General features: G+C 64.7%; 51 protein-coding genes (1 of these 51 running past the window's edge). 17 read left to right on the forward strand and 34 right to left on the reverse strand.

The genetic code is table 11. From position 1 onward, the window contains the following. Positions 1–667 (forward strand): S8 family serine peptidase (locus U5805_RS13475; protein WP_322103976.1); only part of this gene is annotated, 667 nt, incomplete at its 5' end. Positions 668–682: 15 nt separating this feature from the next. Here the strand turns inward: U5805_RS13475 and U5805_RS13480 are convergent. Together U5805_RS13480 and U5805_RS13485 are read right to left on the reverse strand one after the other, a co-directional pair. Further along, the gene (locus U5805_RS13480; RefSeq protein ID WP_322103977.1) at positions 683–1,516 is read right to left on the reverse strand and encodes a phage head spike fiber domain-containing protein; all 834 of its coding nucleotides are present in this window, start codon (positions 1,514–1,516) and stop codon (positions 683–685) included. A 112-nt stretch (positions 1,517–1,628) separates the two neighbouring features. Continuing rightward, the gene (locus U5805_RS13485; protein WP_322103978.1) at positions 1,629–4,169 is read right to left on the reverse strand and encodes a penicillin-binding protein 1A; all 2,541 of its coding nucleotides are present in this window, start codon (positions 4,167–4,169) and stop codon (positions 1,629–1,631) included. Positions 4,170–4,456: 287 nt separating this feature from the next. On the opposite strand from U5805_RS13485, the gene U5805_RS13490 reads away from it, so the two are divergent. Beyond that, complete coding sequence (locus tag U5805_RS13490; RefSeq protein ID WP_322103979.1) at positions 4,457–5,443, forward strand: hypothetical protein; 987 nt, start codon at positions 4,457–4,459, stop codon at positions 5,441–5,443. 127 nt (positions 5,444–5,570) lie between these two features. On the opposite strand, the gene U5805_RS13495 is transcribed toward U5805_RS13490, so the two are convergent. Then, a complete protein-coding gene (locus tag U5805_RS13495; protein ID WP_322103980.1) occupies positions 5,571–5,849 on the reverse strand; it encodes a hypothetical protein in 279 nt (92 codons plus the stop codon). A 49-nt stretch (positions 5,850–5,898) separates the two neighbouring features. Here U5805_RS13495 and U5805_RS13500 point away from each other — a divergent pair, with 49 nt between their 5' ends. The 3 genes from U5805_RS13500 to U5805_RS13510 all read left to right on the forward strand — a co-directional run bounded on the left by U5805_RS13500 (position 5,899) and on the right by U5805_RS13510 (position 9,483). After that, positions 5,899–6,579, forward strand: a complete 681-nt coding sequence (locus U5805_RS13500) for a PspA/IM30 family protein (protein WP_158949876.1) — start codon at positions 5,899–5,901, stop codon at positions 6,577–6,579. 135 nt (positions 6,580–6,714) lie between these two features. Further along, complete coding sequence (locus tag U5805_RS13505; protein ID WP_322103981.1) at positions 6,715–7,902, forward strand: tetratricopeptide repeat protein; 1,188 nt, start codon at positions 6,715–6,717, stop codon at positions 7,900–7,902. A 102-nt stretch (positions 7,903–8,004) separates the two neighbouring features. After that, positions 8,005–9,483 carry an NAD(P)/FAD-dependent oxidoreductase gene (locus tag U5805_RS13510; RefSeq protein ID WP_322103982.1) on the forward strand — a complete coding sequence of 493 codons (1,479 nt, stop codon included), beginning with the start codon at positions 8,005–8,007 and terminating at the stop codon, positions 9,481–9,483. 42 nt (positions 9,484–9,525) lie between these two features. On the opposite strand, the gene U5805_RS13515 is transcribed toward U5805_RS13510, so the two are convergent. From U5805_RS13515 to U5805_RS13540, 6 genes are all read right to left on the reverse strand, one after another. Continuing rightward, positions 9,526–10,305, reverse strand: a complete 780-nt coding sequence (locus tag U5805_RS13515) for a class I SAM-dependent methyltransferase (protein WP_322103983.1) — start codon at positions 10,303–10,305, stop codon at positions 9,526–9,528. 22 nt (positions 10,306–10,327) lie between these two features. Continuing rightward, positions 10,328–10,459, reverse strand: coding sequence for a hypothetical protein (locus tag U5805_RS13520; RefSeq protein WP_322103984.1), 132 nt, complete (start codon positions 10,457–10,459; stop codon positions 10,328–10,330). A gap of 217 nt (positions 10,460–10,676) precedes the next feature. Next, entirely contained in the window at positions 10,677–11,495 is an 819-nt protein-coding gene (locus U5805_RS13525; RefSeq protein WP_322103985.1) for an ABC transporter permease subunit, read from the reverse strand. After that, the gene (locus U5805_RS13530; RefSeq protein ID WP_322103986.1) at positions 11,492–12,424 is read right to left on the reverse strand and encodes an ABC transporter permease subunit; all 933 of its coding nucleotides are present in this window, start codon (positions 12,422–12,424) and stop codon (positions 11,492–11,494) included. The genes U5805_RS13525 and U5805_RS13530 overlap by 4 nt, the downstream gene beginning before the upstream one ends. Then, complete coding sequence (locus tag U5805_RS13535) at positions 12,421–13,590, reverse strand: ABC transporter ATP-binding protein (RefSeq protein ID WP_322103987.1); 1,170 nt, start codon at positions 13,588–13,590, stop codon at positions 12,421–12,423. The genes U5805_RS13530 and U5805_RS13535 overlap by 4 nt, the downstream gene beginning before the upstream one ends. Before the next feature lie 116 nt (positions 13,591–13,706). Beyond that, a complete protein-coding gene (locus tag U5805_RS13540) occupies positions 13,707–14,807 on the reverse strand; it encodes a polyamine ABC transporter substrate-binding protein (RefSeq protein ID WP_322103988.1) in 1,101 nt (366 codons plus the stop codon). A gap of 493 nt (positions 14,808–15,300) precedes the next feature. On the opposite strand from U5805_RS13540, the gene U5805_RS13545 reads away from it, so the two are divergent. After that, positions 15,301–15,516, forward strand: a complete 216-nt coding sequence (locus U5805_RS13545) for a DUF1289 domain-containing protein (protein WP_322103989.1) — start codon at positions 15,301–15,303, stop codon at positions 15,514–15,516. A 49-nt stretch (positions 15,517–15,565) separates the two neighbouring features. Here the strand turns inward: U5805_RS13545 and U5805_RS13550 are convergent, their stop codons facing one another. The 3 genes from U5805_RS13550 to U5805_RS13560 form a co-directional block, all read right to left on the reverse strand. Then, positions 15,566–16,207: an OmpW/AlkL family protein gene (locus tag U5805_RS13550; protein WP_415914593.1), complete on the reverse strand. Its 642-nt coding sequence runs from the start codon at positions 16,205–16,207 to the stop codon at positions 15,566–15,568. 89 nt (positions 16,208–16,296) lie between these two features. Beyond that, on the reverse strand, positions 16,297–17,487 hold the full coding sequence (locus U5805_RS13555) for a nitronate monooxygenase family protein (protein ID WP_322103990.1): 1,191 nt from the start codon (positions 17,485–17,487) through the stop codon (positions 16,297–16,299). 296 nt (positions 17,488–17,783) lie between these two features. After that, positions 17,784–19,376 (reverse strand): ABC-F family ATPase, encoded by a 1,593-nt coding sequence (locus tag U5805_RS13560; protein ID WP_322103991.1) that lies wholly within the window; start codon positions 19,374–19,376, stop codon positions 17,784–17,786. A 585-nt stretch (positions 19,377–19,961) separates the two neighbouring features. Here U5805_RS13560 and U5805_RS13565 point away from each other — a divergent pair. After that, complete coding sequence (locus tag U5805_RS13565; RefSeq protein ID WP_322103992.1) at positions 19,962–20,171, forward strand: dodecin; 210 nt, start codon at positions 19,962–19,964, stop codon at positions 20,169–20,171. 180 nt (positions 20,172–20,351) lie between these two features. Here the strand turns inward: U5805_RS13565 and U5805_RS13570 are convergent, their stop codons facing one another. The 4 genes from U5805_RS13570 to U5805_RS13585 form a co-directional block, all read right to left on the reverse strand. Then, complete coding sequence (locus U5805_RS13570; protein ID WP_322103993.1) at positions 20,352–21,437, reverse strand: BMP family ABC transporter substrate-binding protein; 1,086 nt, start codon at positions 21,435–21,437, stop codon at positions 20,352–20,354. Between the two features lie 91 nt (positions 21,438–21,528). Continuing rightward, complete coding sequence (locus U5805_RS13575; protein ID WP_322103994.1) at positions 21,529–22,458, reverse strand: ABC transporter permease; 930 nt, start codon at positions 22,456–22,458, stop codon at positions 21,529–21,531. Positions 22,459–22,462: 4 nt separating this feature from the next. Next, on the reverse strand, positions 22,463–23,581 hold the full coding sequence (locus U5805_RS13580) for an ABC transporter permease (protein WP_322103995.1): 1,119 nt from the start codon (positions 23,579–23,581) through the stop codon (positions 22,463–22,465). Between the two features lie 41 nt (positions 23,582–23,622). Continuing rightward, positions 23,623–25,266, reverse strand: a complete 1,644-nt coding sequence (locus U5805_RS13585; RefSeq protein WP_415914594.1) for an ABC transporter ATP-binding protein — start codon at positions 25,264–25,266, stop codon at positions 23,623–23,625. A 256-nt stretch (positions 25,267–25,522) separates the two neighbouring features. Between U5805_RS13585 and U5805_RS13590 the strand changes: the two genes are divergently transcribed. After that, the gene (locus U5805_RS13590) at positions 25,523–26,455 is read left to right on the forward strand and encodes a LysR substrate-binding domain-containing protein (protein WP_158949838.1); all 933 of its coding nucleotides are present in this window, start codon (positions 25,523–25,525) and stop codon (positions 26,453–26,455) included. A 42-nt stretch (positions 26,456–26,497) separates the two neighbouring features. On the opposite strand, the gene U5805_RS13595 is transcribed toward U5805_RS13590, so the two are convergent. Next, positions 26,498–27,901 carry an 8-oxoguanine deaminase gene (locus tag U5805_RS13595; protein WP_322103996.1) on the reverse strand — a complete coding sequence of 468 codons (1,404 nt, stop codon included), beginning with the start codon at positions 27,899–27,901 and terminating at the stop codon, positions 26,498–26,500. Between the two features lie 584 nt (positions 27,902–28,485). Here U5805_RS13595 and uraH point away from each other — a divergent pair. Further along, entirely contained in the window at positions 28,486–28,839 is a 354-nt protein-coding gene (uraH, locus tag U5805_RS13600; RefSeq protein ID WP_322103997.1) for a hydroxyisourate hydrolase, read from the forward strand. Positions 28,840–29,030: 191 nt separating this feature from the next. Continuing rightward, positions 29,031–30,224, forward strand: a complete 1,194-nt coding sequence (locus tag U5805_RS13605) for a urate hydroxylase PuuD (protein ID WP_322103998.1) — start codon at positions 29,031–29,033, stop codon at positions 30,222–30,224. A 127-nt stretch (positions 30,225–30,351) separates the two neighbouring features. On the opposite strand, the gene U5805_RS13610 is transcribed toward U5805_RS13605, so the two are convergent. The 4 genes from U5805_RS13610 to U5805_RS13625 form a co-directional block, all read right to left on the reverse strand. Then, positions 30,352–31,968, reverse strand: coding sequence for a TolC family outer membrane protein (locus tag U5805_RS13610; protein WP_322103999.1), 1,617 nt, complete (start codon positions 31,966–31,968; stop codon positions 30,352–30,354). Beyond that, entirely contained in the window at positions 31,965–34,079 is a 2,115-nt protein-coding gene (locus U5805_RS13615) for a peptidase domain-containing ABC transporter (protein WP_322104000.1), read from the reverse strand. Before U5805_RS13615 ends, U5805_RS13610 begins: the two co-directional genes overlap by 4 nt. 1 nt (position 34,080) lies before the next feature. Further along, on the reverse strand, positions 34,081–35,283 hold the full coding sequence (locus tag U5805_RS13620; RefSeq protein ID WP_322104001.1) for an HlyD family secretion protein: 1,203 nt from the start codon (positions 35,281–35,283) through the stop codon (positions 34,081–34,083). A 74-nt stretch (positions 35,284–35,357) separates the two neighbouring features. Further along, positions 35,358–36,245 (reverse strand): hypothetical protein, encoded by an 888-nt coding sequence (locus tag U5805_RS13625; protein WP_322104002.1) that lies wholly within the window; start codon positions 36,243–36,245, stop codon positions 35,358–35,360. Positions 36,246–36,882: 637 nt separating this feature from the next. Here U5805_RS13625 and U5805_RS13630 point away from each other — a divergent pair. Next, positions 36,883–39,492 (forward strand): ESPR-type extended signal peptide-containing protein, encoded by a 2,610-nt coding sequence (locus U5805_RS13630; RefSeq protein WP_322104003.1) that lies wholly within the window; start codon positions 36,883–36,885, stop codon positions 39,490–39,492. Positions 39,493–39,577: 85 nt separating this feature from the next. Here U5805_RS13630 and U5805_RS13635 read toward each other — a convergent pair whose 3' ends face one another. From U5805_RS13635 to U5805_RS13680, 10 genes are all read right to left on the reverse strand, one after another. Continuing rightward, positions 39,578–40,102, reverse strand: coding sequence for an ureidoglycolate lyase (locus tag U5805_RS13635; protein ID WP_322104004.1), 525 nt, complete (start codon positions 40,100–40,102; stop codon positions 39,578–39,580). A 19-nt stretch (positions 40,103–40,121) separates the two neighbouring features. Next, positions 40,122–41,132, reverse strand: a complete 1,011-nt coding sequence (gene alc, locus U5805_RS13640) for an allantoicase (protein WP_322104005.1) — start codon at positions 41,130–41,132, stop codon at positions 40,122–40,124. 79 nt (positions 41,133–41,211) lie between these two features. Next, entirely contained in the window at positions 41,212–41,733 is a 522-nt protein-coding gene (gene uraD, locus U5805_RS13645; RefSeq protein ID WP_322104006.1) for a 2-oxo-4-hydroxy-4-carboxy-5-ureidoimidazoline decarboxylase, read from the reverse strand. After that, positions 41,730–42,686 carry an allantoinase PuuE gene (puuE, locus tag U5805_RS13650; RefSeq protein ID WP_322104007.1) on the reverse strand — a complete coding sequence of 319 codons (957 nt, stop codon included), beginning with the start codon at positions 42,684–42,686 and terminating at the stop codon, positions 41,730–41,732. Before puuE ends, uraD begins: the two co-directional genes overlap by 4 nt. A gap of 287 nt (positions 42,687–42,973) precedes the next feature. Beyond that, a complete protein-coding gene (locus U5805_RS13655; RefSeq protein ID WP_322104008.1) occupies positions 42,974–43,759 on the reverse strand; it encodes an aspartate/glutamate racemase family protein in 786 nt (261 codons plus the stop codon). A 68-nt stretch (positions 43,760–43,827) separates the two neighbouring features. Beyond that, the gene (locus tag U5805_RS13660) at positions 43,828–45,327 is read right to left on the reverse strand and encodes an NCS1 family nucleobase:cation symporter-1 (RefSeq protein WP_322104009.1); all 1,500 of its coding nucleotides are present in this window, start codon (positions 45,325–45,327) and stop codon (positions 43,828–43,830) included. A 284-nt stretch (positions 45,328–45,611) separates the two neighbouring features. Next, the gene (locus U5805_RS13665; protein WP_322104010.1) at positions 45,612–46,334 is read right to left on the reverse strand and encodes a GntR family transcriptional regulator; all 723 of its coding nucleotides are present in this window, start codon (positions 46,332–46,334) and stop codon (positions 45,612–45,614) included. Positions 46,335–46,641: 307 nt separating this feature from the next. Then, positions 46,642–47,568, reverse strand: a complete 927-nt coding sequence (gene ldcA / locus U5805_RS13670) for a muramoyltetrapeptide carboxypeptidase (protein ID WP_322104011.1) — start codon at positions 47,566–47,568, stop codon at positions 46,642–46,644. Positions 47,569–47,580: 12 nt separating this feature from the next. Next, positions 47,581–48,258, reverse strand: coding sequence for a tRNA adenosine(34) deaminase TadA (gene tadA, locus U5805_RS13675; RefSeq protein ID WP_322104148.1), 678 nt, complete (start codon positions 48,256–48,258; stop codon positions 47,581–47,583). A 125-nt stretch (positions 48,259–48,383) separates the two neighbouring features. After that, entirely contained in the window at positions 48,384–48,815 is a 432-nt protein-coding gene (locus U5805_RS13680) for a DnaJ family domain-containing protein (RefSeq protein WP_322104012.1), read from the reverse strand. Between the two features lie 277 nt (positions 48,816–49,092). On the opposite strand from U5805_RS13680, the gene U5805_RS13685 reads away from it, so the two are divergent. After that, positions 49,093–49,266, forward strand: coding sequence for a hypothetical protein (locus U5805_RS13685; RefSeq protein WP_322104013.1), 174 nt, complete (start codon positions 49,093–49,095; stop codon positions 49,264–49,266). Positions 49,267–49,550: 284 nt separating this feature from the next. On the opposite strand, the gene U5805_RS13690 is transcribed toward U5805_RS13685, so the two are convergent. Both U5805_RS13690 and U5805_RS13695 read right to left on the reverse strand, forming a co-directional pair. Then, positions 49,551–50,747 carry an amino acid aminotransferase gene (locus U5805_RS13690; protein WP_322104014.1) on the reverse strand — a complete coding sequence of 399 codons (1,197 nt, stop codon included), beginning with the start codon at positions 50,745–50,747 and terminating at the stop codon, positions 49,551–49,553. Between the two features lie 179 nt (positions 50,748–50,926). Continuing rightward, positions 50,927–52,324, reverse strand: coding sequence for an amino acid permease (locus tag U5805_RS13695; protein ID WP_322104015.1), 1,398 nt, complete (start codon positions 52,322–52,324; stop codon positions 50,927–50,929). 253 nt (positions 52,325–52,577) lie between these two features. Here U5805_RS13695 and U5805_RS13700 point away from each other — a divergent pair, with 253 nt between their 5' ends. From U5805_RS13700 to U5805_RS13715, 4 genes are all read left to right on the forward strand, one after another. Then, on the forward strand, positions 52,578–53,051 hold the full coding sequence (locus tag U5805_RS13700) for an Lrp/AsnC family transcriptional regulator (RefSeq protein ID WP_322104016.1): 474 nt from the start codon (positions 52,578–52,580) through the stop codon (positions 53,049–53,051). A 264-nt stretch (positions 53,052–53,315) separates the two neighbouring features. Beyond that, on the forward strand, positions 53,316–54,056 hold the full coding sequence (locus tag U5805_RS13705; protein ID WP_322104017.1) for an ATP-binding cassette domain-containing protein: 741 nt from the start codon (positions 53,316–53,318) through the stop codon (positions 54,054–54,056). Positions 54,057–54,155: 99 nt separating this feature from the next. After that, a complete protein-coding gene (locus U5805_RS13710; protein WP_322104018.1) occupies positions 54,156–55,151 on the forward strand; it encodes an ABC transporter permease in 996 nt (331 codons plus the stop codon). 205 nt (positions 55,152–55,356) lie between these two features. Beyond that, positions 55,357–56,304, forward strand: coding sequence for a sugar-binding protein (locus U5805_RS13715; protein ID WP_322104019.1), 948 nt, complete (start codon positions 55,357–55,359; stop codon positions 56,302–56,304). A 111-nt stretch (positions 56,305–56,415) separates the two neighbouring features. On the opposite strand, the gene U5805_RS13720 is transcribed toward U5805_RS13715, so the two are convergent. Next, entirely contained in the window at positions 56,416–56,982 is a 567-nt protein-coding gene (locus U5805_RS13720; protein ID WP_322104020.1) for a 2'-5' RNA ligase family protein, read from the reverse strand. A 248-nt stretch (positions 56,983–57,230) separates the two neighbouring features. Between U5805_RS13720 and U5805_RS13725 the strand changes: the two genes are divergently transcribed. After that, positions 57,231–57,671, forward strand: partial view of a putative DNA modification/repair radical SAM protein gene (locus tag U5805_RS13725; RefSeq protein ID WP_322104021.1) — the beginning only. It continues 771 nt past the right edge of the window; the window shows 441 of its 1,212 coding nt (coding positions 1–441); the start codon lies at positions 57,231–57,233; the stop codon falls past the right edge of the window.

The following is a 57,671-nucleotide window of genomic DNA, read 5'->3' on the forward strand; positions in this document are numbered from 1 at the left end:
GGAAGGTATGGCCGGGTACTCAGCGGGCTGGCCAGGGCAATCTATTGTGGATGCACTTAACTACGTAAACAGGATCATGCTTACCAGGGGCATCTACAACCCTAAAATCGCGGCGGTCAGCATTTCCACCAACGGCGCATCCATCGCGGGAGACCTGCCCTGCGCAACCGGAAGTATCGGTGCCCAGATTGACCAGATTGCTGGCGAGCTTCGGGCGAAGGGCATTGCCGTAGTGATGTCGGCGGGCAATGATGCTGTAAACGGGACCGGTACGTGGACATGCGGCAGTAACGTTATTGCTGTCGGTGCAACGGGTGTCGTGAACCCGACACTACCGGCGAGCTATTCAAACATATCGCAACGTACCAGCCTTTTCGCACCGGTTGGCACCGCTAACCGCGCAAGTGGTGACTTCATCTTCCTGCCGTATGGTCCTGGCGGCACAGGTACATTTTGGGGAACGTCATTTTCAGCGCCCCAGGTTGCGGGTGCGTTCGCCGTGCTACGACAGAAATTTGGGGATGCACCTTCCGTGGCATCGCTTGCACAGCTACTAAAGTCCACGGGCAAGCCGCTTACGGGGCCGCGAGCAGGGCTGGCTGCAACAGGTGCGGTCTCGATCGACATCAAGGCGGCTCTGAGCGGCACACCACCAGCCATCAAATAGCGCGTTGAGGCTGGATTATGGCGGCATGGTCGCCGCCTCCAGCTCCGCATCCGTCAACCGCCTCGGCCAGTACGTGAGCGACCGTACCAGCACGTTCGATGCGAACTGGCAAGTCCGCGCGCCGCCAAGGCACAGTTCTTTCGCCTTCACCGCCTCTGCCCCCGTCACGGCTACGGGTTTAAGTCCGTTCACGCTGGCGCTGGCGGACGCACCAGCTCCGCTCCACGCGATACCCCCTCTGAAGCGCTGGCCGTCCGAGACGGCGAGGCCCAGGTTCGTGCCCGTAGCGCTGCCGCTGTAGGCGGTCAAGTTGCCGTTGCCGTTGGTCTTGTACAGGCCGATACCGTTGTTCGTGCCGTCATCGGGACTGAAGGCGAACACGCCGCCGCCCGACACCCCCTGAATCGAGCCGTCGAATACAAGCGTACCGTTTTGCGGATCGAGGAAAGACAAGTCACTTGTTGCGAGGTAGTCGGCGGCACGTGTGGCCGCCATGTTAGTGGTCGGGATATAGCTGGTTGGCATGCCGGATTCGAGTTGGGACCCACCATGTAGCAGCCAGGACATTCCATCGCCCGTATAGCTGTGCGCCCCGCCCGTGACCATATAGGTCGTCCCGCGAATTAGGCTCGCGGAAGTCACGATCCCGCTGATCCTGCATTCAAACCAGCCTGCTGCGAGCGGCAAGCACGATGCGCTGGCGAGTTTCCAGGCGCCGCTGCCCGCAAACGTGCCGGTCACGCGACCGGTCGCCAGATCGAACATGGCATAGCAATAGTCCGCGGTTGGTCCATCGGTCAGCATGACATGGACTGAAGTGCGTGAACCCGCACGCAGGCGGCTGGACATCCTTCGCAACCTCTTGTCCCGCAACACAATTCCAGGCCCAAACAAAAACACGGCGCGCCGTTGCCGACGCGCCGTGTTTTCTCACATCACCTATGTGGCCGATTCGCTCGACTCAAGGCTTGTTCGTCTCGAACAAATCCATGATCTGCTGCTTTTCGGAGTTGGTCACGTTGGGCGGCGTCATGCCGCCCGGACCCATCGAACCCGTCGCGCCGCTCGCATCGCTGGCCGCGCCGGCCGCATTCGCGGAATCCAGACCGATCGCCGAAACAAAGCCGTTGCCCGGCGTCATGTCGGAGAAGTACAGCTCGCCGTTGAGCGTCGTGAGTCCTACTGGCATCGGCGGCTCCTCTTGCGGCACGCCGCGCAGCGCGCGCTGCATGTATTCCACCCAGATCGGCAACGCAAGCTGCGCGCCGAATTCGCGGCTGCCCAGGCTTTTCGGCTGGTCGTAACCCATCCACGCCACCGCCACGAGCGAACGCTGATACCCGGCGAACCAACCGTCGTGCGCGTCGTTCGTCGTACCCGTCTTGCCTTGCAGATCGTCGCGATGCAGCACGTTGGTGCCCGCGCCCGTGCCCGCCGTCGCGACCGAGTGCAGCAGGCTGTTCATCACATAGGCGTTGCGCGGCGAAAGCGTCTGCGGCGCGTTGCGGCCTGCCACGAGCGGCTGCGCGCGCAGAATCGGCTGGCCGTGCGCATCGTCGACTTCGGCGATCAGATACGGATTGATGCGATAGCCGCCGTTCGCGAACACCGAGTACGCGCCCGCCGACTGCAACGGCGTAACGAGCCCCGCGCCCAGCGCCATCGGCAGATACGGCGGCGTCTTGTCCGCGTCGAAGCCGAAACGCTGCGTCACGTAATCCTGCGCGTACTTCGTGCCGATGTACGACAGGATGCGGATCGACACGAGGTTCTTCGACTTCTGCAACGCGAGGCGCATCGGCATCGGGCCGTCGGGCTGATCGTCGTCCTTCGGTTCCCACGCCTCGCCGCCCGGCGTGCTGGGCGGGAAGTACAGCGGCGCGTCGTTGATGATCGTCGCCGGTCCCAGGCCCTTTTCGAGCGACGCCGAATAGATGAACGGCTTGAAGCTCGAACCCGGCTGCCGCCACGCCTGCGTGACGTGGTTGAACTTGTTCTTGTTGAAGTCGAAGCCGCCGATCAGCGCGCGAATCGCGCCGTCTTGCGGCGTGAGCGAAATCAGCGCGCCTTCCACCTGCGGCAACTGCGTGATCTGCCAGTTGCCCTTCGCGTCCGCGATCAGGCGCACGATCGAGCCCGCGCGAATATGCAGCGCCTGCGAAGCGCGCGGCGACAACGCGGCCGCGACGAAGCGCAGTCCGTCGCCCGTCACCTTCACGCTGGTGCCGTCGAGCAGTTGCGCCGTCACCGCCTTCGGGCCCGCGTCCGTCACCACGGCCGAGACGATGTCGCCGTTGTCCGGATGATCGGTGAGCGCGTCGTCGATCGCCTGGTCGCGGTCGTCGCCGGCAGCCGGCAACTGCACGAAGCCTTCCGGCCCGCGATAGCCGTGGCGCCGCTCGTAGTCCATCACGCCCTTGCGCACCGCGGCGTAAGCGGCGTCCTGATCGGCGGAATCGATCGTGGTCGTGACCGTCAGGCCGCGCGTGTACGTTTCGTCCTTGTACTGCGCGTACATCATCTGGCGCACCATTTCCGCGACGTATTCCGCGTGTACGCTGTACTCGGTGCCGGCCGTTCTGGTCACGATCGGTTCCTTGATCGCCTCGTCGTACTGCGCCTGGTTGATGTAGCCGAGATCGAGCATGCGCTTGAGGATGTACTCCTGGCGAATCTTCGCGCGATGCGGATTGACGATCGGGTTATAGGCCGACGGCGCCTTCGGTAAGCCCGCGAGCATCGCGGCCTGCGCGAGCGTGATGTCCTTGAGGTCCTTGCCGAAATACACGCGCGCCGCCGCCGAGAAGCCGTAAGCTCGCTGCCCCAGATAAATCTGGTTCATGTACAGCTCGAGAATCTGGTCCTTCGTGAGTGCGCGTTCGATCTTGTACGCGAGCAGCATCTCGTAGATCTTGCGCGTGTAGGTCTTTTCGCTCGACAGGAAGAAGTTGCGCGCGACCTGCATCGTGATCGTGCTTGCGCCCTGCGAGGCGCCGCCGTGCATCAGGTCGGTGATGCCCGCGCGCAGGATGCCGACGAAGTCCACGCCGCCGTGCTCGTAGAAGCGATAGTCCTCGATGGCGAGCACCGCTTTCTTCTGCACGTCCGGAATGTCCTGGAAGCGCACGAGCTGGCGCCGCTCCTCGCCGAACTCGCCGATCATCACGTGGTCGGCCGTGTAGATGCGCAGCGGCACCTTCGGCTGGTAGTTCGTGAGCGCGTCGAGCGAAGGCAGTTGCGGCCCCATCACCACGAGCGCATAGCCCACGACGAGCGCGCCCACCACGAGGCAAGTCGCGACAAGCGCGACAAACCACAGTGCGATCGACGCGCCGAGCGAGCGCCGGCGCCGGCCGTCGCCCCCCGAACCGCCCGAGCGTGCGTTGCCGCCCCCGCCCCGTGGTGGATCGTTGCGGCGCGGCGGCTGGCGTCCGTTGTTAAAGGAGGGTTCCCGATCGTCGTTCGGGTACTGCGGTGAAGGCGGTCGTTTGATGATAGGCATGACTGGAATGATTGGCGTGTCTTTGCACACCGGCTGCGCGGCTCGCGCGCATGGATCTCGATCATGGCGTCATGGCGCCGGTACGGCACGGCGTCGCCGGATACGGCTTGCGGCGACGCGGCGCGACCGGCAACGCCCCCGTCCGGTCGCGCGGCACGCCTTGAACTGACGGCGCGCCACATAAGCGAGCGCCCCGTTCAGGCGACACCGCAAATGTAACAGCGCATTCTAAAGAATTCACGCACAGCGAGTCGGGCTTTTTTTGTAAGAGTTTCCTGGAGAAGCCTTTGCGCCCGTTTTTTTGCGATGGGAGCCAGCGCCTTGCGCCAAGCGGCAGTTTATGCGCGAAAAATTTCGTCAGCCGCCGCACATGGAAAGCCGTTTCGCGCGAACCGGATAACTTTTGGCATATCGTTGCGCACTCACGTTTTCCTCGCGGGCAGCTTGCGGTTGCAGATCGGCGCGTCCGCCTTATGATGAAAGATCTGCCACCGCTTTCTGTCAGATCTGCTGAAAAGGTTTGCGCCCGTGCGCGTCGTGCGCCTGTGTGCTCACCTTGCATTTTCCTTCGTCGGCACGACAGGAACCCTCCTCATCGAAGCACGAAGCCAACCGGCGCGCGGACCATGAACAAGCCTAGCGAACGCATCGTCGTCTTCGTCACGCCCGCACAGAAGCGCGCGATTTCCGCCACCGCCGATGAGCTTGGCATCAGCCTCAGCGAATTGATGCGGCGCGCCGTGATGGCATTCAGCGCGACGAGCGATCAGGTCAAGGCGGCGAGCATCGTCGACAGACTGAACGCGCCGCGCCAGCCCGACGCGCTGGCGCAAGCGCTGCAAAAGGCCGCGAAGCCGCTGCGCGCGGGTCGCACGGCTCGACCGGCCAGCGCCGCGACGCAGCTTGACGAAGCCGGTGTCGACGAAGCCCGCACGGCGGAAGAAGAAACCGCGCCCTCCTCGCTCGCCGGTGCGTTCGACAGCGACGGCACGGACGAACTCGCGGACGAAACCCGCCTGAGCGGCGTGGCTCGCGCCGAGCGCGAAATCGCGCAGGCCTTCGCGCGCCTGAACGCCGAGGCCGAGGCCAACGCCCACGGCGAATCCGGGCACGCGCCGTTCGACGCGGATCGGGCCGTGCAGGCCGCGGCGCCGCCGGAACCGTTGCAGCCGCTCGGCGCGACGGGTTTTTTGCGTCGCCGCCGCGAAACCGGCACGAGCGACGGCGACGCGCACGGCGACGACGCCGCGCCCGAGGGCGGAAAATTCGCCTGACGATTTCGCGCGCGCCGCGGCGCTTCCACCGTCCCGGCGATCGCCCGGAGCGGCGGCATGCGGCGCCCGAATTCGTCCCGAATCAGTCGCGGGAAGCCGCCTCGCGCCTCGCGCTCATGCGCATCCTTTAAGTCCCTTTTAAGATGGGCCGTGGTGTAATATCCGCGAGCGATGACAGTCTTGTCTGAAACGGCCACGGCCCGGCAGGCACCATCGCGAGGAACGCGCGAACGCCGCGACGGCCAGCCCAGGCGCTCTTGCAATCGCCGTGTTCGCCCCGATTTTCGCGCTGCATGCGCAACGTGCGCAAAGCGGCGTAAGCTGGAAAATTCGCTGGAAAATTCGCGTGAAAACCGCTGCCATCCACCGGAATTTCCGGCTCGCCCCGCCCGAGCGTTCGCTGCATGCACGCACCTCGGCTCGCTGAAGCCGATCTCATTTCACTGGAGGAATCCATGTCGCTTTTCGACTCCATCTCCCGCACGGTCAAGGGCCTGCTCAACGACGCCGCCGACTCGGTCCAGGACCCGTCGCGCGACGCGCGCCAGATCGTGCGCGAGCTCGACGACAGTATCGGCCGCGCCGAGAACTCGCTCGTCGAAATCCAGGCTCAGGTCGCGACGCAGCAAAGCAAGCGCGACGTGGCCGCCGACAAGGCGAAAAAATACGAAGACGGCGCGAAGCGCGCGCTCCAGTCCGGCGACGAAGCGCTCGCTCGCGAAGCCCTGGGCGCGCAGCAAACCGCCGAAGCCGAACGCGACGCGCTCGCCGCCGAACTCGCGAAGCTCGAACCGTCGGTCGACCAGCTCAAGCAACAGATCGACGACATGCGCGCACGCCGCAACGACCTCAATGCGCGCTCGAACATCCTGCAAGCGAAGCAGCAGATCGCGCAGGCGAAGGACGTGGCGGCCACGGCGCTCGGCGGTATCGGCGGCAAGAATCTGTCGGCCGATTTCGACAAGCTCGAAGATAAGGTCAACCTTTCGAACGCCCGCTCGGACGCCCGCTTGAATTCCGCCGACACGTCGAGCGGCAAGGCCCTCGACGACAAGCTCGCGGCGCTGAACAAAGGCCCGTCGGTGGACGAGCGTCTCGAAGCGCTGAAAAAGCAGTTGAACACGCCGGCGCAGTAACGCCGCGCGGTTGCACTGAAGTACCGGATGCGGCGCGGCATGGGCCGTGCTCGACCGTTTCGGGCGCCGACGCCTGGCGCCGCATCCTCGTAACGAATGCCATGGAGACGGGCGTTAATGCGCCCGGCCTGCAACATGAAAAAGTTTCTTGCCGCAGCCTGCGTCTCGCTGGCCGTTTCGCTCACCGCCTTCAGCGGCCTCGCGTTCGCGGTGCCGAGCGTGCAGCAGATCGAATCGGCGATGTCGCAAGGCGACTGGCAGCGCGCGGACTCCGGCTTGACCGAAGTCCTTCAGGCCCATCCCGACAACGCCCGCGCGCACTATCTCTACGCGCAGGTGCTCGATCGCGAAGGCCGCTACGCGGACGCGCTCACGCAGGTCGAAAAGGCGAAGTCGCTCGATCCGCAAGTGCGTTTCACGCAGCCGCAGCGCTTCGCGCAAGTGGAAGCGAAGATCCGCTCCGACGCCGAGCGCGCCGGCGCGACCACCACTAGCCGCGCCGGCAATCCGTTCGCGCAGCAACAGCAAACCGCCGCGATGGCGCCAGCCGCCGCGCCGCAACGCCACGGTCCAGGCATGGGCTTGTGGATCGGGCTCGCGATCGTCGTGATCGGCATTGCGCTCGTGCTGCGCTGGACCTTGCGCCGCGCGAAATCGACCGAAGACGCCAAGGCCGGCGACGACCGCCGCGATCAGTTGAAGCGCGCGACCGAGCTGCTCAACGGCGTGCGCTCGCTCAAGCTCGACGTGAAGCTCTCGACGGCGCCGGGTCACGAAGCGCTCGAAAAGGAAGTCGAAGGGCTCGAAGCGCAGTTGCGCACGACGGTCGAAACGCTCTCGAACAGCGCGAATCCGCGTCCGCCTTATGAAATCGAGGATCTCGAGCGCCAGTTCGCGAGCCTCAAGGCGCGTGCCGAAGGCCGTCCCGACCCGAACGCGCAACCCGCTCCCGGCCCCGACTACGGCAGCAATTCCGCGTACGCGCGCGAAGCCGACGCCGCGTTCGGCCGTCAACCGCAATACCCGCCGCAGGCACCGCAGCAACCGCCGCAGGTCATCGTGCAGCAAGGCGGCGGCGGCATGGGCGGCATGGGCGGTCTGCTCACGGGCGTGCTGCTCGGCGAGGCGCTGAACCACGGCCGCGACCGCGTGATCGAGCGCGATGTCTACGTCGACGACGACGGCCGCCGCGTGCCGCGCGACGGCGGTGGCGGCGGCGGTCTTGACTTCGGTCAAGGCTCGAACGACTGGGACGACGGCTCGGGCGGCGGCGGAATGGACCTCGGCAGCAACGACAGTTCCGACGACTGGAACAACTCGTAAACAACACGCACGCCGCTGCAACGACGGGCTCCCTCGCGGAGCCCGTTTTGCTTCGGCGCACGAACGCGCGTTGCCCGAAATCGACACACGACGGACGCCCACATGGCCACTCCACGCATCGCCATTATCGGCAGCGGCTTTTCGGGCATCGGCATGGCCATCGCGCTGCGCCGCATGGGCATCGAATCGTTCACGCTCTACGAAGCCGCCGAAAGCCTCGGCGGAACATGGCGCGACAACGCCTACCCCGGCGCCGCGTGCGACATCCCCTCGCACCTCTACTCGTTTTCGTTCGAGCCGAATCCCGCCTGGACGCGCACTTACGCGCCGCAGCACGAAATTCTCGATTATTTGCGCCACTGCGCGCGTAAATACGATGTCGAGCGCTTTATCGCGTTTCGCTCGCGCGTGCGCGCGGCGCGCTTTAACGAGGTGCGCGGCATCTGGAACGTGGAAATCGTGCGCGATGCGCGCGCCGCGGAGAACGTGGAGACCGTCGAAGCCGATATCGTGATCGCCGCGAACGGGCCGCTGTCGCGCCCGGCGTGGCCGAGCATTCCCGGCATCGAGCGTTTCCAGGGCAAGCGCTTTCATTCGGCGCGCTGGGACCACGGCTATGCGCTCGACGGCCAGCGCGTCGCCGTGATCGGCACCGGGGCGAGCGCGATCCAGTTCGTGCCGCAGATCCAGCCGCGCGTCGCGCAGCTCGCCGTCTTTCAGCGCACGCCGCCGTGGATCATGCCGCGCCGCGATCGTCCAATCGGCGAACGGATGCGCCGGCTGTATCGACACCTGCCGTTCGCACAGCGCATGACGCGCGCGGCCATTTACTGGCAACTCGAATCGCGAGCGCTCGCTTTCGCGGTCGAACCGCGCCTTCTGAAAGCGCCGACGAATTTCGCGCGCAGCTATCTCGCGCGCAAGGTGAAAGACGCCGCGCTGCGCGCGCGGCTCACGCCCGATTACGTGCTCGGCTGCAAGCGCGTGTTGATTTCGAGCGACTATTATCCGGCGCTCGCGCAGCCCAACGTCGAACTGGTGAGCGGCGCGATTCGCGAAATCGTCGCCGACGGCATCGTCACCGTGGACGGCCGGCATCGCGCCTTCGACGCGATCATTTGCGGCACCGGCTTCGCGGTCAACGACGTGGATACGCCGTTCGAAGTGAAAGGCATTGGCGGACGCGATCTCGGCGAAACGTGGCGGCGCGACGGTCCCGAGGCGTACCTGGGCGCGAGCGTCGCGGGCTTTCCCAACCTCTTCTTCGTGATCGGGCCGAACACGGCACTCGGGCACAACTCGATGATCTTCATGATCGAGTCGCATATCCGCTATATCGCCGATTGCATCCGCGCGCTGCAACGCCGGGGCGCGCGAACGATGCAGGTGCGCGCCGACGCGCAACGCGCCTGGAACGCGCGTTTGCAGGCGCGCTTCACACGCACCGTGTGGCAGTCGGGTTGCCGCAGCTATTACCTCACGCAAGCGGGCAAGAACACGACGCTGTGGCCTGGCTTCTCGTTCGCGTTCCGGCGTCTCACGCGGCGCGTGCGTCTCGACGACTACGAATTCGAGCGCTGACGCCGCGCAAATCGGCGAATGCGCGTCGGCCCGCGCGCCGGCTCACGCGCGCAGCGGCCGCCCGGCGTACACGCGCGTTTCGTAGGCGAAGTTCACGCGGCCTTCCTGCTGCGTCGCGTCGAAGAGTTCGCGCAGCGCGGCGAGCATCGGCGCATGACGTTCGTCGCCTGCCTGCGGCGCATACGACGACGACATGAGCCGCCCGCGCAAGCTCTCGAAATCGAGCAATTGCGCGTTCGGAAACACGGTTTGATGCTCGAAGCCCGCGCCGAACCAGTCGGCCATCGCGGCCGCGGTGGGATAGGTCTCGGCGACTTCGGCATAATCGGGGCAAAAGCGCTGCAAGAGCGCCTCGTAGCCTTCGAGAAATGCCGATCCCGTCAGCAAGCGGCTGCTCCAGAACAGCACGATCTTGCCGCGCGGCTTGAGGATGCGCGCGAACTCGCGCTGCGTTTCGGCTTTGCGGAACCAGTGGAACGCCTGCGCGACGCCCACGAGGTCGACGCTTTCGTCGGCGAGCGTGGTGGCCTCAGCCGTGCCTGCGACGCTGCGGTAACGCCCCTGTTTCGCGTAATCGGCGAGAAAAGCGTCGGCGGCGGCACGCATCGCGTCGTTCGGCTCGACGGCCGTGACGGGGTGCCCCGCGTCGAGAAAGAGTTTGGTGGAAAGGCCCGTGCCGGCACCGATGTCCGCCACGGGCGCGCCCGGCGCCACGCCGAGTTCGACATGCACGAAGGTCGCCACTTCGCGCGGGTAAGCGGGCCGGAATTTCACGTAGTCTGCAACCCGGTCGGTGAAGCGCCGGGTGGAATCGTCGGTCATCGTCTGCCCTCGTGTCGTGTTTTTACGAGCCGCCTCCAAGGAGCATCAGCAAGCCCCACAGGAAACGGCACACCATCACGATCAGCTCCCAGAGCTGGATCAGTTGCTGCCAGAGCACGACCGGCGTGCCCTGGGCCAAAAATGCTTCGATCATGTGAATCCCGCGGCGTGTCCCGCCGCTCTGACAGCGCGTCCCCGATCATAGCCTGTGGCGCCCTTCGCGCGCGAAATCGGCCGCGCCGGAAGTGGGCCAGCGCGCGTTGGAAAGCACGTTGGAAAGCTTGGTGAAAGCCGGCCTCTTGCGACGAGAAAATAAAACGGCGCGCAAACCGTTGCGGTCCGCACGCCGTTTTCGCCTGGCATTCGCCGGATCAGACCGCCATCTGCATCCGCCTGCGCTCCGCGCGCTGCATGAAATGATTGCCGGCGATCACGCCCACCGTCACCACGGCGATAAAGAGCGTGGCGAGCGCATTCATCTCCGGGTTCAGGCCCAGACGCACGCGCGAGAACACGACGAGCGGCAAGGTGGTCGAACCGGGCCCCGAGAGAAATGCGGACAGCACGAGGTCGTCGATCGACAGCGTGAACGACAACAGCCAGCCCGCCGCCAACGCCTGCGAAATGAGCGGCAGCGTGATCTGGAAGAACACCTTGAACGGCGTCGCGCCGAGATCGAGCGCCGCTTCTTCGAGCGACGGATTCAGCTCGCGCACGCGCGACTGCACGATGATCGCGACATACGAAATGCACAGCATGACATGGCCGATCCAGATCGTGAACACGCCGCGCCCGGCGGGCCAGCCGAACAGCTTGCCCATTTCCACGAACAGCAGCAGCAGCGAAATGCCCTGGATCACTTCGGGAATCACGAGCGGCGCGTTGATCATGCCCGTGTAGAGCGTGAAGCCGCGAAAGCGCCCCATGCGCGCAAGCACGAAACCTGCCCACGTACCGATGATGACCGAGGCGAACGCCGTCATCAGCGCGACGCGCAGCGAAAGCCAGGCGGCCGCGATCAGTTCGTCGTCTTGCAGCAGCGCGGCGTACCAGCGCGTGGAGAAGTGCGTCCACACGGTCACGAGCTGCGACTCGTTGAACGAATAGACGACCAGGCTGACGATAGGAATATAAAGGAACGCGAAGCCCAAGCCGAGCGCGATCCATTGCAACACGCGATTCGGCTTCATTTGCCGCGGCCCTCCAGTTCCTTTGCCTGAAAGTGCTGGAACAGCGCCATCGGCACGAGCAGCAGCAGCACCATCGCGCAGGTCACGGCGGAGGCCATCGGCCAGTCGGCGTTGTCGAAGAACTCGTTCCACATGACGCGGCCGATCATCAGCGTGTTCGCGCCGCCGAGCAGTTCGGGAATCACGTACTCGCCCACCGCCGGAATGAACACGAGCAGGCAACCCGCGATGATGCCGTTCTTCGAAAGCGGCAGCGTGATCTCGACGAACGCGCGCCACGGTTTCGCGCCCAGATCGTAGGCGGCCTCGAGCAGCGTGAGATCCATCTTCACGAGGTGCGCGTAGAGCGGCATCACGAGAAACGGCAGGTACGAATACACCATGCCGATATAAACGGCCGTATTCGTGTGATACAGCTCCAGCGGCGTATGAATGACGCCGATCGACATCAGGAAATTGTTCAGGAGTCCGTTATTCTTGAGAATGCCGATCCAGGCGTACACGCGAATCAGGAACGAGGTCCAGAACGGCAGCATCACCGCCATCATCAGAATGTTGCGCGAGGCCGGATTCGAGCGCGCAATGTAGTACGCCATCGGATAGCCGATGAGCAGGCACAGCAGCGTGGAAATTGCCGCCACGACCACCGAATTCACGTAGGTCGCGAAGTACAGGCTGTCCTGGAACAGGAACGCGTAGTGCGAGAAGTCGAGCGCGACGTGCCACACGCCGTCGGCGAACGACGTGAGTTCCGTGTACGGCGGAATGCCGAGCTGCTGGTCGGCGAAGCTGATCTTCACCACCAGGATGAACGGCACGAGGAAGAACAGCAGCAGCCAGAAGAACGGGCCCGCCACCACGGCCGTGCGGCCGGTCAGATTGAAGCGCTTGACCGGCCAATGCAGGATGTCCTTGACCGTGGCGCTCATGACGTCAGCACCACCCCGGCCGAGGCGCTCCAGCGCACGTAGACCTCGTCCTCCCAAGTGGGCGAGTCGATCTCGGAGAGCGCGAGGCTCGACATGTTCGCGACCACGGTTTTGCCCGAATCGAGCTTGACGTGATACAGCGAATAGCCGCCCATGTACGCAATGTTCTTGACGACGCCGCGGCCCCAGTTGAACGTGCCTTCGGGCGGCTTGCGCGTGAGCGCGATGCGCTCGGGGCGCACCGAGATCGTCACCGGCATGCCGAGCGGCCCGGTGATGCCGTGGTTCACGTACAGACGCACGGTCAGGTCCGGCGATTCGACGAACACGTGATCGGGTTCGTCCTCGACCACGTTGCCGTCGAACAGATTGGTCGAGCCGATGAATTCCGCCGAAAAACGGCTGTTCGGGTATTCGTAGACCTCGTTCGGCGTGCCGAGCTGCACGATCTCGCCTTCGCTCATCACCGCGAGGCGCCCGGCCATCGTCATCGCTTCTTCCTGGTCGTGCGTGACCATGATGCAGGTGACGCCGACCTTGTCGAGAATGTTGACGAGTTCGATTTGCGTGCGCTGGCGAATCTGCTTGTCGAGCGCCGACATGGGTTCGTCGAGCAGCAGCAGCTTCGGGCGCTTCACGAGCGAGCGCGCAAGCGCCACGCGCTGCTGCTGGCCGCCCGAAAGCTGATGCGGCTTGCGCTTCGCGAAACGCGACATCTGCACGAGTTCGAGCGCATTGGCCACGCGCTCCTGAAGCTCGGCCTTCTTCACGCCTTCCTGACGCAGCCCGAACGCGACGTTGGACTCCACGGTCATGTGCGGAAAGAGCGCATACGACTGGAACATCATGTTGACCGGACGGCGATACGGCGGCAGCGTCGCGAGATCCTCGCCGTCGATCAGGATCTTGCCCGAAGTGACGGTTTCCAGACCCGCGAGCATGCGCAGCAAGGTGGACTTGCCGCAGCCCGAGCTGCCGAGCAGCGCGAACAGCTCACCCTTTTTCACCGAAAGATTGACGCCCTTGACGGCCGTCGTTTCGCCGAACTTCTTGACGACGTCGACGACCTGCACGAAGTTTTCCGCGGCGGAACCGGCACCGTTGGCCGCGGCGAAGCCCGAAGGCAGCGCATCGGCCGCTGCCGGCGCGCTCGACTGGTCACTCATGATTCTCTCTGCCCTGCCTTGTTGCTGGTCGGGAGTTGACGAACAAAGCCCCCGGCGGCATGCCGAGGGCTCGGGTAAAACGCTTCAGACGGCTTGCGCGCGCCGTGCCGGAGGCATCAGCGGCCCGACTTGAACTCGGTCCACAGACGCGTTTGCAGGCGCTGGATCTCGGGCGGCAGCGGCTTGAGCAGGAACAGCGTCTTGAGCACGTCCGCCGGCGGGTACACGGCCGGATCGTTCGCGATGTCCTTGTCGACGTACTTGCGTGCCTCCGCGTTCGCGCTCGGGTAGTACACGGCGTTGGTGATCGCGGCGTGAACCTGCGGCGTCTCGATGTAGTTGATCCACTGCTCGGCCGCGTCCTTGTGCTGCGCGTCCTTCGGGATCGTCATCACGTCGAACCAGATCGGCGCGCCGCCCTTCGGAATGTAGTACTCGATCTTGTACGGCTTCTTCGCCTCGAGCGCGCGGTGCTTGGCGATCACGACGTCGCCCGACCAGCCATAGGCGAAGCAGACATCGCCGCCCACGAGGTCGTTGATATAGCCCGACGAGTTGAACTGCGTGATGTACGGACGGATCTTCTTCATCATCGCGAGCGCGGCGCGATAGTCATCCGGATTCGTCGAGAGCGGGTCCTTGCCGATGTAGTGCAGCGCGGCCGCGAACATCTGGTCCGGCGCGTCGAGCACGGACACGCCGCAGGCCTTCAGCTTCGAGATGTTCTCGGGCTTGAAGAGAATGTCCCAGTTGTCGAGCGGCACGTTCTTGCCAAGAATCTGCTGCGCCTTCGTCACGTTGTAGGCGAGGCCCGTCGTGCCGTATGCCCACGGCACCGCGTACTTGTTGCCCGGGTCCGCGCCGGCGACGAGCGCCATCAGTTGCGGATCGAGATACTTGAGATTGGGAATCTTCGACTTGTCGAGCGGCGAGAAAATGCCGGCGGCGATCTGCTTGCCCGCGTAGTTGCTGGTCGGCACAACGATGTCGTACCCCGAATTGCCGGCGAGCAGCTTGGCCTGAAGCGTGTCGTCGCTGTCGTAGTTGTCGTACTTGACGTTGATGCCGGTTTGCTTCGTGAAGTTCGGAATCGTGTCTTTGGCGATGTAATCGGACCAGTTGTACACGTTCAGTTGCGTGTCTTTCGCCACCGACGTCATCCACGGTGCCGCGCACAGCGCGAGCACAGCCAGTTGCGCCACCACCCCTTTCTTCATTCCGTTCTCCGATCCTTTCCGGCCCAGCCGGACGCCTGCCTCGCTCGATGCCGCGCCTTGCGCGACCCCCAGAATTTACCGAACCTACCATCAAACCCGCTACCGGACAAAAAAAACGCCGGTCTGTCGCGCAAACGGAACATACCCGCCCGCGACCCGGCGCGCTGCGCGCCGACGGTAAATCGCGCGCAATTTTAGCCGTTTCCCGGCCCGTGTCCATAAAAAACCGCTGGGGTGATGTCCCGGTTGACCGCGTGGCGCGGCGTGCCCTGGGACCGCGATGCGCAACGCACGAGCGCAGTCGCCGCACCGGCTTGCGCCATATGCCCGACGCCCGCTTCGGCCAAGCTTGCAGCGGGCTTGCGCCGCTCGCGCGACCGGCCGGCTCGCGCGGATCGGTTAACATGGGGGGGTTTCGCACCGCTCCAGTTTCCGCTTTTGCCCGGCGCGCCCGCACGGCGCGGCGCCCGGCATCCCGCCCCAAGGCTCATCAATGGCATCCAACCTTCACGATCTCCCCGACAGCCCGTGCATCGGCGTCTGTTCGACGCTATTCGACGACATCTGCAAAGGCTGCGGCCGCACCGCGATGGAAGTGTCCAACTGGGTGTTCATGACCGACGAGGAAAAACAGGCCGTGTGGGAGCGCATCAAGCGCGACGGCACCGCCATGCGTTTTCAGAAGGACCGCGCCCAAGCCGGGCGTTGAGCAATAAAAAACGCCGGACGAGCCGGCGTTCCGAGTGAGGCAGGCAGCGTCAGAACTTCATGCCGACGCCCAGGCCCACCACGAGCGGATCGATATGCAGCGTGCCGAGCGGCGTTCCCCCGAGCGACGCGTCGGTGTGCATCCAGATCTTCTTGATATCCGCGTTCACGAACACGCGCTTCGACACCTGAAAGTCGATGCCGAACTGTAGCGCGGGACCGAAACTGTGGTTGTTGATCGACACGGACTCGTCGCCCGCGTGCAGACCGTTGTTGTAGAACAGCGTGTAGTTCATGCCCGCGCCCACGTACGGCCGCACCTTGCCCGCGTTGTTGAAGTGGTACTGCAACAGCAGCGTGGGAGGCAGCACGCCGACGCCGCCGAGGTCGCCGATCTTCGACGTCACGTGATTGCGCGACGTGCCGAGAATCAGCTCGACGCCCAGCGCGTCCGTCATCATGTAGGTGAAGTCCAGCTCCGGCACGGTGGCGTTGTTCACGTCCGCGCCGAGGGCGTCGAGCGTGCCGCTTGCGCGCGCGTCCGGCGCGATGGTGATCGCACGCAGACGCACGAGCCAGTCGCCCGCGTAAATGCCCGTGTCGGGCGAGCCGGCGGCGCTGGCCGGCGCGGCAAAAAAGGCCGCGCCCATTGCGAGTGCCGCGGCGGCGGCGATTTTGGTGATTGCTTGCATGGTGATTCCCCGTTCTGTTTATCTGCTTCGTACGATTCCTGCTACCTACAAATTGTCAGAGACGGGGTGCGGCACAGCTTTGAGGTTTATCAAGCGAGGGCGAACGCCGCACGCGGTGCGACCGCCGGTCGCGCCACACCCGTGAGCAGCAGTTCGAGCAGGTCGCGCACGCTGCGAATCGCGTTGCCGAACGGCAGCGCTTCGCGGCCGCGGAAGAACAGGCCGTTCGCGATATCGCCACGCAAGGCGGCGGCAAGACGCGTGTCGATGCAGAAGTGGCCGAATTTTTCGATGCCGTCGCGCAGTCCGCACGCCGACAGGCATTCGAGCCCGGTCGGGCACGCAAGCTTGAGCGAGCCGATCTTCATGCGGATGCGCGATTCGTTGCGCAGATAGCGTTCGAGCCACGGCGTCTTGACGGCGCGCGCGGGCAAACCCGTCACGCTCACGAATTCGACGATGTCCTCGGGCTGCGCGTCGGCGAGCACGCGCTTGAAGTTCGGATGTGCGTCGCCCTCCTCCGTCACCGCGAAGGGCGTGCCGATCTGCACGCCGTTGGCGCCCGCTTGCAGCCACTTGCGCACGGTCTCGTAACTGTTGACGCCGCCCGCGACCACGAGCGGCACCTCGCGCCGCGTGATGCCGAGCGACGCATAAACGCCCTCCAGCTCCTCGAAAATCTGCGCGAAACCAAAGCGTTCGTTGCCCATGTCGGCAATGTCGGTCACGCCGAGGTGGCCGCCCGCGTGCGCCGGATGCTCGATCACGATGGCGTCGGGCAACCGGCCTTTCTTCATCCACTTCTTGAGCACGAGCGCCACGCCGCGCGCGTCCGAAAGAATCGGCACGAGCGCGATGTTCACGCCCGCCGTGAGGTCGGGCAGATCGAGCGGCAACCCGGCGCCCATCACGATGGCGTCGGCGCCGTGCTCGCAGGCCGCGCGCACGTAGTCGGCGTGCGCGTTCACGGCTTTCATCACGTTCACGGCGATCATGCCGTTGCCGCCCGCGAGCTTGCGCGCCGCGGCGATCTCGCGGCCGAGCGCGACGAGGTTCGCGCGGGCGAGCGTTTCATGCGTAGGGTCGGCGCGGCACATCTCCATGAGGTCGCCGTGATGATGGCGCAGGTCGATGCTGGCGATGGTGCCGAGCGCGCCTTCGCGCGCGACGCTGCCCGCGAGCCGGTGCGCCGAAATGCCGACGCCCATGCCGCCCTGCACGATGGGCAGCAGTTGACGGCCGCGAATTTCGAGTGGCGCGAAGGAGTGTGTAGGAAACATGATGACCCGCCTGGCTTTAGTCGATGACAAAGCGCTAATGGTCGCGCGCCATGGCCGGAAAACCTTGCCTTTTCTCAAAATAAGCGTCCAGCGGCGAGTCGGGCTTGAGAATGCGTGATCTATATCAACACGTGAAGCGAAAGGATTTGCAACGACGTGAAGCCTTGCCGATGGCTTTCGGGAAGGGCATGCAGTACAGCGATTGAAGCCGACGGCGGCCGCGCGGGCGGCTTCGAAAAGAAAAACGGGCGACGTTGCCAGCGTCGCCCGTTTCGCATTGCCGCTGCGGCAAAGGATCACTGCAGGCCCTGGCTTGCCAGGAAGTCCTCGTAATTGCCGCTGTAATCGTTGATCTTGCCGTCGGTTTTCACTTCGATGATGCGGTTCGCGAGACCGTTCACGAATTCGCGGTCGTGCGACACGAAAATCAGCGTGCCTTCGAACTTTTCCAGCGCGATCTGTAGCGACTCGATCGACTCCATGTCCATGTGGTTCGTCGGCTCGTCCATGAGCAGCACGTTGTGGCGGCCGAGCATCAGCTTGCCCCAGATCATGCGGCCCTTCTCGCCGCCCGACAGCACCTTGACCGATTTGCGGATGTCGTCGGCGTTGAACAGCAGACGGCCCAGCGTGCCGCGCACCGACTGCTCGTCGTCGCCTTCCTGGCGGTACTGGTCGATCCAGTCCATCAGCGTGACGTCGCTCGGGAACTCTTCGTACGTGTCCTGCGGCATATAGCCGACGTTGGCGTTTTCGGCCCACTTCACCGAACCGGCGTCGAGCGCGACGTTACCGAGCAGCGAGCGCAGCAGCGTGGTCTTGCCCGCGCCGTTTTCGCCGATGATCGCGATGCGCTCGCCCGGCTGCACGCTGATGCCGAATTTGCTGAAGATGGTGCGGTCGTACTTCTTCGTGATCTCTTCGGCGACCACGACGATGTTGTGCAGCTTCTTCTCGAACTCGAAACGGATGAACGGATTCTGGCGCGACGAAGGCTTGAATTCCTCGATCTTGATCTTGTCGATCATTTTCAGGCGGCTGGTCGCCTGGCGCGCCTTCGACTTGTTCGCCGAGAAGCGGCGCACGAAGTCCTGCAAATCGGCCACGCGCTCCTTGGCCTTCTGGTTGGCGGCCTGCTGACGTTCGCGCGCCTGCGCCGAAGCGAGCATGTAGTCGTCGTAGTTGCCGGGCCAGACCTTCAGCGTGCCGTAGTCCATGTCCGCCATGTGCGTGCAGACCTGGTTCAGGAAGTGCCGATCGTGGGAAATGATGATCATGGTCGAGTTGTACTCGTTCAGAACATCTTCCAGCCAGCGGATCGAGTTGATGTCGAGGTTGTTGGTGGGTTCGTCGAGCAGCAGAACGTCGGGCTTCGAGAACAGCGCCTGCGCGAGCAGCACGCGCAGCTTCCAGCCGGGCGCCACGCCGCTCATCGGTCCGTTGTGGAATTCCGTGCCGATGCCGATGCCGAGCAGCAGCTCGCCCGCGCGCGCCTCGGCCGTGTAGCCGTCGTACTCGGCGAACTTCGCTTCGAGGTCGGCGGCATGCATGTAGTCGTCGTCGGTGGCCTCGGGGTTCGCGTAGATCGCGTCGCGCTCGCTCATCGCGGCCCACATTTCGGTGTGGCCCATCATGACGACGTCGAGCACGCGCACGTCTTCGTACGCGAACTGGTCCTGGCGCAGCTTGCCGAGGCGCACGTTCGGTTCGAGGATGACGTTGCCCGAGCTTTGCTCCAGGTCGCCGCCCAGAATCTTCATGAACGTGGACTTGCCGCAACCGTTCGCGCCGATCAGGCCATAGCGGTTGCCTTCGCCGAATTTGACCGAGATGTTCTCGAACAAGGGCTTCGGCCCGAATTGCATGGTGATGTTGGCGGTAGAGAGCACAGCGCGTCCCGAAAATAGATCGACGAAAAACCTGTAATTTTAGCAGGTTATGGCAGTTGGCGCGCGGGCGAGTCGGGGCAAGGGGCCGAATGCGATGCGCCGGCGCCGGTCCCCGCATGGCGAAAAAATCGGGCGCGGATCGCGTTTTGCGATGCATTTTGGGGCGCGCTTTGCCTTGCGCCGGAACTCGCGTCTGGTCACGCCCTGTCACGCGCCTTCGCCCGTTCGCGGCTCGCCTGCGGCGTAAAGCATGACATACGCGAGCGTGGGGAATGTGAAAGCGCCAAAGCCCCCGCTTCTGCCTATTGCGAGCGCGGCCATGCCGCGAGGCGACGCAAGGCGCGCGCCCGTGCGGCGGCCACGCCATTGGCCGCGTTTGCCGAGGTTTTGGCGCATCGGTCAAGCGCGATGGCGCAGCCTTCTTACACCGATCGCTGCGCGCGAGGCCGTCCGAACCCGCGTCAGGGTTTGCTTTACCTAGGCGGCGGCGTTTCGTTCCGCTATCTATGACTGTCGACGCCCCACATCCCGATTCCCGATTCCCTATTCCGGCTTCACGTTCGCGCCCCGCGAGGAGACCCACTCATGAGCGACCACGTCTACAAGCAGATCGAGCTGACCGGCTCGTCCAGGGTGTCGAGCGACGACGCCATCCGGTGCGCCATCACGCGCGCCTCGAAAACGCTGCGCCAGTTGCACTGGTTCGAAGTCGTGGAAACGCGCGGTTTGATCGAAAACGATCAGATTTCTTACTGGCAGGTAACGATCAAGGTCGGTATCCGCATCGACGATTGACGCTTTTTCGCCACGCATGGAAGCGAAAACGGCTGCGCGAGCCGCAAGGGCGTCGCGCAGCCGTTTTGCATCCGGTCGATGCGAATCGTCGGATGAAACGCGGGTAAAGCCGGACGCAGCCGCATGGAACGCACGCGTCCACGCGCGCGCCGCGTCGGCGGCCGCGCGCGCTCCGGCGTTTTACTTCGGCAGCGAACCGTCCACGCCTTCGACGTACCAGTTCAGGCGTTGCAGTTCCGGGTCGGTCAGCGTCTTGCCGGCCGGCACCTTCACCGCACCCGTCTGATCCTTGATCGGGCCCGTGAACACGTCCCACTTGCCGCCCGCGATGGCTTCGCGCTTCGCGGCCACGGCCTTTTGCGCATCGGCGGACAGATCGGCCGTGTTCACGTCGCCGAGATCGACGGCCTTCTGCGGAATGCCCCACCACACCGGATCGTTTTTCCACTTGCCGTCCAGCACCTGCTGGATCACGGCCGTGTAATAAACGCCCCAGTTCGCCTCCACCGAGCCCAGATGCGCGTGCGGGCCGAACTTCTTCATGTTCGAATCCCAGCCGAACGCGTGTACGTGCTTCTCTTCGGCGGTGGCGAGCGTCGCGCTCGAATCGGTGTTTTGCAGCAGCACGTCGGCGCCCTGCCCGATCAGCGTTTCGGCGGCCTGCTTTTCCTTGCCCGGATCGAACCAGCTATTGATCCAGATGACCTTGGTATGCACCTTCGGATTCACCGAGCGCGCGCCCAGCGTGTACGCGTTGATGTTGCGCACCACCTCGGGAATCGGCACCGAAGCCACGAAGCCGAGCGTGTTGGTCTTGGTCGCATAACCCGCCGCAACGCCGGCGAGATACGCGCCCTGATACATGCGCACGTCATAGGTGCCGAAGTTGGGCGCCTTCTTGTAGCCCGTTGCGTGCAGGAACACCGTATCGGGGAAGTCCTTCGCGACTTTTAGTTCGAAGTCCTGATAACCGAAGCTCGAACCGAAAATGATCTTGTTGCCCTTGCTCGCGAGGTCGCGGAACACGCGCTCCGAATCCGCCGATTCCGGCACGTTTTCCACGCGCGTGACCTTGATCTTGCTGCCGAACTTCTGCTCGGCCGCCCTGGAGCCCTGATCGTGCGCGTAGGTCCAGCCGGCATCGCCCGGATTGCCGAGATAGACGAACGCGACGCCCGGCGCAGCGGCGGCATTCGCCGTGCTCGCGAGCGCCACCGTGCCGCACGCGGCGGCAACGGCGAAAGCGGTCAGGATGGTTTTTTTCATCGTGGATCTCCTGTCGTGAATGGTCATGCGATAAGTGCAATCGTTAGGTATGCGTATTTTGTGCATTCGTGCCGCGCAGAAGGTCACCGCGCTACGCCGCGCCAAAAAAGGGCTTGCCGAGCGAAGCCGGCGCGTTGAGCCGTATGGTGTTGGGATTGCGCGAGATGAGCACGAGCACGACGACCGTCGCGACATAGGGCAGCATGGCGAGAAACTGCGTGGGCACCGGAACGCCCACGGCTTGCGCGTAAAACTGCGCGCCCGTGACCGCGCCGAACAGCAATGCGCCGATCAACAGACGGCCCGGGCGCCACGTCGCGAACACCACGAGCGCGAGCGCGATCCAGCCGCGCCCGGCCGTGATCTGCTCCTGCCAGAGATGCAGTTGCACGACCGAGTAATAGCTGCCCGCGAGGCCCGCCATCGCGCCGCCGAAGGCCGTTGCGCCGTAGCGCACGCCAATCACCGGAAAGCCCACCGAATGCGCGACCTGCGGCGACTCGCCCACCGAGCGCAGCACGAGCCCCGCGCGCGTGCGATACAGAAACCAGCCGACCACGGCGAACATGACGAACGCGAGATAGTCAACGGGCGTGAGGCTGAAAAGCGCCGGCCCGGCCACAGGCAAGTGCGAAAGGCCCGGAATCGGCCATGCGGCGATCGTCGCGGAGGTCGCGGCCGAGGTGTAGGGCTTGCCCACATACGCCGAAAGCCCGACGCCGAAGATCGTCAGCGAAAGACCCGTGGCCACCTGATTGGCGAGCAGGGTGAGCGTGAGAAAGCCGAACAGCAGCGCCATCGCCACGCCGGCCCCCATGCCGGCGAGCAGGCCGAGCCACGGATTGCCCGTGATCGTGGTGACGGCATAGCCGGTGACGGCGCCCATCAGCATCATCCCTTCGACGCCGAGATTGAGCACGCCCGACTTCTCCGTGACGAGTTCGCCCACGCCCGCGAACATGAGCGGAATGGCGGCGGTGACGGCGCTCGATGCGAGCGAGCTGGCTTGCTGGATATCCATGGCGTTAAGCTTGTTTCGTGGTGTTTTCGATGACGGCATGACGGCGGCGCACGCGATAGTTCACGAACAGGTCCGCGCCGAGCAGGCAGAAAAGCAGCAGCCCCTGGAACACGCCCGAAAGCGCCTGCGGCAGTTGCAGCGAGGTTTGCACCGCTTCGCCGCCGAGGTATAGCAGCGCCATCAAGAGGCTCGCGAGCACGATGCCGACCGGATGCAGCCGCCCGACGAACACGACGATGATCGCCGTGAAGCCGTAGCCCGGCGACCAGGTGGCCTGAAGCTGGCCGATCGGCCCGGCAATCTCGCCCATGCCCGCAAGCCCGGCGAGGCCGCCCGAAAGCAGCAGCGAAGTCCAGATGGTTTTTTTCTCCGAGAAACCGGCGTAGCGCGCGGCAAGCGGCGCGAGGCCGCCCACGCTCATGCGATAGCCCGCGAAGCTGCGGCGCATGAACAGCCACACGAGCGGAATGGCCGCGAGCGTGAGGAAGATCGACGCGTTCAGGCGCGTGCCGCGCAGCCAGTGAATGCGCCAGTCGCCGCCGAAAGTGGGATACAGCGCGTCGCCGCCGAACATCTCCGAAAGCGGAAAGTTCATGCCGTTCGGGTCGCGCCACGGACCGCTCACGAGCCAGATCAGCAACTGCGTGGCCACGTAGGTGAGCATGAGGCTCGTGAGAATCTCGTTGGTGTTGAAGCGGCTCTTGAGCCAGGCGGGAATCGCGGCCCACGCCATGCCGCCGGCCACGCCCGCGATCATCATCAGGAAGAGAATCCACCATCCCGTGGCTTGATCGAAGTAGATCGCCACGCCGCTTGCCGCGATGCCGCCGAGCACCATTTGCCCTTCCGCACCGATGTTCCAGACGTTCGCGCGATAACCCGCGGCGAGTCCCAGCGCGATGAGACACAGCGGCGAGGCCTTGAGCAGCAGTTCGCTCCAGCCGTTGACGCTCGAAAGCGGGTCGATGAAGAACGCGTGCATCGCCTGCACGGGATCGCGGCCCACGAGGCCGAAAATCAGAAAGCCGATGGCGAGCGTGAGCGCGGCCGCGATCAGCGGCACGGCAATGCGCACCGTGCGCGAGGGCGCCGTGCGGGCTTCGAGTCGATACGGAAAGATCATGGTGTAAAGTCGGTGGTCGGTCTCGTGACTGGCTTTTTTGTTCAGGCGTGCGCCACGGATTGCGCGGGCGGTTCGTTGTCCTGATGATTGCCCTGATCGCCGCCGTGAGCCGCGCGATCGCCGAACAGCCCCGCCATCCAGCGGCCGATTTCCTCGGCGTTGGTTTCGCCCGTCAAGCGCGCCGGCGAGAGACGTCCGCCCGCGAGCACGGCAATGCGATCGCAGATGTCGAACAGTTCCTCGAGTTCCTCGGAGATCACGAGAATCGCCACGCCGCGCGCCGAAAGATCGAGCAACTGCTGACGGATGAACGTGGCCGCGCCCACGTCCACGCCCCATGTGGGCTGCGCGACCACGAGCACTTTCGGCGCTTGCAGGATCTCCCGCCCGACGATGAACTTTTGCAGGTTGCCGCCCGAGAGGCTTTGCGCAAGCGCGTCCGGCCCGCCGCAGCGCACGTCGAACGCGCCGATGCAGCGCTGCGCGAACGCGCGCATCGCGCCCGTCTTGAGCCAGCCCGAACGCACCATGCCTTCGCGATGCGCCGTGAGCAGCGCGTTTTCGGCAAGCGACATCGCGGGAACCGCGCCGCGCCCCAAGCGCTCCTCGGGCACGAACGCGAAGCCGAGCTTGCGCCGCGCACCCGCCGTGAGCCGGCCCGCGGGTTTGCCGCAGATCGAGACCGCGTCGGCGGCAACGTGATGGCGGCCCGCTTGCGCTTCGCCGGACAGCGCGGCCAGCAGTTCGGCCTGGCCGTTGCCCGAAACGCCCGCGATGCCGAAAATCTCGCCCGCATGCACGCTGAACGAAACATCGGCAAGCGAGGTGCCGAACGGATCGTCGCTCGGCATCGACAGATGCTTCACGTCGAGCAGCACGGCGCCCGGCGTATGCGCGCGGCGCGTGTAATCGGGCAACTCGCGCCCGACCATGAGCCGCGCGAGCGAGGCATGGGTTTCCTCGCGCGGCGTGACATGCCCCGTGACCTTGCCGCCGCGCAGCACCGTGGCCGTGTCGCAGAGTTCCTGAATCTCGTCGAGCTTGTGGCTGATGTAGAGAATGCTGCACCCTTCCGAAGCGAGCCGGCGCAGCGTGCCGAACAGCTTGCGCACCGCTTGCGGCGTGAGCACGGAAGTGGGCTCGTCCATGATCAGCAGACGCGGGTTCTGCAACAGGCAGCGCACGATTTCCACGCGCTGGCGCTCGCCCACCGTGAGGCTATGCACGTGGCGTTGCGGGTCGACGTCGAGCCCGTATTGCCCCGACACCTCGCGAATGCGCGCGGCCAGCGCTTTCAGATCGAACGGTTCGTCGAGCGAGAGCGCGATGTTCTCGCCCACGGTCAAGGTCTCGAACAACGAGAAGTGCTGGAACACCATGCCGATGCCGAGCTTGCGCGCCGCCGCCGGGCTCGCGATCTCCACGGGCTGCCCTTCCCAGCGGATTTCGCCCGCGTCGGGCCGCACCGCGCCGTAGACGATCTTCATGAGCGTGCTCTTGCCCGCGCCGTTTTCGCCGAGCAGCGCGTGAATTTCGCCGGGCGCGACCGTGAGCGTGACGTCGTCGTTGGCGCGCACGGCCGGATACTGCTTCGTGATGCCGGTCAGCGCGAGCCGCGGCACGCCGTTGGCCCGCGCGTTGCCTTGCATCTCGCCCGATGCCGCGCCTTGAGAAGAATCGCCCATGAAGGTTCCGTGGTAGTACGTTATTGCGCTTCGATTGCCGTTTTTCTTGCAGCCGCTCGCCTGCATTCGCACAGACTGGCGGCCGTGCCGGGTGACGATACCTGCTGGGTACCCGAACGTCGAGCCGTCAAAAATCACCGTTGCCGCATGGCACGCCTCAGTAGAAAGCCGCGCTTGACGGCGCTTTTTGTCCATATTAAAAAACATATACCCACGAAGCCCAGCGATCAGCCAAAACATATAATTCGGAGAATTCATGAGTCAGCAACGCGAGGCGATCGACACGTATCTTTTGCGCGTCTTGCACACCCTTTTGATGGAGCGCAGCGTCACGCGCGCCGCCGTCAAGCTCAACCAGTCACAACCCGCCATCAGCGCGGCGCTGCGGCGTCTGCGCGACATCACCGGCGACCCGCTGCTCGTGCGCGGCAAGTCCGGCATGGTGCCGACCGAATACGGCCTGCGCCTGCTCGAACCCGTGCAAAACGCGCTGCGCGAAATCGAGCGCATCCGCTTCCAGCAACATAATTTCGATCCGGCCACGTCGATCCGCTGTTACCGCATCGGCTGCCCCGACTATCTCAACGTCCTGTTCGTGCCGACCGTGGTCGAGCGCTTCCGGCAAGCCGCGCCCAACGCCACGCTCGAATTCCATTCGCTCGGCCCCGCGTTCGATTACGAGCTGGCGCTGGAGGAAGGCAAGCTCGACATCGTCATCGGCAACTGGCCCGAACCGCCCGAGCAATTGCACCTCTCGAATCTGTTCGTCGACCAGATCGTGTGCCTGATGAGCAACACGCATCCGTTCGCCAAGCGCGGCGGCCTCACGCTCGACCAGTACCTCAATGCGCCGCATCTCGCGCCCACGCCCTATTCCGTGGGCCAGCGCGGCGCCATCGACGTGCATCTCGCGCGCGAGCGCCTGAAGCGCCACGTGGTCGTCACGCTGCCGTACTTCAATCTCGCGCCTTACGTGCTCATCAAGTCGGACCTGATCTTCACGACCACGCGCCTGTTCGCCGATCATTACGCGCGCTTCCTGCCGCTCACGGTCGTGCCCGCGCCGCTCGACTTTCCGCCGATGCAGTACTACCAGTTGTGGCACGAACGCTGCCATTACTCCGACGAAGTGCGCTGGCTGCGCAGCCTCGTCGCCGAAGCGACCAAAACGCTGATCGACAAGCCCTGATCGCAAGAGCCGCAATTCGCGGCTCTTTTTTTGCGCGATGCCTTACCGCGCCAGTTCTAACAGCCGGGCGGCCAGTCCGTTGTGCCGCTCGATCACCGGCCCAAGCTCCACGGTTTGCAGCACGCCGTCCTTCACGACCGCGCGTCCGTCGATCACGCTGAGCGCGACGTGCGAGGGCGCGCAGAACACCAGCGCCGCGACCGGATCGTGCAACGCGCCCGCGAATTGCGGCGTGCGCAGATCGAACGCCACGAAGTCGGCGGCCATGCCCGGCGCGAGCGCGCCGATGTCGTCGCGGCCGAGCACCTGCGCGCCGCCGCGCGTCGCGATCTCCAGCGCTTCGCGCGCCGTCATCGCGTCGGGGCCGAAGCCCACGCGCGCGAGCAGCATCGCCTGGCGCGCCTCGCCGATCATCTGCGCGCCATCGTTCGACGCCGAGCCGTCCACGCCCAATCCCACCGGCACGCCCGCAAGCCGCATCTTCTTCACGGGCGCGATACCCGACGCGAGCCGCATGTTCGAACACGGACAATGCGCGACGCCGGTGCCCGTGCGGCCGAACAAACCGATGCCGTGATCGTCGAGCTGCACGCAGTGCGCGTGCCACACGTCGCGGCCGACCCAGCCTAGGTCTTCGGCATACTGCGCGGGCGTCATGCCGAACTTCTCGCGGCTATAGGCGATGTCGTTCGCGTTTTCGGCGAGATGCGTATGCATCGAGACGCCGTGGTGCCGCGCCAGCACCGCCGATTCGCGCATCAGATCGCGGCTCACCGAAAACGGCGAGCATGGCGCGACCACCACGCGCAGCATCGCGTAACGGCTCGGGTCGTGATACGTCTCGATCAGGCGCTGGGTGTCGGCGAGAATCGCGTCCTCGCGCTCCACCACCGCATCGGGCGGCAAACCGCCGTCCTTCTGGCCGACGCTCATGCTGCCGCGGCTCGCATGAAAGCGCATGCCGATGCGTTGCGCGGCGCGAATGCTGTCGTCGAGACGGCTGCCGTTCGGGTAAATATAGAGATGATCGCTCGACGTGGTGCAGCCCGAGAGCAGCAATTCCGCCATGGCCGTGAGCGTCGACACCTCGATCATCTCGGGCGTGAGATGCGCCCACACCTTGTACAGATTCGTCAGCCAGCCGAACAGCTCGGCGTCCTGCGCGGCCGGCACGGCGCGCGTGAGGCTCTGGTACATATGGTGATGCGTGTTGACGAGGCCGGGCATGACGATATGGCCGCTCGCGTCGATCACTTCATCCGCCGTGGCGGGCAATTCGCTCGTCGGTCCCACCGCCACGATGCGGTTGCCTTCGATATAGAGACCGCCGTCGCGGATCTCGCGCCGTGCGTCGTCCATCGTCACCAGCATGGCCGCGTGCTTCACCAGCAGCGTTCTTGCGCTGTTGGGCGCGCCGTCCCTCGCTTGCGTGCGTGTGTGTTCCATCGTCCTCATTCGCTCCGTGTCGTGCCGCGCGCCTTTCGGCATGCTTGCGGCCTGTGAACCAGGGACGCCCTCGCCACACCCGACGGCTCCGCTGCAACCGGCGCCGACGCGTCCCGGCAAGGACGCCGCAGGCCCGGTTACCCGGCGCGGGCCGACATTCCGGCGCGCCGTCTTCGGGACGCGCAGCACGCGCTGCGCATGACCGCTACGATCCGTAGCCAAAAAAATCGTGGCAATTCGCGCCGCTGCGATACCCACATTCACGCCACGCATATAAAGGTCGATTTTTGGCGGCGCTACGATCGGGGCATGGATCGGCGAATCTGGGGCGCGATGCTCGCGGGCCGCGGCGCCGCCTCCGGCACAACCCTTATGCGGCGAGTCTTATCTTTCCTATCGCGCGCGCCCGAGCGCCGCGATCGTTCTTAAAATGCGGTCACGGCGCTCGCTTCGATCCGCCGACGGGTATGTAGCCACTGACGTGGAGCCTCGATCCGCCACTTATGCACGCCGGTTTGTGCATGCCGGATCGAGCCGCCGCCGAAACTCGCAATCGCACAGGCACTGACCAAGGAAAACTGCGAATGGGCAAGCTGACTACCCACGTGCTCGACACCGCGAACGGCCGCCCCGGCGCGGGCATCGAGGTCGAGCTTTACGCGCTGGACGGCGACACGCGCCGCGCGCTCAAGACCGTCACCACCAACCACGACGGCCGCTGCGACGCGCCGCTGCTCGAAGCCGAAGCGTTCGTCGCGGGCGAATACGAACTCGTGTTCCACGCCGGCGATTACTTTGCCGCGCTCGGCGCGAACGTGCCCGAACCGCGCTTTGTCGATCGCGTGGTGCTGCGCTTCGGCATCGCCGACGCCGCCGCGCACTATCACGTGCCGCTGCTCGTTTCGCCCTGGTCGTACAGCACCTATCGCGGAAGCTGACCCGGGCGGGAGCTGACTTCGGCCGCCGTTGACTTCATCGGCGCAAAACTTCGACGCGTTCGCGCTTCGATCCATACCAACAACAACGGCAGCGCCTCGGCCCGCGGCAAAATCGCGAACGGCCACGCGCCGGCCCCGCAGTTCGCGCAGTCTGGTTTGCGCGCGCAATGCATCAGGAGTGGAGGAGTTTCATGGAAGGCTTTATCACCGACTGGCTGAACCTCGCGCTGCGCTGGTTCCATGTCATCGCGGCCATCGCCTGGATCGGCGAATCGTTCTATTTCGTCGCGCTCGACAACAGCCTCAAACCGCCCACCGACCCGAACCAGCGCCGCCGCGGCGTGTTCGGCGAGTTGTGGCACGTACACGGCGGCGGCTTCTACAACATGCAGAAGTACACGGTTGCGCCGCCCGAAATGCCGGACGACCTGCACTGGTCGAAGTGGCCTTCGTACACCACGTGGCTCTCGGGCGCCTCGCTTTTCACGGTGCTGTACCTGATGGCGCCGAACACGTATCTGATCGACAGGAACGTGCTCGACATGGGCCCGGTCGTGGCGATCTTCTCGGCGCTCGGCTTCCTCGCGGCGGGCTGGATCGTCTACGACTCGCTGTGCCGCCTGCTCGGCACGAAGGACAAATTGCTCGGCGTGTGCGTGGGCCTCTACGTGGTGATCGCCGCGTATCTCGCGTGCCATATCTTCTCGGGCCGCGCCGCGTATCTCATCATGGGCGCGATGCTGGCGACGATCATGTCGGCGAACGTGTTTTTCGTCATCATTCCGGGCCAGCGCAAGATGGTCGCGGCGATGCTCAAGGGCGAAGTGCCGAACCCGATCTACGGCAAGCGCGGCAAGCAGCGTTCGGTACACAACACGTATTTCACGCTGCCCGTGGTGTTCGCGATGCTTTCGAACCACTACGCCATGACTTACGCGCATGCGTACAACTGGGCCGTGCTCGTCGTCATCATGCTGGCCGGCGCGCTGATTCGTCAGTTCTTCGTGATGCGTCATCGCGGCCAGCAGCTCTGGTATCTGCCGATCGGCGGCGTGGCGCTGATGTTCGTCGCGCTCGTGTGGACGCTGCCGCGCCCGGTCGTGCCGCAAGCCGAAGCCGCGAACGCGCCTGCGGTCAAGGTCGCCGACATCGCGCCGATCCTGCAACAGCGCTGCGCCGCCTGCCACTCGGCGCACCCCACGATGATGGGCGCCGCGCCCGCCGGCGTGATGTTCGATACGCCCGCGCAGATCACGCAGAACGCGCAGCGTCTATATCAGCAAGCCGTGACGCTCAAGGCGATGCCGCTCGGCAACGTCACCCACATGACCGACGACGAGCGGATGAAGATTGCCGCGTGGTTTCAGGGCGGCGCGAAGGAGTGAGCCGCAAGACCGCCTGAGCGCCTGAAAGACGAAAGCCCGAAACGTGATGCGCGTTTCGGGCTTTTTTCTTTGGCGACCGCCGTTTCCAGCCGTTTCCCGCCGTTTCCCGGCGGCTCGGGGCGGCGGCTCAGGGCGAGAGCGGCACGCCGTCGATGCGGGAGAGGGAGCCGGCCGGCGCCATCTCCGCGGCCGTCGACGGCTGTGCGAGGGCGGATAACGGCGCGGGCGTGCGCTCTTGCGCGGCCGGCTGCGGTCCCGCTTTTACGCGCTCTGTTATGCCCTCTTTCATTCCCTCTTGTGTTCCCGCTCTCACGGCCGCCGGCACATCCTGCGCCACCGCTCGTGCGCGCACCGCCTCGCGTGCTGTGGGCAACGCCGGCGCGGCATCCGGTGGCGACAACCCGCGCGAGGCACTCGCGGCCTTCTGACCCGCGAAGAGTTGGGCGTTGATATGCCGAACCTCGTCGAGATCGAGCGTTGCCGTGCGCGCCAGCAGACTGAGCAGCGCCAACACCGTGTCGTAACGGGCGCGAATCTCGTCGCGGCGGCTTGCGTAAAGCGTGTCGGTGGCGCGCAGAACGTCGATGCTCGTGCGACTGCCCGCGCCAAAACCGATGCGCGTCGCTTCGAGCGCCGCCTCCTCGCGCTGAACCACCTGGACGAGGGCCGCCGTGCGCGCCTCGCCCTGCACGACACGCAGCCAGCTCTCCTGGGCTCCGGCGCCCGCGTCGAGCACGGCGCCGTTCAACTCATGGCGCGCCTTGTCCTCCAGCGCCAACGCCTCTTCGACTTTCGCGCTCACCTCGCCGCCCGAATACAGCGGAATGACGACCTGAAGCATCCCGGTCGTGGTCGTGGTCGGCAACGTGTAGCCGCCCGCCGCGCCGGCGGGCGTATGCGTCACCTGAATATCGACCGTGGGATAGCGGCCCGCGCGCGCCTTCTCCGTATCGTATTTCGCGATTCGCAACGCAACTTCGGCGATCTGCACGCCGTAGCCGCGCGTCTGCGCCTGAGTCATCCAGGCGTCGGCGTCCGGCGGCTGCAACGCGGGAGCGGCATGTCGCGGCAAGGACGCGAGGGATGTCACGGGCGCGCCCGTCTGGCGTTCCAGCACGGCGTTCGCGAGCCGCGCCTGGCTGCCGGCGTCGAGCCATTGCAACTGCGCCTGCGCGCGGCTTGCCTCGCCTTCGCGCACGTCGACGAGCGTGGCCTCGCCCGCCGCCCTGGCGCGAGCGACGAGCGCGAGATGCGCGTCGAGCGCCCGCAGATAATCGGCGGCACGCGTGGTTTCGTCGGCGGCGGCGAGCGCGGCGAAGTACGCCTGCGCCGCGGCGAGAATCGTGTCTTGCGTCGCGCTCGCCGTTTCGAGGCGCCCGCGCGCCACGACCAGATCGGCCTGCCGGTACGCCGTCCAGCTCGTCCAGTCGAACAGCGGCTGCACCAGCCCGACGGTCCAACCGTTTTGCCAGTAGTGCTGAGCGGGATAACCCTGCGTGTCGATGCCGTTCCACGCGCGGCCCCAGCCGCCCGTCACGTGCGGAAGGAGCGCCGCGCGCGCCTTCGGAACCGCCTGCATGGCCGCCCGGTATGCGTCGCGCGACGCGGCCAGCCGGGCGTCGTGGTCCAAAGCCGCGTCGACGACGGCAAGCAGATCCGCTGCCCGCGCGCGCGTGGCAGGTAGCGCGCAGACAGCGGCGCAAGCGAATACGAGCGCGGCGCGGCGTGCGCCCCGGCCGCTCATGACGCACGCTCCATCGCGGCTTGCGTTTCGTCGCGGGCGACCCTCACGAATGCGCCGTCGACCAGGCGGTAATGTTTATCGAAGCCCTCCGCCATCGCCACGTCGTGCGTGATCACCACCACGGTTCGATTGATGCGCTGCAAGAGCGCGCCGACGCGCCGCACGGAAACGGGATCGAGGTTCGACGTGGGTTCGTCGAGCAGCAAGAGTTCGCGCGGCTGGTAAAGCGCGCGCGCCAGCAGCAGACGCTGACGCTGGCCGGCCGATATGTTGGCCAGCGAATCGCTGACGACCGTGCGCGTGCGCATCGGCAAACGCATGACGTCGTCCTTCAATCCCACGGCGTCGAGCAAATCGAGGATACGCGCCTCGTCCGGGTGCCCCTCGAAAAGCGAGATGTTTTCGGCGATCGACCCGTGCAGAATGATGTCGCCCTGGCGCATGTGGGTCGCGTGACGGCGCATTTCGTCGACGTTCAGATTTCGCCACGCAATGCCGTTGAGCGACATCTCACCGTGCTGCGCCACTTCCGCGCCGGCCAGCAGTTTGAACAGCGTGGACTTTCCCGCGCCCGAGGCGCCGGTGATCGCGATCTTGTCGCCGCGCTCGATGTCGAGGCTCGCGCGTTGCAGCACGGGTTGGTCCGACACGCCATAGGCAAACGTGACGTCGCGCACGCTGATGCGCTCGAAGCAACCGGCCTCGACGGTGCGTTGCCTGTCGGCGAGCGGCGTGTAGCGCTCGGGCGCGCAGGCCACGATATCGTCGACGCGCGCCACCGGCACGCTCAGCATGTGCCACGCGAACACCGTGTTGATGGTATGCGCCATGCGGTCCGAAAACAGCGTTTTGTAGATCATGAACGAATAGAACGCGCCGACGGACACCGCGCCGCCCAACATCAGTTTCGCGGCCAGCCAGGTGACGCCGAGCGTCTCCGCATGCGCGAGCGTCCTGAGCAGCGCGTCGCGCGTTTCCGAGAGCCGGCTGCCTTGAAGGCGCGCCGCCGCAAAGGTGCGAAATAATTCCATGAAGCGCGCGAGACGCCGGCCTTCGCCCTGCGAAAGCTTGATCAACGCAGCGCCCCGCACGGTCTCGAACAGGGCGTCGTCGCAGCGGGCGCTTTCCTGGAATACGCGCGCGTGCGTGTCGCGCATCGCCGCATACATCGTCGCGCACACCAGCACGTACAGCGCGAAGATCGCGAGCACGACCAGCGACAGCTTCGCGTTCTGCACGAACATGAGCGCGAGCGCGAGCAGCCCGACTGCGGCATCGACAAAAAACGCCACTGACGACCGCGACGCGAAGGCGTTGATCTCGTCCTGCGCCTTGAAACGCGTGAAGACGTCACCGACGTTGCGTTTCTCGAAGTACGTCATGGGCACGCTCAACAAATGGGCGAACAACCCTTGCGTCGCGTTCACGCTCACGCGCGCGTAGAGCAACTCGACAAGGACGCCTTGCACGTAACTTCCGATCGCGCCGGACAGAAAAATCCCGCCGAAAGTCAGCGCGAGCACGTTCAGCAAATTCAGGTTGTCCTCGGCGACCACATGATCGAGCACGAACGAACCGAAATACGGCTGGGCGAGGATCGCGAACTGGGCTGCCAGCGCGACGAACAAAATCTTGCCGAGCTGGCCGCGCAAGCCGGGATTGAGCGCGCGCAGCCTCGCCAGCGCTTCGGGCACGCTCGAACGCCGTTTGATGCGTTCGAGCGCGGGCGTGGCCGCGCACTCGATCAGATAACCCGAGACGCTCGTCAAGAAAAGATCCATGGCGACGCGCCGGCGCCCCATTGCGGGATCGATCACGCTGACGTAGTGGCGCGAGGCGCGCTCGAACACCACAAAGTGCGCGCCGCCGAAATGGACGATGGAGCCGCGCTTGATTTCGCGCACCTGCGAAGCGTCGAAGCGAAACGCCTGAACTTCGAGACCGAAGTCGGTGGCGACATCGTAGAGGTCCATCAACGACAGACCGTTCGCCGAAACCGGCCGATAGGCCGACAACTCGCGCACCTCGGTCGACCGGCCGCAATCGCTCAACACCATGGCAAGGCACGCGTAGCCGCACTCGGCCACTTCATTCTGGAAAATGACCCGCATGTCAGCCTCGGGCGATCTTGAAGAATGGTTCGAGCACCCATTCGGCGATCGTGCGCCGCTCGACGACCACGCTCGCGGTGGCCCGCATGCCCGGCAGGATGTCGAAGTGCTGTGCGCCGTAGTCGAACGTGCGGCGAGGCAACGTCGCCCACGCGACATAGAGATCGCCGGCCGCTGCCGCGCCGCCGTTCGAGGAAGCGCCGGGCGACGGATCGGCGGCGGCGACGGTCGTACGCGAAACCGAATCGATGCGCGCCTCGTACGAGCCGAAGCGCGCGTAGGGAAAAGCGTCGAATTTCAGGCGCACGATTTGTCCTTCGTGTACGAAACCGCGCCGCCGCGAAGGGATGCGCAACGCGGCGCGCAACGGCTGCGACGGGTCGGTGACGATCACCATCGCGACGTCCGTCGGCTGAAGTGTGCTGCCTTGCACGAGGCGCGAGAACGTCACGATGCCGGCTTTCGGCGCGGCGATCGTGGCATCGCGACGGCTTTGCTCGAAGCGCGCGTCGGCGTCCTGAAGGTCGCGCGCGTAGCCGGCCTCAAGCTCTTTCAATTGGGCTTCGAGCGCGGTCTGCGCATTGTGCAGATCGGCAATTGCCGCAAGCGCCTGCTGACGGCGCGCCGCAGATTCCGCCTGCGCGATCTGCGCTTGATGCAGATCCGCGCGCGCCTGATCGATGCGGTCGGCCACGACGTAATCGGCCACCGACTGAAGACGCGCGAGCTTTTTCCGTGCCTCGCCTGCGAGCAACGCGTTCTGCGCCCCTTGCACGTTGATTTCGGCAAGTTCCGCGCGACGGCTCGCTTCGCTCGTGCGCGCCGTGTCGAGTTGCGTGCTCAACGCGACACGTTGTTGCATGTGGCGCGCATCGGCGGCACGCCGTTCTTCGTCACGCACCCGCGCGTCGAAAACGCCCCGGCGCGAGCCGTCGCTGGCGAGCGACATGTCGCGGTCGAGGCGAAACAGCGGTTGCCCCATCACCACCCGCTCGGGCGGCTGTACGTAAATGGCCGAGACGAGACCGCCCTCGCCTTGCACCTTGATTTCGGCCGGCGACACGATTTCGCCGTCGACGTCCTGCTTCAACTCGACCGTGCAGGAAAACGCGAACACGACGCCGATCACCACCGCCGCCGACGCGCCATAGGCGATCCAACGCGAGCTGAAATCGCGGAATTCAGGAAGATATGTGGGTTCCACTTGTGATGCATTCCCCGTAGCCGGCCGCGCCGGATGGTTCCTGCTCCGGGTCTTCTGGCCGTGCCCGCGCCGCCCTAGCGGGTTGGCGCAAAGTGATAGGTAGACGGATGTCCGGCGAATAGCCAGTGAGGGTAATTCGCCTTGCGCGCGGTTTGTATTGTTTCGGCCAGACGCTGCGGCGCATCGGTTTGTGCCAGCGCAATGACCTCGCCTATTTCGACGCTGAAACGACCCCGTTCGAAGCGCAAATAAAACGGCAGCAATAAAGCATCGACAGGCGCGCCCAGACGAAACACACCGCTGTGAATACGCGCATTTTTCCCGTTCATCGTTACGCCGACGGTTTCCATTGCGAATCTGGCCAGCGAGAACGGCGGAACGTCGGAAAATACCACGGCCACGCCATCGCGGCGCAAACTTCGAATGACGCGCAAACCCAATCCATTCCGACTGTCGCCACCTTTTTCGTCGTAGGTATAAAGGATACGTAGCGACGGAATCATTTCCGAGTCGTTTCCGTAAATATCTCGCGGCACGCCGGAAACCACCGATATCGACGACATATCGAGCGCCTTGCGTACCTCGTCGACGACATAAATGTTCGCGTATTGCGACACATAATGGAACGGCGAGAGAATCACCGGACGCCCCGGACTGCCGGCCTGTATTTGCCGGATTCGCGACGCGATTTGCGCACCTGCGTCACGCAGATCCGGCCAGGCGTCGCGACCCAGCGCACGCCCGGCGTACAGCCGCTGATCCAGCCAGTTCTCGCGCATCTCGGCGCTCATCGTGCGCAGCGCAACGCGGAACCCAAGACCGGCTTCGATACGCCCCGCATCGTATCGCGCAACACCGCGCGAGCGTGTTCGACCGCTCCAAATGGCACACGCGATCCAGCAAATCGACGCGGCACGGTCAATCGCGGCAAAGGAGATGCGGGCAAGAAGCCAGCGGCGCACGACAAGGCGCGTAGCGAGGAATCCGCGGCTCCACGCTCTCATGGTTCGCGCAAAGACAAGTCGACAGGCGTGCATGGCGCGGACTCGAAGCAGGGGGAACGGCCGGCGGAAACGAACGCGCGGAAAGGGGGGCGCTCCCCCCTTTCTTCACACCAGGCGATTAACGCGGAGTCGGCACGGGCGGTGCCGGCGGCTTCGGCGACTTCGATGACGAGCAACTGGATTTGCAGCAACCGCCTGCCGCCTGAACGTCCGCGAGTTGATTACGGTCGATTTTTTTCATTGGGTTTTCCATATCAAAAATGCCACCGCCCCGTTGCGGTAGCACGGCGCATGATAACAGCCGCACCTTTATTTTTTTCGTCTCATTAATTAATTTACAAAAATCAATGTCTAAAAATTGCCAATAGCGATTCGACTCGTATTTGTCCGTTTCGCTCTTATCCAGTAAATAAGAAAAATCATCAATGTCGGATAACTATAAAGATAGAAAGTGACGCGCTACGATTTAAATTCGGAAAAGTCGCATTTAATTGGTCGCCCGTTTTCTCTTACATTCTCATCGCGTTTTCATGTTGCATGCATCGAGAAACGCATTAGCACGCTTTTTTTGCAATCGCCTATGGGGATTAGTTAGATGAACAAAACATATCGCTCGGTCTGGAGCGAAACCGACCAAACATGGGTGGCAGCACCGGAAACCGCTCAGGCGAAGCGCAAGTCGGCGGCACGCCGGCTGGCGGTTATCGCAACGGGCGCCGTCGGCATGTCGGCAAGCCTGCTGGGAACGCCGGCCTCGGCTGCAACGGTGGGGACCGTCGGCCAGGGGGGCCTCGAGCTGTGTACCGGAGCGAAGGGATTTGCCTGGGGCTCCTCGGGCGGCAGCGAAACGCTGGATTGCTCGACGGACGGCAAGGGCACGAGTGACGGCCTCGCGTTCTCGCTCAACAATGCGGCCGACACGAAAGGCGGCTATGGCTTCGGCGCGTCGACCGCCCAGGTGGCCGGATACAAGAACGGCACCCTCAACATCAAAGGCGCGAGCGTGATGGTCTACGGTCCCACGACCTTCGACAGCGTCGTGACCATGAGCAACAAGAAAATCGTGCAGCTCGCGCCGGGAAAGGTGTCCGCCGACAGCACCGAAGCGGTCAACGGATCGCAGTTATATGCCGTTGCGGCGAGTACGGCCGATGTCGTGAAGTACGACGCGCCCGCGCACGATACCGTCACCCTGGGCACCGCTGCCGCGCGGGCGCCCGTGGCGCTGCGCAACGTGGCCGCCGGCGACGTGAGCGAGCTGAGCACGGACGCAGTCAACGGCGCCCAGCTCTACGCGATGAACAGTGCCGTAATCGGGGACATCACGAAGATCCACAACACCCTGATGACCGCCGGCTGGGGCGCGCAAGCCGACTCCCCCAACCCGGGCGCGTATCAGATGGGCGGCTTCCAGATGGACGCCGAGGGCAATGTGAGCAATCCCGCCGTGCTCTACGTGCCGAACACCACCGGCACGGCGAATCCGCATGTCGTGCTCGACCCGAGCACCGAATCCAGCGGCTACTTCGTGAACGGCGATCGCAACGCCGGCCTGTTGCCGAAGGGCACGGTCATCAGCAACGTCGCCGACGGCATTCAGGACACCGATGCGGCCAACGTCGGCCAGGTGCAACGGCTCATCGCCGAGCAAGGCAACGAGGGCGGGAAGCAGGGATTGCTCAAGGCGTCCTCCCTGCGCCCCGCGGCGCCCATTGCATCGGGCGTTGACACCGCGAACGCGAACGGCGCCCCCTACAGGACGGCCGCCTACTATTCGCAGGTGCGCGGCGCCGGCGACGCAATCGGGTCTTCCGGTCCCACCGATATGGCGCGCGCAAACAGCGCGGGCAGCATCGCCATCGGCTCGAACGCGCAAACCGACGGCCGCGGCAGCGCGGCGCTCGGCATCCAGTCGCTCGCCTCGGCCAACGACGCAGTGGCCCTCGGCTCGGGTTCCGTCGCCAATCTCGACAACACGGTTTCGGTGGGCAGCGACGGCACCTCGCAGCGCATCGTCGTGAATCCCGACGGCACGACCACGACGGTTCAAAGCCAGCTCAACACGCGCCGGATCGTGAACATGGCGGCCGGCCAGGACGACACCGACGCCGTGAACGTGAGCCAGTTGCGCAGCGCCGCGAGCGCACTCGGCGGCGGCGCGGGCGTGAATGCCGCAGGCGCGTTTGTCGCGCCGTCTTACTCGGTGGGTGGCAGCACGGTCCACACGGTGGGCGACGCCATTGCCAACCTCGACAACCGCGTGACGCAGAATTCCGCCGACATCGCGCAACTGTTCGCCGGCACGTCGGCGGACGCGAGCGCCTCGACGGCAACATCGGGTGCCCACGTGCTCGCCGCCACGCGCACCGTGCTGGCGGCCAGCGATGTGAGCGACGCCGCTGGCACGGCCACCGACGCCAACGCCGTTCACTACAGCTCGGACGCTCACGACCAGATCGCGCTCAGCAGCACGAGCGGCGAAAACGTCAAGCTCTCGGGCCTGCAAAACGCCCTGCTCTCGGCCGACAGCACCGACGCCGTGACCGGCCAACAGCTTTATACGACGAACCAGCAGGTCGCGACGATCAACCAGATGGTGCAGAACATCGCCACCACGGGCTCGACGGCGGTTGCGGTGAATTCCGCCAACGGTCCCGCTGCGGCCTCCGGCACCGGTTCGCTCGCCGTGGGCGGCGGCGCGGTGGCGACGGGAACGGGCGCAACCGCGATCGGCGACAAGGCGAACGCTTCGGCGAACAACTCGGTGGCCATCGGCGCGAATTCGATCGCCAACCGCGAGAACGCCGTGTCGGTCGGCGCGGAAGGCTCGGAGCGGCAGATCGTCAACGTCGCGGCGGGCACGTCCGGCACCGACGCCGTGAACGTGAACCAGTTGAGCAACGCCCTCGCGCAGCAGTCGAATGTGGTCAATCAACAGATCTCGTCGCTGCAAGGCTCGATCAACACCGTTTCGAAGAACGCCTATGCGGGCGTGGCGGCGGCGATGGCCATGCCTAACCTCACGCCTTCGGGTCCGGGGCGCACCGTGGTGGCGGCGGGCGGCGGCTATTACATGGGCGGCAGCGCGGCGGCGGTCGGTGTGACGTATCGCTCGCAGAACATGCACTGGCTCGTGAACGGCGGCGTTTCGGTCACCAGCACCGGAAACACGGCGGCGCGCGCCCAGGTGGGCTACGAGTTCTGACCTTCGTTCTGAACGACTCGCGCTAGAAGCGCAAAAGCCACGGTTCACACCGTGGCTTTTTTAATGACGCATCGCAAGTTGAACGTCAGCGCAACGCCGCATCCATTGCTTCCTGCGTTAGCCAAAGCGGCTCGGGCAAGTCCTGCTCATTGAGATTGAGGCCGTCGCCGCCGCGATCCACGACGACGAAATCGCTCACCTCGCCGAGCGCGATCAACGGATGATGCCAGACGCCCTTGGCGTAATTCACGCCCTGCCAGCCGCGCGAAACGAACGCGCGAACCCTCGCCACGTCGAGATCGCCGGCCGGCGCGACCACCACGAGATACGGCTTGTCGTTGAGCGGCACGAATGCCTGGCTGCCCAGCGGATGCCGCTCCAGCATCTTCACCTCGAACGGCAGCACGCGCGGCTGCCCGCGAAACAGATTCACGAGCGTGCGACCGCCCTCGTCCGTCACGTCGACTTCCGCGAGATCGTGAAAGCGCATCGTGGTACCGAGATTGATCGGAATCTGCCTTGCGCCCTGAAGCTCGATCACGTCGCCAAACGGCGCGAACGCCTCGCGCGTGAGCGGCTCGATAGTCAGCGTGGTTTTCACATCGCTCATGATGGTCTCGTCAGCGCTCTCACGCGAGCGTGCCCCAGAGGCGCACGCGCGACACGCCGCCATCGGGGAAAATGTTGAAACGCACGTGCGTAACCGGCCCAAGCGAGGCAAGCTCGCTTTCGTAGTAATGCTGGTTGTCCATTTGCAGCTTCTGCTCGCCGAGCAGCACGGGCCAGAACATGGCCTGCGTCACCAGCGAACTGTCCGTGCCGCCCGTCACGCGCGCGGCCTGGAACGAGCAACGGTCGGGATAATTGCCCTTGAAGTGCGCCGTATCCACTTCGATCTTCTTGATGATGCCCGGCTGCGCGAGCGCGATGATCGCCCAGTCGTTGCCCGGCTCGCGGCGGCGGCGCGTTTCCCAGCCGTCGCCCATGTTCACGCCGCGTCCCGGCATGAGCAGCGTGGAAGCCAATCCGAAATGCTGGTTGTTCGCGCCCACGAGGTAAGCGCCGTTTTCCATTGCCGCGAGGTCGAAGAGTTCGGTGCGGCTCGCGCCCTGCCAGTCGACCTGCGGCTGACCGTACACGCGCAGTCGCGCGATGCCGCCGTCGGGATAGATGTTCACGCGCAGATGCGTGTACGGCTTCTCGCTCGCCACATCGACGTAATGATGGCTGTTGCCGTTGAGCGAAGTCGACGCGACGATCTCGGTCCAATGCGTCGCGCCGTTCGGCGCGCCGTCGGCCACATACGCGCCTTCCACCGACGCCGCCGGCGGATAGTTGCCCGTGAAATGACTCGTGTCGATATCGAGGCCCTTGATCACGCCCGGACGCGCGAGCTTGACGATGCACCAGTCGTAGCCCGAAATGCGCTTGCGGCGCGTTTCCCAGCCGTCCATCCACTTGCCGTGATCGTCGTACTTGCCCGGAATGAAGACGGCCGGCTCCGGGTTGAGCATGCGCTCCTTCGGCGCGAAGAAGTCGTCGCTCGCCTCGAGCGCCTGCGCGCCCAGACGCGGGTCCGCGAGATTCACGTAGCGGCGCGTGAAGTCGGGGGCGTTGGGGTCGAGAGTCGGAATGGCCATCTTTGTTTCCTTGATTATTCGGTGGGTCAACGCGGCGCGCCTCGCGTACAGCCCGCGGCGCGCCGAACCTGCAAAGGCATTACGCGTCGATCAGCTCGTCGAGCCGAAAGCGCGCAATGCGATAAATCTGGTCGAGACTCGCGCGCACTTCCTGCGCGCGGTCGTTGTTCGCGCGCGATTCGAAGTTCGCAATGATGCCGTGGCGATCGTAACCGCGCACCGCGAGGATGAACGGGAAACCGAACTTCTCGCGGTACTGGCGATTGAGCGCATGCAGCTTGTCGAATTCCGCCTGCGTGCATTGATCGAGACCCGCGCCGCTCTGCTCGCGCGTGGATTCCGCCGTCAGCTCGCCGCGCACGGCGGCCTTGCCCGCAAGCTCCGGGTGCGCGTTGATGAGCGCGAGCTGCTTCGCCTCGCCCGCCGTTTCGACGATTTGCGACATCGCGCGATGCAAGGCTTCGATGCTGGCGAACGGACGCTGCCGCGCGGCCGCCTCCGCCACCCAGGGCGAATGCTCGAAGATGCCGGAAAGCGTCGCCACGAAGGCGTCGGCCGAAGCGTGATTCAACTGTTCGAGGGTGTAGTGCATGGCCTTCATGCGGTCGCCCCGCGGTCATTCTGCTGCGGTTGATAAGGATGATGCTCGCGCCAGTGACGCGCGATGTCGACACGCCGCGTCACCCATACGCGCTCGTGCTTTTCGATGTGATCGAGAAAGCGTTGCAGCGCACGAAAACGCCCCGGCCGCCCGAGCAGGCGGCAATGCATGCCGATCGACAGCATCTTCGGCGCTTCGTCGCCTTCTTCATAGAGCACGTCGAACGCGTCGCGCAAATACGTGAAGAAGTGATCGGCTGTGTTGAAGCCTTGCGGCGTGGCGAAGCGCATGTCGTTGGTGTCGAGCGTGTACGGCACGATCAGTTGCGGCGAACGCTTGCCGCCCGTGACTTCGACGTCCATCCAGAACGGCAGGTCGTCGCCGTAATAATCGGAGTCGTAGAGAAAGCCGCCGTATTCCGCCACTAGCCGATGCGTGTTCGGACTGTCGCGACCCGTGTACCAGCCGAGAGGCCGCTGCCCCGTCACGCGCTCGATCGCTTCCATGCCGAGCTTCATGTGCTCGGCCTCGCGCTCCGGCGTGGCGTCCTGATAATGAATCCAGCGATAACCGTGGCACGCGATCTCATGACCCAATTCGACGAACGCACGCGCGACGTCGGGATGCCGCTCGATCGCCATGCCCACGCCGAACACCGTGAGCGGCAGGCCGCGCTTCTCGAACTCGCGCAGAATGCGCCACACGCCCGCGCGCGAACCGTATTCGTAGATCGATTCCATGCTCATGTGACGCGCGGGATACGCGGCGGCGCCCACGATCTCGGAAAGAAACTGCTCCGAGGCCGGGTCGCCGTGCAGCACGCAGTTCTCGCCGCCCTCTTCGTAGTTGAGCACGAACTGCACCGCGACGCGCGCCCGGCCGGGCCAGTTGGCCTGCACCGGATACCGGCCATAACCGATCAGATCGCGTGGATAGTGGGGATCGAGTGGCATGCTGGTCGATTCAGTCGAATGGAAACGAATGGAAGGGAAAATTCGACGCAACGGCAATGCGCCGCGGCGCTTGCCCCGCCTGCCGCTCAGGGCTTTTCCGCAGATTCACGGCCACCCGCCGACAGGACCGGTCCAGTGTAGCGAAATCGTCCTGGCGCGCCCATACGCGCACCCAGATAGTGCGGGTCAAGCGAGGTGTATGTGGCGAGGCTGCCTCGCTTGTGTCTCGCTTGTGTCTCGCTCGCGCGTTGCGCGTTTACCCGCATGTCCAGCGCCGCCCCCGCGCCTTACCCGTAGCGCAACGGCCGCACCGGCGGCGGCTCGGTCGCGCTCGCGGCGCCGGCCGGGCTGAAACGCGCGAACTCGCCGTCGTAGCGTTTCGCGAGCGGGCGCGCGAAATCTCCGCGCTTGGCCGTGGTGAGGCGCAGCGCGACCAGCGCCTCCACCCATTTCACGGCCGCCGTCACGCCGTCGACGACAGGCACGCCCAGCGCGTCCTCCACCTGCGCGCACAGGCTCGTCATGCCCGCGCAACCAAGCACGATGGCGTCGGCGCCGTCCTGTTCGAGCGCGCGGCGGCATTCGTCGACGATCGCGCGGCGCGCTGCCGAGCCCGGCTCGTCGAGTTCGAGCACGGCCACGTCGATGGCGCGCACGTTGCGGCAAAAGCGCGTCATGCCGTAGCGCTCCGCGAGATGCCACGCCATCGCCCGCGTGCGCGAAAGCGTCGTGACGACCGAGAAGCCCGGCGCGAGCACGCTCGCCGCATGCATGGCGGCTTCGGCAATGCCCACCACGGGACCGCGCGCCAGCTCGCGGGCGGCATAAAGACCGGGATCGCCGAAACACGCGATCACGTAGCCGTCGAACCCGTCGCGCTCGCCCGCTTCCACTTCGGCAAGCAAGCCCGGCGTCGCGAGCGCCTCGTCGTAGTAGCCTTCGATGGAGGGCGGCCCCATCGTCGGGCTCACCGCCACCACTTCCGTGCCCGGCGCCACCACGGCGCGCGCGCATTGCTCCATCGCCGCCGTCATGCGCAGCGTGGTGTTCGGGTTGATCAGCTTGATTCGCATGATGATGTCTCCTTCATGTACCGCCGTATTGCGTATTGCATCTTGCACATTGCGTCATGCACCCGGCGTCAATCCCGGGCGCGCGCGCGTTCGCCGAACGTGAGCGCACGATAGAACAGCGCGCCGAGCGCCGCGCCGATGAACCACGAAAAGTTGGCCGCGTCGCCGAACGACGGCACCATCACGCAGATCACGGCAATCACCGCCGCGGGCAGCAGCGCCGCAACCGCGCGCCAGTTCACGCCGTTGCTGTACCAATAGGCGCCCGTTGGCGACATCGTATAGAGATCGTCGACGGCAAGACGGCCGCGCTTCACGAGATAAAAATCAACGATCAGGACGCCGTACAAAGGTCCGATGAAGGCGCCGAGCACATCGAGCGTGTAGTGAATCACCGCGGGATTGTTGAAGAGATTCCACGGCGTGATGAAAATCGACGCCACGGCGGCCAGCATGCCGCCCGCGCGCCAACTGATGAGACGCGGCGCGACGTTCGAGAAGTCGAACGCGGGCGAAACGAAGTTGGCGACGATGTTGATGCCGATGGTTGCAATGGTGAACGTGAGCGCACCGAGAATCACGGCCGTGGGCTGGTCGATGCGGCCCACGGTTTCGACGGGGTCCGTGATCAGTTGGCCGAACACGGGCAGCGTCGCCGAGGTCGTGATCACCGTGACCAGCGAGAACGCCAGGAAATTGATTGGCAGTCCCCAGAAGTTGCCTTTGTGCACGCTCTTGAGCGACTTGCCGTAGCGCGAGAAGTCGCCGAAATTGAGCATCGGGCCCGAGAAATACGACACCACGAGCGAGATCGCGGTGATCATCACGGGAATCACTTGCGCGCCGTGATACTTCACGCCGCCAAGATTCAAGCCGATGTTTTGCCAGCCCGCGCGATACACCATGTAACCGGCCAGCGCGAACATCACGACGTACACGGCCGGTCCCGCGAAGTCGATGAACTTCTTGATCGTGTTCATGCCGTTCCAGAACACGAACGCCTGGAGCACCCAGAGCGTCATGAAACCCGCCCAGCCGATCGTCGATAGCCCGAGCATGCCGTGCCGGTGTACGTCGGCGTAAGGCATCAGTTGCGGGACGAACTTGAGCACGACGATGACCAGCGCGCTCGACGCGAGATACGTTTGGATGCCGTACCACGCGACCGCGATCAGGCCGCGGATCACGGCGGGAATGTTCGCGCCGAGCACGCCGAACGTGCCGCGGCACGCGACCGGATACGGCACGCCGTGACGCTGGCTGGGCCGCGCGATGAGATTGCAGAGCACGTTGACGATGGAAATGCCGACGATCAGCGCGACGAGCACTTGCCAGCTCGTGAGGCCGAGCGCGAAGAGGCTCCCCGCGAACACATAGCCGCCGACGCTGTGTACGTCGGACATCCAGAACGCGAAGATGTTGTAGGCGCCCCAGGTTTGCTCGCGCAGCGGCGCGAGGTCTTCGTTGCAGAGGCGCTCGCTGTAGCCGCCGGGCAGACGCAGGTCTTCTTCGGCGGAATCGAAGTGGGGCACTGCGGGATTGCCGGGTGATGCGCTGAAATGAGCCATGATCCGCTCCTGAGAATGGATACGCCAACGAAAAAAGACGCTCGAAAACGCCTCGAAAACGTGTGCGTGGCGCCGCATGACGCGAGCGCCGCGATGTCCGCGGAGGTCTTGCGTGCCGGCAAAGCCTGGTCGCTGCTTGCGCGCGCCCTGTTCGCCATGCCGGTCATGCCGGGCGCAGGTAAAACGTACGCCCTTCTCCCTCGTTTTCAGCCGCGGCGCGCGTGGCCGTGCGAATGTTGCGCGCCGCTTCCTGCCGCAATCCCTTTGCTGTTATTTCGGAATACTTAGCGTGTGGGCGCGCTCATCTCGCGCACGCCGAACACGTCCTGCAAATCCACCGACGCGCCGCCGGGCCGGTCGAGCATGCGCAGCTCGACGCCTTGCAGATGCCGCGTCATCAAGTCGGCGGCCAGGGTTTCGTCGCCGGCTTCGAGTGCTTCGATGATCGCCGCATGATCGTCGAAAGAACACGGGCTGCGCCCCGGCGATTCGTACAACGCCGAAATCAGCGTCGAGCGCGCCACGAGACCATTGAGGCAATCGCACAGCACGGTATTGCCGGTGAGCGTGGCGAGCGCGGTATGGAACTCGCCCGAGAGCCGAATCCACGTCGGAAAATCGCGGCTCTCGAACGCCTTGCGCTCGCGCCGGATCGTCTCGCCGATACTTTTCAGGCGCCGGTTGCCATGCTGCGCGCTGCAAATGCGCCCCACTACCGCCAGTTCGATGATGCGGCGCATCTCGAACACCTCATGGACTTCCTGGAGCGACGGGCTGGCGACGAACGCGCCGCGATTCGGCTCCAGGTCGACGAGATGATCGGTGGCGAGCAACGCAAGCGCCTGGCGGATCGGCCCGCGCTTCACGCCGAAAACTTCGCACAACTGTGCTTCCGTGAGCTTCGCGCCGGGCGGCAAGCGGTGCTCGAGAATCGCGGCGCGGATGCGCGCGGCGATCGACTCGGGTTTCGTACCGGTTGCTTCGGCGTCCATATCGGGTTTTCGCATGGCGTGTTCTCTATGTTCGGTATGCTAGATTGGACATAAACATTGTCAACAATTTTATTGGCTAACCTGGGGAAACACCGACGTTGAGTCGGTTGAGCCACTGCGCGATTTCGGTGAAAATTGGCTTCAATTCGGGGAATTACGCACTATTGCGGGGAGCGCGATGAGATAAACGGGCCTATTTTTTGTCAACAATTTTCCCCCAACGCGGGTAAATGAGCATTGATCGACGGTGTAAAAATTGGCTGTTAGTTGCATATGTTCGAGGTTAAAAAAGCGCCTCGAAGGCGCTTTCCCGATACCGGAATCAGTCGAGGTGCGGATAGTCCGTCACCGCCAGCTCGAAGCCGTGTTGCGTGGCGTTCAAACGCGCCTGCGCGCCCACCGGCAGCGTCACCATGTCCGGGATATGGCCGAACGGCAGACCTGTGACGACCGGAATGCCGATCACGGACCGCACCTGCTCCACCATCTCGCGCAAGTCGTAGCCGTTGTCGTAGTCGAACGGCTTGCCGCCCGAAAAATCGCCCAGCACGAGCGCCTGCTGACGCGCGAGAATGCCCGCCAGATGCAGTTGATAAATCATTCGTTCGACGCGAAACGGCTGCTCGTTCACGTCTTCGAGAAACAAAATGCCGCCCTCCACCGGCGGCATGTACGGCGTGCCCACCAGCGAAGCGAACACGGCGAGGTTGCCGCCCCAGAGCGTGCCCGACACGTCCACGGCATGCACCTGCGGCGCATTCACCTTGAGCGTGAAAGCGGGCTTCGAAAGCGTGTCCCAGAAGTGATGCATCGTGAAACTGCTGAGATTTTCCGCGCCGAAGTCGCTGACCAGCATCGGGCCGCCGAACGTGGTGAGTCCGGCGCGCGCGAGCAGCGCAAGCTGGATCGCCGTGAAATCGCTGTGTCCGACAAACGCGATCGGCTGATCGGCCAGGCGGCGCTGCAAGCCTTCGTAGTCGAGTCCATGCAGAATGCGCACCGCGCCGTAACCGCCGCGCACGGCAAGCACGATATCGGGCAGTTCGCGCTCGGGATCGGCGAGCCGGTTGATCTCGGCGGCGCGCTGGCCGTCGGTGCCCGCGAAGCGCTGATAACGGCGCTCGGTCGCCTGCACGCCGTCGATACGGTGGCCCTGCGCGCGCAGCCGCGCCAGCGCGCGATGCACCGCGGCCGGATCATGCGGGTAGCCCGAGGGCGCGATCAGTTCGATGTGGCGATGAGTGGTCATGTCGGTGCGAAATTAGCCTGAACAGTCGTTTGCGGCTTCGTCGGACTGGTCGGCGCCGTGATTCGTTGCGGGCGCGCCGTTGCTTTCGGCATTCGCGCCGGCGGCATGCTCGCCGGCCGCGAGCCGCGCCCGACGCGCTTCGCGGCTTGCGCGCCGGCGCTCGGCGAAGAACGCGCGCAGCGCGGCGCTGCATTCGTCCGCCAGCACGCCGCCGGATACGCTCGTATGGTGGTTGAGCTGCGCGTTGGCGAAAGCGTCGACGACACTGCCGCATGCGCCCGTTTTCGGATCGTGCGCGCCGAACACGACACGTGCGATGCGCGCATGCATGATCGCGCCCGCGCACATGAGGCAGGGTTCGAGCGTCACATAGAGTTCGCAGCCGGGCAAGCGATAGTTGCCCAGCGCCGTCGCGCCCGCGCGCAAGGCGGCCATTTCCGCGTGCGCGGACGGGTCATGCGTGCCGATTGGATGATTGAAGCCCCGGGCGATCACCTCGTCGCCGCGCACCAGCACGGCGCCCACCGGCACCTCGCCGGCCGCCCGCGCTTCTTCGGCGGCGGCTTGCGCCAGGCGCATGAAATGGCGGTCGCGGTCGCTGACGGGTGCGGCGGAAGGCTCGAGCGCGGGTTCGGACTCGGGTTCGGGCGTGGGTTCGGATTCGGGCGCGGGTTCGGGCGCCGGCGCCAGTGCGTCGCCCGACGCCGGCGCGGTGCCGGCCGGCGCGGGTTCCCGTTGCGCGGGTTCCCGTTGCGCGGGTTCCGGGTGCGCGGATGGATCGTCGGCGGTTGGGCCGGCCTGGGCGGGCGCGCCCGTCACACGGCCCCCGCCGCCAGACCGGGTTGGCCCGAGGCCAGACCGGATTGGCCCGGATCGAGCGCGGCGCGCTCCGAGAGTCGCTCTGCAATGCGGCGGCGGTATTCGTGCGGCATCACCATGGGGCCACCGCGCAAGGATTCGAGCGCCATGTCGAGCGCAAGCAGGCGCGCACGCAGCCGGCATTTGGCGGCCTTGTCGCTCACTTTCGCGAGATCCTGCTCCAGATCGCGCAGCGCGCGCAGTTGTTCCACAGCGGGCGGCACGAACCCGGCGTTCTTCAGGATGCGGTTGGCTACGCGCACTTCTTCGGGCACGAGCAGGTCGTCGTCGAGTTCCTGGGGCGCTCCGGCACCCGGCAGGTCGTCGAAGTCGCCGCGCGCGGCAGCGGCGGCAATCCGTTGTTCGACGAGGGCATCAAGCAATTTCATCGGCAATCCACTACGTTGCGGCCACCGCATTCTATCAGGGTCACTCCTGAACGGCCGCCCGCTCCCGCCCGCACTTTCGTCATGGGTGTCATCCGCTTCCTGTAGCTTGACACCCGCCCGGATCAATGCGTCGTGAATCAAACGCGTTGCTTGCGCGCGTTTTCGCCGCCCGGCCGCTCACGTCACAACCCGCAAAAAACCTAGGAATCGTCCGATGGAGCGCCCCGCGCGGGCGGCGTAGGCTGCCACGTTCCCATCCACGTTTCCACGCGCAGCAATGAACCGATTTTCCCCTCGTTTTTCCCGTTTAGGCCACGCGCGGCGCCTTCGTCTGGCCGCCCTCGGCCTGCTGGTGGCCGCCAGCCTTTCCGGTTGCGGCGTGTTTTGCGGCGCCGCCGGAGGCAGCGGTAGCGGAATCGCCGGCGGATGCGGCGCCGGCATTCGCTTTTGAGCCGTCCGCTTCCGAGCCGCCCGCTTTTAGGCCGTCCGCTTCCGAGCCGTCCGCTTCCGAGCCGTCCGCTTTTGAGCCGTCCGCTTTTGAGCCGTCCGCTTTTGAGCCGCCCGCTTTCGAGCCGCCCGCCTATCAATCGCCCGCTTTGATTCCCCGCCATCGCGCGGAACGGCCGCGAACGCAAAAACGCCGCTGACGGGCACCGGAGCATACCGGGCCGCCAGCGGCGTCGACAAGCCTTTCGATTGCGCCCCGCGGGTGCGGGACGGCGGGAGACGGCGCGCTCAGTCCTTCATCACCTTGCCCACCGCGTCGACCACCACGCTCACGTTCTTTTCGTTGAGGCCGGCCACGCACATGCGGCCCGAGCGCAGGATGTACACGCCGAACTCTTCCTTCAAGCGCTCGACCTGCGCGGCGCTCAAACCCGTGTACGTGAACATGCCGCGCTGCTTCACATAGCGCGCGAGCGCCGCTTCGCTCGCGTGCGCGCGCAAGCCGTCGTGAATCGCCACCCGCATGCGGGCGATGCGCTCGCACATCGCCGTGAGTTCCCGTTCCCACGACTGCTTGAGTTCGGGCGTGCTCAACACGCGCGTGACGATCTTCGCGCCGTGCGTGGGCGGATTGCTGTAGTTGGCGCGCACCGAGCCCGTGAGCTGGCCGAGCACGCGGTCGGCGGCGGGCGCATCTTCGCAGATCACGTGCAGGCCGCCGCAACGCTCGCCGTACAGCGAAAAGTTCTTCGAGAACGAGTTGGCGACCAGCGCCGGCACGCCGCGCCTCGAAAGTTCGCGCACCGCGAACGCGTCGTCGTCGAGACCCGCGCCGAAGCCCTGATACGCCATGTCGACGAACGGCAGCAGATCGCGCCTTTGCAGCACGTCGATCAATTGCTCCCACTGCGCCCGGTCGAGATCGACGCCGGTCGGGTTATGGCAGCACGCGTGCAGCAGCACGACGCTTTTCGCGGGCAATGCGTCGATGGCCGCGAGCATCGCGTCGAACTTCAGGCCGCCGGTTTCCTCGTCGTAGTACGGGTAGGTGTTCACCGCGAAACCCGCGCGCTCGAAGATGAAGCGATGGTTTTCCCACGTCGGGTCGCTCACCCACACTTCGCTCGCCGGGAAATAGCGCTTGATGAAGTCGGCGCCCACCTTCAGCGCGCCGGACCCGCCGAGCGTCTGCACGGTGGCGATACGGCCGGCCGCGCGCGACGGGCATTGCGCACCGAACACGAGTTGCTGCACCGCGTCGCGATACTGCGCGAAACCCGCCATCGGCAGATAGGGCTTCGGACCGGGTTCCTCCAGGATCGCCGCTTCGGCCTGATGGACGGCCTTCATCACCGGCAGGCGCCCTTCGTCGTCGAAATAGATGCCAATGCTCAGATTCACCTTGTTCTGGCGCGGGTCTTTCTGGAAGTTCTCGTTGAGCGAGAGGATCGGGTCGCCGGGATAGGCATCGATATGTTCGAACATGCTGGTCAACTCTCAGGAAGGAATCAGTTCAAAGCGCAGCTCAGGGCGCGGTTCAAGGCGCATGGCAAGGCGCACGTCGAGGCGCATGCAAAGCGCCCGTCGAGGCGCATCTCAAAGCGCACGTCAAAGCACACGTCAAGGCGCGACCCGGCAAGCGGAAGGCGCCGTGGCCAGCAGGCTCAGCGCACCGTCACGCCGCCTTGCAGCGCGGGCGCGGCCTTGCGGCACCAGATACGCCAGGCAAGTGCAAGCACGCCCAGCCACACGGGAATCAGATACACGGAAATGCGCAGATCCGGGATCAGATACATTACAACGAGAACGCCCGCCAGAAACGCGAGGCTCACATAATTCGTCAGCGGATAGCCGAGGCTGCGGAACGCCGTGGTCTCGCCCGCGCGCGCCTTGTCGCGGCGAAACTTCAGGTGGATCAGGCTGATCATCGCCCAGTTGATGATGAGCGCCGACACCACGAGCCCCATCAGCAGTTCGAACGCCTTGCCCGGCATGAAGTAGTTGATCGCCACGCAAGCGGCCGTCGCGAGCGCCGACACGCCGAGCGCCGCCAGCGGAATGCCGCGCCGGCTCACCTTGAGCAGCGCCTTCGGTGCGTTGCCCTGCTGCGCGAGGCCGTACAGCATGCGGCTGTTGCAGTACACGCCGCTGTTGTAGACCGAAAGCGCCGCCGTCAGCACGACGAGATTGAGCACGTTGGCCACGAGTTCGCTGTTCATCGCGTGAAAGATCAGCACGAACGGACTGCCGCCCGTCACGACCTTTTGCCACGGATACAGCGAAAGCAGCACGCCGAGCGCGCCGATGTAGAAGATCAGGATGCGATAGATGACCTGATTGGTCGCGCGCGGAATGCTGTGCGAAGGATCGTCCGCTTCCGCCGCCGTGATGCCGACCAGCTCCAGGCCGCCGAACGAGAACATCACGACCGCCATCGACATGACGAGACCCGAAACGCCGTGCGGGAAGAAGCCGCCGTTGCGCCAGAGATTCGACACGCCCGCCTCCGGCCCCGCCGAGCCGGAAAGCAGCAGCCAGCCGCCGAAACCGATCATGCCGACGATCGCCAGCACCTTGACGATGGCGAACCAGAACTCCAGCTCGCCATATGACTTCACGCTCGTGAGATTGATGCCGTTGATGACGACGAAGAACACCAGCGCCGAAACCCAGGTGGGCAGCGCGGGCCACCAGTAGTGCATGTAGATGCCCACCGCCGACAGTTCGGCCATGCTCACGAGCACGTAAAGCACCCAGTAATTCCAGCCCGAGAGAAAACCCGCGAACGGACCCATGTATTTGTCGGCGAAATAGCTGAACGAGCCGGCCACGGGCTCGTCCACGACCATCTCGCCGAGCTGGCGCATGATGAAGAACGCGACGATGCCCGCAATGCCGTAACCGAGCAGCACGGCGGGACCGGCCGTCTGAATGGTCTGCGCGATGCCGAGAAAAAGGCCCGTGCCGATCGCGCCGCCCAGCGCGATCAACTGGATGTGGCGATTCTTGAGGCCGCGCTGGAGATGGCCGCCGCCCTGGTCATGCTGATTGTCTGAAACCATGTGTCTCTTCCTGTCTCCCTGCATGGATGCGACGCCGGCACGCCCGGATAGAGCGCTCGCGCCGCTTCACGAAATAAAATTGCGCAAACGGCGGATTGCGCCGGCGCGCTTTGGTTTCTCCCGAGTGGGCCGCTAGCCCCACGGGTGCGCCCAGTGTATCGGCGGCGCGGAAAAATAGGATTTCATCTGGTACGCTGGCAAACCCTTGTTGATACAATTTGTTCTCGCATTGGAACCGTTTCAGGCAAGAAAAATGCAAAATCTCTCGCTCGACGCGATCGACATGCGGCTTCTTGCCGCGCTCCAGCAGCACGGCCGCGCTTCCAATCTCGATCTCGCGGCGGCCATCAAGCTCTCGCCCGCGCAAACGCTGCGGCGTCATCGGCGGCTCGAAGAACTGGGCGTGATCCAGCGCTACGAAACGCGCCTCGACGCGCAGGCGCTGGGCTTCGGCGTGGTCGCGTTCATTCAGGTGACGATGGAGCGCGGGCACATGCGCGAGCTGATCAAGTTCAAGGAACTGGTCGCGACGCTGCCGCAGGTGCAGGAGTGCTATTCGGTGACGGGCGATATCGACTACGTGCTGAAAGTGGTGGCGCGCGATCTCAAGGCGCTCTCCGAATTCCTGCTCGACACGCTGATGCGCGCGCCCGGCGTCAACAGCGTGCAATCCATCGTCTGCCTCGACGAACTCAAAGGCACGAGCGCCATGCCGCTGGAGGCCTAGCCCACCGGGCGAGGCCAAGTGCGTGTCAGGCCCATCCAGCCTCGGTCTGCGGCGAAAACGCAATTTTATCTCATCGGCGTGCCGCCGGCAGCCGCACCCGCGTCTCGACCGAAATAGTCTTGCTAAATGGCCCCGCGTGCTCTAAAAAATATCCTGATCAGCACGTCTATCGGCGGTCCCGCCAACGTTGACATCTCGCGTCGATCCGTCGACGAGGTATCGGCACGGTGACGGACGGCTTCACGAGAGCGAGCGCGACAGTCCATGAGTCTTCTTGAGCTCAGAGGCGTTTCCCGGCATTTCGGCGCCATCCATGCGCTGAACGACGTGACCTTGAGTCTGGAGCCGGGCCAGGTGGTCGGGCTGATGGGCGACAACGGCGCCGGCAAGTCCACGCTGGTCAAGGTGATCGCCGGCAACTTTCCGCCCACGCAGGGCGAAATGCTCATCGACGGCGCGCCCGTTCACTTTCACAAGCCTGTCGATGCCCGCGCAAAGGGCATCGAAGTCGTCTATCAGGATCTCGCGCTCTGCGACAACCTGACGGCAGCCGCCAACGTCTTTCTCGGCCGCGAGCCGCGTATCGGCATCTGGCCGTTTCGCGTGCTCGACCACGCCGCCATGTACCGGCGCGCCGGCGAACTGTTCCGGGAACTGAAGTCGGAAACGCGCCCGCGCGATCTCGTGCGGCAGATGTCGGGCGGTCAGCGCCAGGCCGTGGCGATCGCGCGCACGCGGCTCTCCGACGCGCGGCTCGTCATCATGGACGAACCCACGGCCGCGATCAGCGTGCGCCAGGTCGCCGAAGTGCTCGAACTCATCAGGCGCCTCTCCGAGCACGGCATCGCCGTGATTCTCATCAGCCATCGCATGCCCGACGTGTTCGAGGTCGCCCACCGCGTGATCGTGATGCGGCGCGGGCGCAAGGTCGCCGACAAACGCACCGAAGCCTCCTCGCCGGAGGAAGTCACCGGGCTCATTACAGGAGCGATTGCCGCCGCCTAGCCGGCGCTGAGCGCCGCCGGCCAAACGCACGGCGGCGCGCGAGGAGACAAAAAACGAGGAGACGCAAAATTGAACGATGCGCCGGAAAGGCCCGGTTCCATGCCGGCAATGCTTGACGATCCGCAAGCCGCGAAAACGCACACGCGCTGGACGCAGATGCTCGCGAGCCAGGTGTTCTGGGTCGTGCTCGCGACGATCGTGGCGTGCGTCGTGCTTTCGTTCGCGACCACCAGTTTCGCAACGCAGCAAAATCTCTTCAACGTCACGCGCAATTTCGCGTTCGTCGCCATCGTCGCGCTCGGCATGATGGCGGTGATCGTCACCGGCGGCATCGACATTTCCGTGGGCTCGACCATCGGCATCAGCGGCATCGTGCTCTCCGTCGTCATGAACGCGGGCTGGCCGCTCTGGGCGGGAATCAGCATGGGCCTGTTCACGGCGGCGCTGGTTGGGCTCGTGAACGGCGTGCTGATCGCGTATCTGGATATGCAGCCGTTCGTCGTCACGCTCGGCATGTTGAGCGTGGGCCGCAGCCTCGCGCTCGTGATTTCGCGCAGCCGCACCATTTTCGATTTCGGCCCGGACGGCAGCAAGCTGCTGGCGCTCGGCGGCGGCTCGACGCTCGGCGTGGCGAATCCGGTGTGGTTTCTCATCGTCCTCGCCCTGCTGTTCTGGTTCGCGTTCACCTACACGCGCTGGGGCCGCTACGTGTTCGCCGTGGGCGGCAACCGCCATGCGGCGAGGCTCACGGGCGTGCCGGTGCGCGGCGTGATCTGCTCCGTGTACGTGCTTGCCGGTCTCATGGCGGGCGTGGCCGCGATTCTCGAAGTCGGCTGGCTCGGCGCGGTGACGACGGGCCTCGGCACCGGCGACGAGCTGCGCGTGATCGCCGCGACCGTGATCGGCGGCACGAACCTGATGGGCGGCATCGGCAGCGCGTTCGGCACGGTCGTGGGCGCGGCGCTCATCGAAGTCATCCGTAACAGCCTGATCCTGCTCGGCGTGGATTCGTTCTGGCAGGGCACGGTCGTGGGCACGTTCATCATCGTCGCGGTGCTGTTCAACCGGCTCGGCGGTGACCGCAACCGCGGTTAGCCGCGGCAGGACTTCGCGCGCACCGTTCGCGACGAGACGGTGCGCCGGGAGGCGAAGCGCATCTGGCGACGACAGTTCCAGACGCGGCAATCACAAGAAAACTTCAAGACAACGCAACGAGACGCGCGCGCCGGACAGCGGCGCCGAACCGGAGGAAACCATGAGGAAGACGTGGATGTGCATTGCTGCGATCGGAGGGCTCGCCATGCTGGCGTCCTCCGCGTTCGCCGCCGACAAGACCCTCGCGCTGGTGGTGAAGGGCCTCGACAATCCGTATTTCGACTTGATGCATCAAGGCTGCGACCGCGCGAACAAGGAGCTGACAAAACAGGGCTACACCTGCTATTACACCGGCCCCGCGACGGCCGCGGACGAAAGCGCCGAAGTCCAGATCATCGACGACCTGCTGACGAAGGGCGTTTCGGCGATTGCGATTTCGCCGTCGAACGCGCCCGCCATTGCGGAAGTGATCCGCCGGCGCAATACGAAGATCCCGATCATCACCGCCGACGCCGATCTGCTGCCGAAAGACCAGTCGCTGCGCAAATCGTATGTGGGCACCGACAACTACGAACTCGGCGTGAAGCTCGGCGAGCAACTGAAAGCGTTGATGCCCAAAGGCGGCAACATCTGCCTGGTCATGGGCAACCCCGCGGCCGAGAACATCAACCAGCGCGCCCAGGGCACGCGCGACGCGCTAAGCGGCAAGAAAGGCGTGACCAGGCTTGCGGGCGAAAACAACTGGCGCGAGATCAGCGCCTGCCCGCTCTACGTGAACGACGACGCCGCGAAGGCGAATCAGATGATGCAGGACACGCTCACGGCGAACGCCACGGGGCTCGACGCGTTCGTGTTCGAAGGCGGCTGGCCCCTGTTCGCGCCGCAAGCGTATTCGCAGGTCGTCGCGCCGATCATGGACAAGATTCAGAGCGGCAAATTCATGATCGTTTCGGCGGATACGCTCGGGCCGGAATTGCAGGCGCTCAAGGATCACAAGGTCAATGCGCTCGTTGGACAACGGCCTGAGGAAATGGGTTATCAGGCCGCGATGGTGATGCGCGATCTCGCCGAAGGCAAAACGGTCAAGCCCGTCGTGCATACGGGACTCGACATCTGCACCTGGAAGAACGCGGATACGTGCCTGAAGCATTGACGGTTCCTCGCGACCTCGGCGAACCTGGCGGGTGACGGCATAGGCGGTCCTTTGTTCAAACTTGTCCAAGCTTGTTCAAACTTGCTCAAGCGGACCGCCTGTTGCCGGGCGTCAATCGTTCAACGGGAAGCGCGCCTTGAAGTCATAGTGCGTCTCGCCCTGCAAGCTGTCGATCAGCACGAATTCACGCACGCTCCACGTGATCGGCTCGATCTCGCGCGTGGCGAACTTGCGGTTGTCGTAAAGCAGCGTGAGATGCGGCGTGAAACGCGCGTTGCCGGCTTGCAGATACGCTTGCTTGAGCAAACCGGCGAGCCGTTGCCGAAAGTCGATCAGCGCTTCGACGCCGGTGCTGGACGTGAGCACCCAATGCCGCCCGAAATGGGCCAACCGGTCGAACGTTACGTCGAACGGCAAAGCGCTGAGAGTTGCGGCCACGGCGCACGCGCGGGAAATGACCGGCGGCGGCAGGTAAAACGCTGCGCCCAGAACGTTCAGCGTAACGTGCAGATGGCCGGTTGGCCTCGGCTTGGCCTTGATACCCGCTTCGGACTGCCAATGATTCGCCAACGCGGCGATGCGGGCGGCCGTGTCCGGATCGGGCATCACCGCGAAGAACAATTGATGTACGACGTCCGAGAGCGGCGTTTCGAGTCCAGGTAGCGCGAGTTGGGTCATGGCATGTCACCGATACGCATGGGAGCGAAGTGGGCGTTATGAGCTTTTGAACGTGCCATGAGGATTCCTGCGTGCTTCGGGTTCCTTCGTGCTTCAGGTTCATGCGCGCGTGCCTCTCGTACGATTCATCGCCCGATTTGCCGCCCGGCCTGCCCGCCGATTCCGCCCCAAAAACCCTTTCATTTTCCGCTTGCACTCGTCGTCCGCCCACGTAGAATACTGTATATACGTACAGTATCGGTGGCAACGTGGAACTGCAACAAAAACTCGAAGTGTTGGCCGACGCGGCAAAGTACGACGCTTCGTGTGCAAGCGGCGGCGCGCCCAAGCGCGGTTCGCGCGGCGTTTCCGGGATCGGCGCGAGCACTGGCGCGGGCATCTGTCACAGCTTTACGCCGGACGGGCGCTGCGTGTCGCTCCTCAAAATCCTGCTGACCAACTTTTGTCTGTACGACTGCCAGTACTGCGTGAACCGGCGCTCCAGCAATGTTCCGCGCGCGCGGTTCACGCCCGAGGAAGTCGTCGACCTCACGCTCGATTTTTACCGGCGCAATTACATCGACGGCCTGTTTCTAAGCTCAGGCGTTATCCAGTCGTCCAACTACACGATGGAACAACTGGTGCGCGTGGCGCAGTCGTTGCGGGAGGAACATCAGTTCCGCGGTTATCTGCATCTAAAAACCATTCCG

The sequence above is a fragment of the Paraburkholderia sp. J41 genome (assembly GCF_905220235.1).
Taxonomy (GTDB): Bacteria; Pseudomonadota; Gammaproteobacteria; order Burkholderiales; family Burkholderiaceae; genus Paraburkholderia.

Coding starts and splice junctions, on each gene's coding strand:
- U5805_RS13480 (WP_322103977.1), bottom strand. CDS start 1,516: ATGTCCAGCCGCCTGCGTGCGGGTTCACGCACTTCAGTCCATGTCATG.
- U5805_RS13485 (WP_322103978.1), bottom strand. CDS start 4,169: ATGCCTATCATCAAACGACCGCCTTCACCGCAGTACCCGAACGACGAT.
- U5805_RS13495 (WP_322103980.1), bottom strand. CDS start 5,849: ATGCAGCGAACGCTCGGGCGGGGCGAGCCGGAAATTCCGGTGGATGGC.
- U5805_RS13500 (WP_158949876.1), top strand. CDS start 5,899: ATGTCGCTTTTCGACTCCATCTCCCGCACGGTCAAGGGCCTGCTCAAC.
- U5805_RS13505 (WP_322103981.1), top strand. CDS start 6,715: ATGAAAAAGTTTCTTGCCGCAGCCTGCGTCTCGCTGGCCGTTTCGCTC.
- U5805_RS13510 (WP_322103982.1), top strand. CDS start 8,005: ATGGCCACTCCACGCATCGCCATTATCGGCAGCGGCTTTTCGGGCATC.
- U5805_RS13515 (WP_322103983.1), bottom strand. CDS start 10,305: ATGACCGACGATTCCACCCGGCGCTTCACCGACCGGGTTGCAGACTAC.
- U5805_RS13520 (WP_322103984.1), bottom strand. CDS start 10,459: ATGATCGAAGCATTTTTGGCCCAGGGCACGCCGGTCGTGCTCTGGCAG.
- U5805_RS13525 (WP_322103985.1), bottom strand. CDS start 11,495: ATGAAGCCGAATCGCGTGTTGCAATGGATCGCGCTCGGCTTGGGCTTC.
- U5805_RS13530 (WP_322103986.1), bottom strand. CDS start 12,424: ATGAGCGCCACGGTCAAGGACATCCTGCATTGGCCGGTCAAGCGCTTC.
- U5805_RS13535 (WP_322103987.1), bottom strand. CDS start 13,590: ATGAGTGACCAGTCGAGCGCGCCGGCAGCGGCCGATGCGCTGCCTTCG.
- U5805_RS13540 (WP_322103988.1), bottom strand. CDS start 14,807: ATGAAGAAAGGGGTGGTGGCGCAACTGGCTGTGCTCGCGCTGTGCGCG.
- U5805_RS13545 (WP_322103989.1), top strand. CDS start 15,301: ATGGCATCCAACCTTCACGATCTCCCCGACAGCCCGTGCATCGGCGTC.
- U5805_RS13550 (WP_415914593.1), bottom strand. CDS start 16,207: ATGCAAGCAATCACCAAAATCGCCGCCGCCGCGGCACTCGCAATGGGC.
- U5805_RS13555 (WP_322103990.1), bottom strand. CDS start 17,487: ATGTTTCCTACACACTCCTTCGCGCCACTCGAAATTCGCGGCCGTCAA.
- U5805_RS13565 (WP_322103992.1), top strand. CDS start 19,962: ATGAGCGACCACGTCTACAAGCAGATCGAGCTGACCGGCTCGTCCAGG.
- U5805_RS13570 (WP_322103993.1), bottom strand. CDS start 21,437: ATGAAAAAAACCATCCTGACCGCTTTCGCCGTTGCCGCCGCGTGCGGC.
- U5805_RS13575 (WP_322103994.1), bottom strand. CDS start 22,458: ATGGATATCCAGCAAGCCAGCTCGCTCGCATCGAGCGCCGTCACCGCC.
- U5805_RS13580 (WP_322103995.1), bottom strand. CDS start 23,581: ATGATCTTTCCGTATCGACTCGAAGCCCGCACGGCGCCCTCGCGCACG.
- U5805_RS13585 (WP_415914594.1), bottom strand. CDS start 25,266: ATGGGCGATTCTTCTCAAGGCGCGGCATCGGGCGAGATGCAAGGCAAC.
- U5805_RS13590 (WP_158949838.1), top strand. CDS start 25,523: ATGAGTCAGCAACGCGAGGCGATCGACACGTATCTTTTGCGCGTCTTG.
- U5805_RS13595 (WP_322103996.1), bottom strand. CDS start 27,901: ATGGAACACACACGCACGCAAGCGAGGGACGGCGCGCCCAACAGCGCA.
- uraH (WP_322103997.1), top strand. CDS start 28,486: ATGGGCAAGCTGACTACCCACGTGCTCGACACCGCGAACGGCCGCCCC.
- U5805_RS13605 (WP_322103998.1), top strand. CDS start 29,031: ATGGAAGGCTTTATCACCGACTGGCTGAACCTCGCGCTGCGCTGGTTC.
- U5805_RS13610 (WP_322103999.1), bottom strand. CDS start 31,968: ATGAGCGGCCGGGGCGCACGCCGCGCCGCGCTCGTATTCGCTTGCGCC.
- U5805_RS13615 (WP_322104000.1), bottom strand. CDS start 34,079: ATGCGGGTCATTTTCCAGAATGAAGTGGCCGAGTGCGGCTACGCGTGC.
- U5805_RS13630 (WP_322104003.1), top strand. CDS start 36,883: ATGAACAAAACATATCGCTCGGTCTGGAGCGAAACCGACCAAACATGG.
- U5805_RS13635 (WP_322104004.1), bottom strand. CDS start 40,102: ATGAGCGATGTGAAAACCACGCTGACTATCGAGCCGCTCACGCGCGAG.
- alc (WP_322104005.1), bottom strand. CDS start 41,132: ATGGCCATTCCGACTCTCGACCCCAACGCCCCCGACTTCACGCGCCGC.
- uraD (WP_322104006.1), bottom strand. CDS start 41,733: ATGAAGGCCATGCACTACACCCTCGAACAGTTGAATCACGCTTCGGCC.
- puuE (WP_322104007.1), bottom strand. CDS start 42,686: ATGCCACTCGATCCCCACTATCCACGCGATCTGATCGGTTATGGCCGG.
- U5805_RS13655 (WP_322104008.1), bottom strand. CDS start 43,759: ATGCGAATCAAGCTGATCAACCCGAACACCACGCTGCGCATGACGGCG.
- U5805_RS13660 (WP_322104009.1), bottom strand. CDS start 45,327: ATGGCTCATTTCAGCGCATCACCCGGCAATCCCGCAGTGCCCCACTTC.
- U5805_RS13665 (WP_322104010.1), bottom strand. CDS start 46,334: ATGCGAAAACCCGATATGGACGCCGAAGCAACCGGTACGAAACCCGAG.
- ldcA (WP_322104011.1), bottom strand. CDS start 47,568: ATGACCACTCATCGCCACATCGAACTGATCGCGCCCTCGGGCTACCCG.
- U5805_RS13680 (WP_322104012.1), bottom strand. CDS start 48,815: ATGAAATTGCTTGATGCCCTCGTCGAACAACGGATTGCCGCCGCTGCC.
- U5805_RS13685 (WP_322104013.1), top strand. CDS start 49,093: ATGAACCGATTTTCCCCTCGTTTTTCCCGTTTAGGCCACGCGCGGCGC.
- U5805_RS13690 (WP_322104014.1), bottom strand. CDS start 50,747: ATGTTCGAACATATCGATGCCTATCCCGGCGACCCGATCCTCTCGCTC.
- U5805_RS13695 (WP_322104015.1), bottom strand. CDS start 52,324: ATGGTTTCAGACAATCAGCATGACCAGGGCGGCGGCCATCTCCAGCGC.
- U5805_RS13700 (WP_322104016.1), top strand. CDS start 52,578: ATGCAAAATCTCTCGCTCGACGCGATCGACATGCGGCTTCTTGCCGCG.
- U5805_RS13705 (WP_322104017.1), top strand. CDS start 53,316: ATGAGTCTTCTTGAGCTCAGAGGCGTTTCCCGGCATTTCGGCGCCATC.
- U5805_RS13710 (WP_322104018.1), top strand. CDS start 54,156: ATGCCGGCAATGCTTGACGATCCGCAAGCCGCGAAAACGCACACGCGC.
- U5805_RS13715 (WP_322104019.1), top strand. CDS start 55,357: ATGCTGGCGTCCTCCGCGTTCGCCGCCGACAAGACCCTCGCGCTGGTG.
- U5805_RS13720 (WP_322104020.1), bottom strand. CDS start 56,982: ATGACCCAACTCGCGCTACCTGGACTCGAAACGCCGCTCTCGGACGTC.